The organism is Pseudoalteromonas sp. SG44-5, from assembly GCF_014164175.1.
Taxonomy (GTDB): domain Bacteria; phylum Pseudomonadota; class Gammaproteobacteria; order Enterobacterales; family Alteromonadaceae; genus Pseudoalteromonas; species Pseudoalteromonas nigrifaciens.
The window spans coordinates 1-57,671 of the sequence record NZ_JACJES010000003.1; the positions used below are offsets into that span (position 1 = coordinate 1).

General features: G+C 42.9%; 58 protein-coding genes and 1 pseudogene (1 of these 59 running past the window's edge). 45 read left to right on the plus strand and 14 right to left on the minus strand.

What is annotated here, in order from left to right:
• The first annotated feature begins 344 nt into the window (after nucleotides 1–344).
• From H5079_RS04610 to H5079_RS04765, 32 genes are all read left to right on the plus strand, one after another.
• Nucleotides 345–569, plus strand: a complete 225-nt coding sequence (locus H5079_RS04610) for a hypothetical protein (RefSeq protein ID WP_182683549.1) — start codon at nucleotides 345–347, stop codon at nucleotides 567–569.
• 882 nt (nucleotides 570–1,451) lie between these two features.
• Nucleotides 1,452–2,042 (plus strand): pentapeptide repeat-containing protein, encoded by a 591-nt coding sequence (locus H5079_RS04615; RefSeq protein WP_182683550.1) that lies wholly within the window; start codon nucleotides 1,452–1,454, stop codon nucleotides 2,040–2,042.
• Entirely contained in the window at nucleotides 2,039–2,455 is a 417-nt protein-coding gene (locus H5079_RS04620) for a hypothetical protein (protein WP_182683551.1), read from the plus strand. Before H5079_RS04615 ends, H5079_RS04620 begins: the two co-directional genes overlap by 4 nt.
• A gap of 570 nt (nucleotides 2,456–3,025) precedes the next feature.
• Nucleotides 3,026–3,487, plus strand: coding sequence for a hypothetical protein (locus H5079_RS04625; RefSeq protein WP_182683552.1), 462 nt, complete (start codon nucleotides 3,026–3,028; stop codon nucleotides 3,485–3,487).
• Nucleotides 3,487–3,840 (plus strand): hypothetical protein, encoded by a 354-nt coding sequence (locus H5079_RS04630; protein WP_182683553.1) that lies wholly within the window; start codon nucleotides 3,487–3,489, stop codon nucleotides 3,838–3,840. Before H5079_RS04625 ends, H5079_RS04630 begins: the two co-directional genes overlap by 1 nt.
• A 64-nt stretch (nucleotides 3,841–3,904) precedes the next feature.
• Nucleotides 3,905–4,195, plus strand: a complete 291-nt coding sequence (locus H5079_RS04635; protein ID WP_182683554.1) for a hypothetical protein — start codon at nucleotides 3,905–3,907, stop codon at nucleotides 4,193–4,195.
• Between the two features lie 2 nt (nucleotides 4,196–4,197).
• On the plus strand, nucleotides 4,198–4,599 hold the full coding sequence (locus H5079_RS04640; protein ID WP_182683555.1) for a hypothetical protein: 402 nt from the start codon (nucleotides 4,198–4,200) through the stop codon (nucleotides 4,597–4,599).
• Between the two features lie 2 nt (nucleotides 4,600–4,601).
• Nucleotides 4,602–4,862, plus strand: coding sequence for a hypothetical protein (locus H5079_RS04645; RefSeq protein WP_182683556.1), 261 nt, complete (start codon nucleotides 4,602–4,604; stop codon nucleotides 4,860–4,862).
• Nucleotides 4,862–5,329, plus strand: coding sequence for a hypothetical protein (locus tag H5079_RS04650; protein WP_182683557.1), 468 nt, complete (start codon nucleotides 4,862–4,864; stop codon nucleotides 5,327–5,329). Before H5079_RS04645 ends, H5079_RS04650 begins: the two co-directional genes overlap by 1 nt.
• Nucleotides 5,330–5,338: 9 nt before the next feature.
• Nucleotides 5,339–5,623, plus strand: a complete 285-nt coding sequence (locus tag H5079_RS04655) for a hypothetical protein (protein WP_182683558.1) — start codon at nucleotides 5,339–5,341, stop codon at nucleotides 5,621–5,623.
• Between the two features lie 80 nt (nucleotides 5,624–5,703).
• Nucleotides 5,704–6,345, plus strand: a complete 642-nt coding sequence (locus tag H5079_RS04660; RefSeq protein WP_182683559.1) for a hypothetical protein — start codon at nucleotides 5,704–5,706, stop codon at nucleotides 6,343–6,345.
• Nucleotides 6,345–8,396 carry a DNA polymerase gene (locus H5079_RS04665; protein WP_182683560.1) on the plus strand — a complete coding sequence of 684 codons (2,052 nt, stop codon included), beginning with the start codon at nucleotides 6,345–6,347 and terminating at the stop codon, nucleotides 8,394–8,396. The genes H5079_RS04660 and H5079_RS04665 overlap by 1 nt, the downstream gene beginning before the upstream one ends.
• 73 nt (nucleotides 8,397–8,469) lie before the next feature.
• The gene (locus tag H5079_RS04670; RefSeq protein WP_182683561.1) at nucleotides 8,470–9,249 is read left to right on the plus strand and encodes a hypothetical protein; all 780 of its coding nucleotides are present in this window, start codon (nucleotides 8,470–8,472) and stop codon (nucleotides 9,247–9,249) included.
• A gap of 1 nt (nucleotide 9,250) precedes the next feature.
• Entirely contained in the window at nucleotides 9,251–9,610 is a 360-nt protein-coding gene (locus tag H5079_RS04675; protein WP_182683562.1) for a hypothetical protein, read from the plus strand.
• 52 nt (nucleotides 9,611–9,662) lie between these two features.
• Nucleotides 9,663–9,800 (plus strand): hypothetical protein, encoded by a 138-nt coding sequence (locus H5079_RS04680; protein WP_182683563.1) that lies wholly within the window; start codon nucleotides 9,663–9,665, stop codon nucleotides 9,798–9,800.
• Nucleotides 9,790–10,170, plus strand: coding sequence for a hypothetical protein (locus H5079_RS04685; protein WP_182683564.1), 381 nt, complete (start codon nucleotides 9,790–9,792; stop codon nucleotides 10,168–10,170). The genes H5079_RS04680 and H5079_RS04685 overlap by 11 nt, the downstream gene beginning before the upstream one ends.
• A 79-nt stretch (nucleotides 10,171–10,249) precedes the next feature.
• Nucleotides 10,250–11,143, plus strand: a complete 894-nt coding sequence (locus tag H5079_RS04690) for a DUF932 domain-containing protein (protein ID WP_182683565.1) — start codon at nucleotides 10,250–10,252, stop codon at nucleotides 11,141–11,143.
• Between the two features lie 276 nt (nucleotides 11,144–11,419).
• Nucleotides 11,420–14,077, plus strand: a complete 2,658-nt coding sequence (locus H5079_RS04695; RefSeq protein WP_182683566.1) for a primase-helicase family protein — start codon at nucleotides 11,420–11,422, stop codon at nucleotides 14,075–14,077.
• A complete protein-coding gene (locus tag H5079_RS04700; protein WP_182683567.1) occupies nucleotides 14,074–14,298 on the plus strand; it encodes a hypothetical protein in 225 nt (74 codons plus the stop codon). Before H5079_RS04695 ends, H5079_RS04700 begins: the two co-directional genes overlap by 4 nt.
• Nucleotides 14,295–15,311, plus strand: coding sequence for a PD-(D/E)XK nuclease family protein (locus tag H5079_RS04705; protein WP_182683568.1), 1,017 nt, complete (start codon nucleotides 14,295–14,297; stop codon nucleotides 15,309–15,311). The genes H5079_RS04700 and H5079_RS04705 overlap by 4 nt, the downstream gene beginning before the upstream one ends.
• Complete coding sequence (locus H5079_RS04710) at nucleotides 15,301–16,686, plus strand: DEAD/DEAH box helicase (RefSeq protein ID WP_182683569.1); 1,386 nt, start codon at nucleotides 15,301–15,303, stop codon at nucleotides 16,684–16,686. The genes H5079_RS04705 and H5079_RS04710 overlap by 11 nt, the downstream gene beginning before the upstream one ends.
• A 26-nt stretch (nucleotides 16,687–16,712) precedes the next feature.
• Nucleotides 16,713–17,084 carry a hypothetical protein gene (locus H5079_RS04715; protein ID WP_182683570.1) on the plus strand — a complete coding sequence of 124 codons (372 nt, stop codon included), beginning with the start codon at nucleotides 16,713–16,715 and terminating at the stop codon, nucleotides 17,082–17,084.
• Between the two features lie 2 nt (nucleotides 17,085–17,086).
• Entirely contained in the window at nucleotides 17,087–17,512 is a 426-nt protein-coding gene (locus H5079_RS04720) for a hypothetical protein (RefSeq protein WP_179806842.1), read from the plus strand.
• Nucleotides 17,513–17,705: 193 nt separating this feature from the next.
• The gene (locus H5079_RS04725) at nucleotides 17,706–18,410 is read left to right on the plus strand and encodes a hypothetical protein (protein ID WP_179806843.1); all 705 of its coding nucleotides are present in this window, start codon (nucleotides 17,706–17,708) and stop codon (nucleotides 18,408–18,410) included.
• 218 nt (nucleotides 18,411–18,628) lie between these two features.
• Entirely contained in the window at nucleotides 18,629–19,177 is a 549-nt protein-coding gene (locus H5079_RS04730; protein ID WP_182683571.1) for a 3'-5' exonuclease, read from the plus strand.
• Entirely contained in the window at nucleotides 19,177–19,632 is a 456-nt protein-coding gene (locus H5079_RS04735) for a hypothetical protein (RefSeq protein ID WP_182683572.1), read from the plus strand. Before H5079_RS04730 ends, H5079_RS04735 begins: the two co-directional genes overlap by 1 nt.
• Before the next feature lie 129 nt (nucleotides 19,633–19,761).
• Nucleotides 19,762–20,364 carry a helix-turn-helix transcriptional regulator gene (locus H5079_RS04740; RefSeq protein WP_179806846.1) on the plus strand — a complete coding sequence of 201 codons (603 nt, stop codon included), beginning with the start codon at nucleotides 19,762–19,764 and terminating at the stop codon, nucleotides 20,362–20,364.
• A 26-nt stretch (nucleotides 20,365–20,390) separates the two neighbouring features.
• A complete protein-coding gene (locus tag H5079_RS04745) occupies nucleotides 20,391–20,804 on the plus strand; it encodes a DUF3310 domain-containing protein (RefSeq protein ID WP_179806847.1) in 414 nt (137 codons plus the stop codon).
• A gap of 3 nt (nucleotides 20,805–20,807) precedes the next feature.
• Nucleotides 20,808–20,993 carry an excisionase gene (locus tag H5079_RS04750; RefSeq protein WP_182683573.1) on the plus strand — a complete coding sequence of 62 codons (186 nt, stop codon included), beginning with the start codon at nucleotides 20,808–20,810 and terminating at the stop codon, nucleotides 20,991–20,993.
• An 11-nt stretch (nucleotides 20,994–21,004) separates the two neighbouring features.
• The gene (locus H5079_RS04755; protein WP_182683574.1) at nucleotides 21,005–21,871 is read left to right on the plus strand and encodes an FAD-dependent thymidylate synthase; all 867 of its coding nucleotides are present in this window, start codon (nucleotides 21,005–21,007) and stop codon (nucleotides 21,869–21,871) included.
• A gap of 254 nt (nucleotides 21,872–22,125) precedes the next feature.
• Entirely contained in the window at nucleotides 22,126–22,878 is a 753-nt protein-coding gene (locus H5079_RS04760; protein WP_182683575.1) for an Eco47II family restriction endonuclease, read from the plus strand.
• Between the two features lie 132 nt (nucleotides 22,879–23,010).
• Nucleotides 23,011–24,264: a DNA cytosine methyltransferase gene (locus tag H5079_RS04765; protein ID WP_220488942.1), complete on the plus strand. Its 1,254-nt coding sequence runs from the start codon at nucleotides 23,011–23,013 to the stop codon at nucleotides 24,262–24,264.
• Here H5079_RS04765 and H5079_RS04770 read toward each other — a convergent pair.
• The gene (locus H5079_RS04770; protein WP_182683576.1) at nucleotides 24,258–24,533 is read right to left on the minus strand and encodes a helix-turn-helix domain-containing protein; all 276 of its coding nucleotides are present in this window, start codon (nucleotides 24,531–24,533) and stop codon (nucleotides 24,258–24,260) included. The two genes, H5079_RS04765 and H5079_RS04770, sit on opposite strands and share 7 nt — an antisense overlap.
• Before the next feature lie 76 nt (nucleotides 24,534–24,609).
• Nucleotides 24,610–25,047, minus strand: a complete 438-nt coding sequence (locus H5079_RS04775) for a thermonuclease family protein (protein ID WP_182683577.1) — start codon at nucleotides 25,045–25,047, stop codon at nucleotides 24,610–24,612.
• Nucleotides 25,048–25,494: 447 nt separating this feature from the next.
• Here H5079_RS04775 and minC point away from each other — a divergent pair, with 447 nt between their 5' ends.
• Genes minC through minE form a run of 3 tightly spaced genes read left to right on the plus strand, consistent with a single transcriptional unit; the run spans nucleotide 25,495 to nucleotide 27,282 of the window.
• The gene (minC, locus tag H5079_RS04780; protein WP_011330131.1) at nucleotides 25,495–26,199 is read left to right on the plus strand and encodes a septum site-determining protein MinC; all 705 of its coding nucleotides are present in this window, start codon (nucleotides 25,495–25,497) and stop codon (nucleotides 26,197–26,199) included.
• Between the two features lie 5 nt (nucleotides 26,200–26,204).
• On the plus strand, nucleotides 26,205–27,014 hold the full coding sequence (gene minD / locus H5079_RS04785) for a septum site-determining protein MinD (RefSeq protein WP_011330130.1): 810 nt from the start codon (nucleotides 26,205–26,207) through the stop codon (nucleotides 27,012–27,014).
• Between the two features lies 1 nt (nucleotide 27,015).
• The gene (minE, locus tag H5079_RS04790; protein WP_024604840.1) at nucleotides 27,016–27,282 is read left to right on the plus strand and encodes a cell division topological specificity factor MinE; all 267 of its coding nucleotides are present in this window, start codon (nucleotides 27,016–27,018) and stop codon (nucleotides 27,280–27,282) included.
• Between the two features lie 160 nt (nucleotides 27,283–27,442).
• On the opposite strand, the pseudogene H5079_RS04795 reads toward minE, so the two are convergent.
• The 4 genes and pseudogenes from H5079_RS04795 to H5079_RS04810 all read right to left on the minus strand — a co-directional run bounded on the left by H5079_RS04795 (nucleotide 27,443) and on the right by H5079_RS04810 (nucleotide 37,834).
• Nucleotides 27,443–28,441 (minus strand): annotated as a pseudogene (locus tag H5079_RS04795) (isoaspartyl peptidase/L-asparaginase family protein).
• Between the two features lie 146 nt (nucleotides 28,442–28,587).
• On the minus strand, nucleotides 28,588–31,431 hold the full coding sequence (locus H5079_RS04800) for a discoidin domain-containing protein (protein WP_182683578.1): 2,844 nt from the start codon (nucleotides 31,429–31,431) through the stop codon (nucleotides 28,588–28,590).
• A gap of 168 nt (nucleotides 31,432–31,599) precedes the next feature.
• Entirely contained in the window at nucleotides 31,600–34,587 is a 2,988-nt protein-coding gene (locus H5079_RS04805) for a TonB-dependent receptor (protein WP_182683579.1), read from the minus strand.
• Between the two features lie 418 nt (nucleotides 34,588–35,005).
• On the minus strand, nucleotides 35,006–37,834 hold the full coding sequence (locus H5079_RS04810) for a TonB-dependent receptor (protein ID WP_182683580.1): 2,829 nt from the start codon (nucleotides 37,832–37,834) through the stop codon (nucleotides 35,006–35,008).
• Nucleotides 37,835–38,206: 372 nt separating this feature from the next.
• Here H5079_RS04810 and H5079_RS04815 point away from each other — a divergent pair, with 372 nt between their 5' ends.
• Together H5079_RS04815 and H5079_RS04820 are read left to right on the plus strand one after the other, a co-directional pair.
• Nucleotides 38,207–38,947: a copper homeostasis protein CutC gene (locus H5079_RS04815; protein WP_182683581.1), complete on the plus strand. Its 741-nt coding sequence runs from the start codon at nucleotides 38,207–38,209 to the stop codon at nucleotides 38,945–38,947.
• Nucleotides 38,937–39,821 (plus strand): BadF/BadG/BcrA/BcrD ATPase family protein, encoded by an 885-nt coding sequence (locus H5079_RS04820; protein ID WP_182683582.1) that lies wholly within the window; start codon nucleotides 38,937–38,939, stop codon nucleotides 39,819–39,821. Before H5079_RS04815 ends, H5079_RS04820 begins: the two co-directional genes overlap by 11 nt.
• On the opposite strand, the gene H5079_RS04825 is transcribed toward H5079_RS04820, so the two are convergent.
• On the minus strand, nucleotides 39,818–40,543 hold the full coding sequence (locus H5079_RS04825; RefSeq protein WP_058375097.1) for an AraC family transcriptional regulator: 726 nt from the start codon (nucleotides 40,541–40,543) through the stop codon (nucleotides 39,818–39,820). The genes H5079_RS04820 and H5079_RS04825 overlap by 4 nt on opposite strands.
• A 165-nt stretch (nucleotides 40,544–40,708) precedes the next feature.
• Here H5079_RS04825 and H5079_RS04830 point away from each other — a divergent pair, with 165 nt between their 5' ends.
• From H5079_RS04830 to H5079_RS04860, 7 genes are all read left to right on the plus strand, one after another.
• Nucleotides 40,709–41,869: a Gfo/Idh/MocA family protein gene (locus H5079_RS04830; RefSeq protein ID WP_182683583.1), complete on the plus strand. Its 1,161-nt coding sequence runs from the start codon at nucleotides 40,709–40,711 to the stop codon at nucleotides 41,867–41,869.
• Nucleotides 41,870–41,876: 7 nt separating this feature from the next.
• Entirely contained in the window at nucleotides 41,877–42,932 is a 1,056-nt protein-coding gene (locus H5079_RS04835; protein WP_182683584.1) for a sugar phosphate isomerase/epimerase, read from the plus strand.
• A 10-nt stretch (nucleotides 42,933–42,942) separates the two neighbouring features.
• Nucleotides 42,943–44,169 (plus strand): sugar MFS transporter, encoded by a 1,227-nt coding sequence (locus H5079_RS04840; protein WP_182683585.1) that lies wholly within the window; start codon nucleotides 42,943–42,945, stop codon nucleotides 44,167–44,169.
• A gap of 23 nt (nucleotides 44,170–44,192) precedes the next feature.
• Entirely contained in the window at nucleotides 44,193–44,885 is a 693-nt protein-coding gene (locus H5079_RS04845) for a DUF1080 domain-containing protein (protein WP_182683586.1), read from the plus strand.
• A gap of 2 nt (nucleotides 44,886–44,887) precedes the next feature.
• Nucleotides 44,888–46,567 (plus strand): GMC family oxidoreductase, encoded by a 1,680-nt coding sequence (locus H5079_RS04850; RefSeq protein WP_058375092.1) that lies wholly within the window; start codon nucleotides 44,888–44,890, stop codon nucleotides 46,565–46,567.
• Between the two features lies 1 nt (nucleotide 46,568).
• Nucleotides 46,569–47,318, plus strand: a complete 750-nt coding sequence (locus tag H5079_RS04855) for a gluconate 2-dehydrogenase subunit 3 family protein (protein ID WP_182683587.1) — start codon at nucleotides 46,569–46,571, stop codon at nucleotides 47,316–47,318.
• 94 nt (nucleotides 47,319–47,412) lie between these two features.
• Entirely contained in the window at nucleotides 47,413–48,288 is an 876-nt protein-coding gene (locus H5079_RS04860; RefSeq protein ID WP_182683588.1) for a sugar phosphate isomerase/epimerase, read from the plus strand.
• 116 nt (nucleotides 48,289–48,404) lie between these two features.
• Here H5079_RS04860 and kch read toward each other — a convergent pair whose 3' ends face one another.
• From kch to H5079_RS04880, 4 genes are all read right to left on the minus strand, one after another.
• Nucleotides 48,405–49,580, minus strand: a complete 1,176-nt coding sequence (kch, locus tag H5079_RS04865) for a voltage-gated potassium channel protein (protein ID WP_011330128.1) — start codon at nucleotides 49,578–49,580, stop codon at nucleotides 48,405–48,407.
• A 187-nt stretch (nucleotides 49,581–49,767) separates the two neighbouring features.
• Nucleotides 49,768–50,898, minus strand: coding sequence for a ribonuclease D (gene rnd / locus H5079_RS04870; RefSeq protein ID WP_011330127.1), 1,131 nt, complete (start codon nucleotides 50,896–50,898; stop codon nucleotides 49,768–49,770).
• Between the two features lie 51 nt (nucleotides 50,899–50,949).
• On the minus strand, nucleotides 50,950–52,602 hold the full coding sequence (gene fadD / locus H5079_RS04875) for a long-chain-fatty-acid--CoA ligase FadD (RefSeq protein WP_089369289.1): 1,653 nt from the start codon (nucleotides 52,600–52,602) through the stop codon (nucleotides 50,950–50,952).
• Nucleotides 52,603–52,716: 114 nt separating this feature from the next.
• Complete coding sequence (locus tag H5079_RS04880; RefSeq protein ID WP_011330125.1) at nucleotides 52,717–53,568, minus strand: alpha/beta hydrolase; 852 nt, start codon at nucleotides 53,566–53,568, stop codon at nucleotides 52,717–52,719.
• 324 nt (nucleotides 53,569–53,892) lie between these two features.
• Between H5079_RS04880 and H5079_RS04885 the strand changes: the two genes are divergently transcribed.
• A complete protein-coding gene (locus H5079_RS04885) occupies nucleotides 53,893–55,182 on the plus strand; it encodes an alkaline phosphatase (protein WP_182683589.1) in 1,290 nt (429 codons plus the stop codon).
• Between the two features lie 91 nt (nucleotides 55,183–55,273).
• Here the strand turns inward: H5079_RS04885 and H5079_RS04890 are convergent, their stop codons facing one another.
• From H5079_RS04890 to H5079_RS04900, 3 genes are all read right to left on the minus strand, one after another.
• A complete protein-coding gene (locus H5079_RS04890) occupies nucleotides 55,274–55,603 on the minus strand; it encodes a hypothetical protein (protein ID WP_089369288.1) in 330 nt (109 codons plus the stop codon).
• Nucleotides 55,604–55,679: 76 nt separating this feature from the next.
• Complete coding sequence (gene tsaB, locus H5079_RS04895) at nucleotides 55,680–56,384, minus strand: tRNA (adenosine(37)-N6)-threonylcarbamoyltransferase complex dimerization subunit type 1 TsaB (RefSeq protein WP_182683590.1); 705 nt, start codon at nucleotides 56,382–56,384, stop codon at nucleotides 55,680–55,682.
• 9 nt (nucleotides 56,385–56,393) lie between these two features.
• Nucleotides 56,394–57,671: the 3' portion of an ATP-dependent DNA helicase gene (locus H5079_RS04900; RefSeq protein WP_058375083.1), read on the minus strand. The gene runs 639 nt beyond the window's last position; the window shows 1,278 of its 1,917 coding nt (coding positions 640–1,917); its start codon lies off the right edge, out of view; the stop codon is at nucleotides 56,394–56,396.

The window sequence follows — 57,671 nt, forward strand, 5'->3', positions numbered from 1 at the left end:
TGTTGTTTGTTATTTGTTGTTTGTTATTCGTTGTTTGTTATTCAGATTCTACGGATAAGACGGTTTGGTTCGTTCGATAAAAGCAACGTAGACAGGGTTGATGAGTATCAAATGGCAGAGGCTATTTGGCGGGTGACGAGCGACCTTACCTTTTGCCACGGGCTGCTGACCCTTTGCCGCTTGACACGAGCTTGCCGCGCATCGACTGGCGACTGGCCTACGACACACATTGGTCGGCCTCTACTGGTTGGCCTTCACCACACATTGGTCGGCCTCTACTGGTTGGCCTTCATTACAGACTGGAGAATATTATGACACCGATTAACGCATTGCACCGCCGCCACTTGATAGCTGACCCGACAGCGACTGGCCGAGAGCTTGAGCATAGGTTGGCTGCTCTTGGCCGAGGACTGCACCACCTGAACCAGTATCAGCATTGGCTACTGCTGGGCGAGCGACGACTGGCGGCCACGCATTATCAGGCGGCTTTCAACATTATGGTGCAACAGCGGGCGATAGACAGTTACTTATCGCTGGGCGAGCAACCTTCATTACCGTTAGCGGCTTAGGGGATATAACGATGGGCATGAGCCAGATGGATATGATTGGGCGAGCACGTAGCGCCAAGACAGCGGCCTACCAGCAGGAGCAGGCGGCGAAGGATGCGATGACACGCGGCTTGCCAGCGCGGGCTAAACATCACGCGGAGCAGGCTAGGCAATTAGCGAACGAGGCTAAGCGTCTGCTCTCCCGCAGCAACGCCCTTTATTGGTAGTTGGGTGCTGAATAATAGATAATTGCAAAACAGCCAGCGGATAACCTTTGGCATTCAACGGGTTACGATGGCTGAGTTGTACTTATGGGCATTTGGCGCGGATTGGGGCGGAAAGATATTAGTTGACAAGTGGCGGAGGCTATGGGTCGGAATGCTGGAGGGCAAATGCTGGGGAGTGTCCACCTTTTGACAGGGGGTGTCCACCTTTATGTGCCATTTGTCCACCTTTACAAATCCTTCGAAATCCAGCCCTGACAGGGGCTGTGGGCTTGTCTGTCCACCTTGTCCAACTTGTCCATGTTTTTTCCAGCTTCAATTTACATATTAATTATTATATTACACCTTAACACCTCTCTGACAGAAAACTATTCCCCAATCCTAGGTATAAAAAAGGTGGACAAGGTGGACAAGGTGGACAGCGTTCAACAAACGTACAGGGATAATCCTTTCGCAACTGTCATATGGGGGTGCGGGGGGTTAGTAAGCACTAACAAACTTGACGCAAAAAGTGTCCTCTAACATTCGTGCAACATGGACACCCAAAACCCGAAAGGTGGACACTATGTTCATTAAATAGACGATTTGCGATATTCGTTTACTTAATGAGCACCGAGCTGCTTTATCACCGCTTTCACCGCCCAGCAGAGGGCAACCACCACAAAACAGGAGTTTACCAATGAAAGAACAAGCGACCCCAATCATGAAACGTGTCGAGCACGGCACAGACTTTACGACCTTAACATCGGCCAGCAGCCAGACGGGCAACTTCGCGGATGCAGTATTCATCGACTGTCACTTCGCCAGCATGAACCTTATGTTCGCTGACCTCTCGCTGTCAACCTTCATCAACTGTAACTTTGCCGAGGCTGACTTATCCTTTGTCAACGCCCACAAAGCGAAGTTCACAGGCTGTGCATTGGATGGCGTCAATCTGTCCCACACGAACCTGTCGCAATCTGACCTGTCGGCATCACCGTTCAGCCCCACAGATATTGGGCTTGTCGACCTACGTTCGGCACTACTGCCCGCTGGCTGGTACGCACTCGACCGCCGACTACCCGATGGCACGGTGTTATCTGCCCTATTAACGCCGACTACGCTGCAAGTTAACAGTCAAAGCGCACCAGTCCACGTATGGGAATCGACAATTCACGAGCACACGGACACCGCCTACCAGAGTGAGGTTACGAGTATGCTTGCCCTGTGTCATACATTAGGCCGCCTTACCGCACCTGTCCCATCAGTTGAGTTGGAGATAGCAGCATGAGTACCGCATTTACGAGAACCCGTGGCTACCAACAGCCCTACTTTGACGTCGGCCACTACGCGTTTCACATTGAAGGCGCATCAATAAACGGCGCAGGCGACCCAGCAATTAACATGCAGTGCATAGCCTCTTTTGATGGCCGCAGAGTGGGGGTTTACTACTTCCGCAACTTCCACCTGTTAGCCGCCACAACGCCCAAATCACGCGCCTTGTGGGAACGAAAGCTTGATATGTTACTGGACGCATTGGGTATCAAGAACCTGACCGACCTTGGCGAGTTAGTAGGGCGCACTGTCACTGTTGAGTTCACCAAAGCAGGACTAGAGCCGCTACCAAACTTCCTGAAACCACAGGCCGAGCACCCTACGCTGTTTACCCGTCCACTGGACGCTACCCAGCAAATCGCTGCTTAATCTTTTTAGTAGTAACACTGTTGACATGCGTTAGCAGTGCTTATACTATGCTGCAACTTTTTAGAGTGCCACCATCGGAGAGCACAAGATGCCCGCACCCAGAATCACTAACCTGTCACAGTTCAAGCGAGCACTTAGCCTTGGCTCAAGATGGGAAACCACTTTCGCACGACCTATGCCCGATGGCCGCAGAACTGTAACCCGCACTGTCATTCGTGTGCAGACCAACAGCGTTAAGCTAGAGAGTTCAGCAGTGGACAGCTCAAGCCACACAAGCAGCTCAAGCCATTCATTCGGCAAAGTGTCGGATTACCTGTTCAATGGCGACCATGTTGTTGCATATGATGGGAATGGCAACGAATACGCCACGTATCGACCTCTGAGGGACTTATGACACCTAGCGCAACCAGATACATGAAACGACGCCGTAAGGCCGAGGGACGCATAGTACGAACTATTTTACTGTGCGTATCGTTAGTAGTAACGCTGTTATTACTAGCAGTAGCATTTGCTACAAAATACTAATCTATCACCCACTAATTAACTATCCACTACAGAAGAGAGCATGCAATGAAAACAGTTCTAGAAAACGCTATTATGGCAGAAAAACTTAGCGCCACTATCCGCAAACACATGACAGATGGCGATCGCATAGCATCATTACCACTGTACGTTCCTATCTCGACCATGATGATGGACACGGTTACAGACCACAGTTCACGCGTTAAGATTTTAACAGCAACACTAATATCATTCGTTGTCGAATCAGCCCCTGCCCTTAAAGACTTTGACCTTGGCGACATTGGCGGAGCTATTGAGGAAGTGTTTGACGACCTAGAGTACCAAGTGTCGCAGTTACGAGCGAACCTAGCCACTGATAAGGCTTTCCACAAGTCTATTGTCAACAACTATGAAGTAGAGTACGCAGGCCGCAAGCCGAGCGAAGGGCAAAGCGAAGAAGACGTAGAAGTGGATGATTGCGAGTGTAGACGCTGCACTGCCCGCCGTGCGGCACAAACAGGGGCTGCATAATGCCATACAGTGACCCGAACCAAGAATTAGCAACGCTTATGCTCGACCTTGTTGCGACGACACCGCCGACTGAAAAGCTGTCTGACTCGATTGTTCCGATGCTTATGAGTTCAGCCAATACCGCAGACGACATAATAAATGCCTTTGCGACACATTACCTTATGGCCTTGACGCATCTAGCAGCGGCACACAACGAGTTTGGTGAGTCTCCTTTGATCCAAGTACTCGCCTCTACTGATGCTGTGTTATCGAGCGCACTGTCAGATGCCAGAGAGCATGCAATGAATAACCCTGACTACTATGACCTAGTGCGTAGCCAAGCACAAACCGCAGCACAAGACAGCGTTGCGTAACCTTTTTATGCGGGTCCTCCAAGTGGGGCGACCCGCCACCAAACGGATAACGGAGTACCCACCTATGTTTGCCAACAGAGAGCAACAGAAAAGAATTGACCATTTGAGTAACGAAGTCATCAAGCTTCAATCACAAGTACGTGCCATGTCACGCGACAACGCCAAAGCACATGATCGCATAGACCAGGTTAACCTTCGCACGGCCAACATCGAGCACTACACCGGTATGCGCTCGCACAGCTTTGAGAACGGTGGCCGCATGTGGAATTACATGCAAATCCATAAAGATATTAACGCGCGCCAACGCCCACAGTCACTGTTTGTGAGCAAGAGCCGCGTAGCACAGACAGCATAACCATGACCACACCACTAAGTACGTATCAAGAGGTTGCCCAGCGCATCATAGACCTTGAGCCATTCGCCATAGATATGATGTCATTCAGCAGTGTCAGTGTACACCGCGACCCTGAGTACATGACACGGGAGGCGCATGAGTGTGGCACTACGTTCTGCCTCGCAGGACGACTAGCCATGCTTGATGGTTTCCCCGATAAGTTTTGGTCAGAAGACACTTTCAACTTCACACAGTATTCGACCGAAATATCAGGACGCAGCTTTTTCAGCGCAGAATGGGACTTCCTATTCGCCGCATGGTGGCCTGACGACTTAGGTGCAGCTAAAGAGCGCGCAGCCTATGTCATAAAGCATGGGGCAGCCCCGCCTAAAGAGGATTGGGAAAAGCATTGGGGGTACAGATAACCATGACCACACACCCTTTTGTCGTAAGCATCCAAGTTCATACCGGAGGCTACGAAAAGCAAATTGAACTAGTAGGTGAGGCTTATAACGGGGCGGAGGCCATAACCAGCGCCCTTGCTGCCGAGTCACACAACGAGCTGGAAGAGCACCCGCACCGAGCAGACACCTACATTGACGACGTGTTCATCTACGTCATTAATGGCGCACAGCAGGTGTCATATGACGAGTACCTTATATTAAAGCAGCATTTAGGAGCATTTTAATGGCTAATTTTAGCAGGTTTACCCTTGAAGACTCACACATAGAGTCACGCGACGTAACAGTCGACCTACAAGAAGTGATGAGCGACGCGATTGAAGATGGCAACGACATTGAAACCGTATTAGGTGACGTTGACGAAGATTACGTAATGGAGTTCGTTGTTGACTTTGTTGAGTCACACCGCCACGGCCAAGCAATATACGACATGTTTTCTAAGCGTGTTGACGAACATATCATTGCTGACATTGCCAAGCAGCTGCTAACCACCGCAGGCCAGAGCAGCGCCAACGCTACATCGACCGACAGTATCAACGCCGCTGCCCTGTGTCTCGAAGAGCTGACCGAAGGCTTATCAAAGTTACGCAACTCGCAGGATGCCTCACATGCTGAGCGCCTTGTAGCACACGACCAAATCAAAGCACTTCAAGCCGCAGCACGTGTGCTTGAGACATTTACCCAAGCTCTATAGGAGAACACCATGTCACCATTTCAAAGCCAGTTAACAAACGCCAAGCAAGCACAAGCGCCTAAGATACCAGCACCGCACAGTTTCTTTGGGGAAGAGCCTGTGAAGTGTGTAACGTATGTTTATGGCAAAGACGTTCAGGCCATGAGCCAGCAAGAGGCAATCCAAGCTATCCGCCACCTTGAGCTGTACCGTAAAGAATTAGACGGCATCGAAACCAGTGCCAAAGCCCTTAAGTTCTGTATCGAAGAGTGCGACGCAGCCCTTAAGCAGCTAGCCGAGCACCTCGACGCTTAGCATTAACAGTAACGCTACTTAATTATTGAGTAGCGTTGCCGCAAGTCACTAACACCTACTCCAGTACAGGAATAACCACCATGAAAAAAATCAAATTAGGCTTACGTCTTAATGCTTACAACCGCCGCAAGATTGCACAGGCTGTTGTTAAAGCGCAAATGGGTCAACGCATTGACAACCTTAACCAAGAGCTAGCGACACTTGGCCGTGAAGTTTACGCTGCCCTGTTCGATATGTACGGCATTTGCAACTTATGCGCTGATGGTCAAGACGTATCAACCATCATGGAGGGCACATTGCCCACTGCCCCGCATATTACGGTAACAAGTGCAGACCGCACGTCAATCATGAACCTTGAGTTCGGTGACGTTATGCCTATCCCTTACGCTTACCAGATTGGCAACGTGAACAACACACTGTTCGCTGACCTGCCAATGTTTGAAGAGCGCATAATGGGCTTGTTTCCTAAGAGTGCCCTTGTCCAAAAGCAAGCGGACGAGATTGAGCAGCGCATAACCGCCTACTTAGAAACGCACAAGACATTACGCACAGTGATTGATGAAGCCCCAGACCTTGCGGCCATTATCCCTGACGAATATTGCGAAGAGCAGAAAGAAGGCTTATCGCTAGACAGCATCTTACGTGGCGACGAAGACGACACCGACACGTTCGATGAAGTCGAAGAGCATGACCTAGAAGTTGAAGATGAGGAGGCGCGCTAATGAGCGCCTTTACCCAAGACGACCGCGTGGCACTTGAAGTAATTAAGAAGTCATTTGGCCTCGACATTATCGTCTTCCTTGATTGGGAGACATTCTACAAGTCGCGGGCTAACGAAGGCACTAAGTCGTACAGCCTTAAAACGCTGACCTACCCTGAGTACATTTTAGGTGACAGATTCCATGAGACAGGTTTAGGTGCTGTTATCGACCTAGACGATGAAATCAGTTACGGCCATGGGCAAGACTACTATAAATCACAGATGCAAAAGCTGAAAGACGCCAGAGCTGATGGCCTGCGAGTCGGTCTTGTTGCTCATAATACGGTGTTCGATGGCGCTATTTGTAATTGGATTCATGGTGTTGAGTTCGACTTTTACTTTGACACCATGTTGATGCGTAAGTACCTAGCCGCCCACAAGCCAGCATCACTTAATGCGTGTGCTAAAGACGAGTGGCCTGACGACCCAGCACTGCGAAAAGGCAACGACTTAGCTGACGTTGATGGGATTATGTATGACTACATTACGCCGCGCCAACACGAATCACTCGCCAAGTATTGCAGACAAGACGTTAACTTGTTACGCCGATTGTTCCTTGCCTACATCGCCCGTATTGGTCTTGCAGCGAGCACCGAGATTCGCGCCATGCACATTACGTTACGTGGTGCCATTGAGCCGCAGTTTGACATACGAAACGACTTGCTTGAAGAAGTGATCGTAGATGAAACCCGCAAAGATGGTGAAGCTGTTGTTGCGGCCATTCAGTTTTGTAACGACAACAATATTTTGGGCATTTCACCTAAGACATTCGGTTCTAACCCGCAGTATGAAGCACTGTTACGCGAGTTTGACCTACGTGTGCCTAAGAAAATATCGAAGACTACGGGGCTGTTGTCACCTGCTTTAGGCAAGGGCGACCCTGAGTACATTCGCCTGCAAATAGATAACCCGCAATATGCAGTGCTCTACAAAGCCCGTGAACGTGTGAAGTCTACCATTGCCAAGAGCCGTGCAGAGCGCATGATTAGTGTATCTAACACCTTCCGTGGCCGTGGGTTCAACGACGCATGTATGCCGTTTTTCCTCAACTACTATGGGGCTGGGCAGACAGGCCGCTGGTCAGGTGGTCAACGCCTTAACCAGCAGAACAACACGCGAGGCGGTAAGCACCGCTTGTCAATGCTCGCACCAGAGCACTATCAAATCGGCGTGTGTGACTTATCGAACATCGAGTTACGAGTGAACTTGTGGTTTTGTGGGCAAACAGACCTGTTAGAGAACTTTCGTGACGATCCAAATTATGACCTATACAGCGCAATCGCTACGGACATATTCGGTTATGAAGTGAATAAGAAAACCCACCCCGACGAGCGACAAATGGGTAAGGCTGCGGCACTAGGCCTAGGTTTCTCGATGGGTTGGTTTGGATTCCAGCAGTACCTAGCGAGTGGTCCTATGGGCATGGAACCCATGTTCAAAGACGACAACTTTTGTAAGAACGTAAAGAACACCTACGACCTCAAGCACTACGCAATCAAGGCTATGTGGCACTACTTAGCGAATAACGTGATGCCTGTAATCGTTAACGGTGGCGAGCTGGCCTTTGGTCCTAACAACTCATTCATTGCCCGCAAGGACACGGTTGAGCTGCCATCAGGCCGAGTATTGCAGTACAGCAACGCACGTTACAAAGGTGAAGAAACCCGCAACGGTGTATCAATGAAAGTGGTTTTTGACTCAGACAAGTACGACCGCTGGGGCAATCCACTATTGAAATACCTATGGCACGGCCTGCTTATTGAGAACATCGCTCAAGCAACGGCGCGTGACATTCTAGCCGAGCAGCTTGTATCTGTTGACCGCGACCTTAGCGACACAGGCACAGGTTGGGTAATGGGCAGCGTACACGATGAGATATTGGCTGCATTACGTGAAGGCCGCGAAGATGAAGCGTTTGCCATTATGGAACGCAATATGTCAATTGCACCAGATTGGGCATCCGACCTACCGCTAGCTAACGAAGGTGGCTACGCGAAAGAATACTCCAAGTAACAAATGAGAACCCGAGGGTCAGGGGACTGGACACCCCCTACCCTTTTTTCACCCAACACAGAGAGAAATGAACATGTCAGTACAAAATATTGCAGACAGCGCAACGAGCATTTTAGAACAGATAATCGCCGTAGCTGCGGCACACAACGAAACCGTTGACGAGTTTAACGCGGCCATTGACCGCATCGAAGAGCTTGAGGCTGAGTGCACTATGTTGCGAATCGAGAACCTAACCATCGTGGAACTCAAAGCACAGGTGGCTGACATGCAAGCGGTGATTAATAAGAAAAACGCGACGCTGAACAAACAAAGCGACGTGATTGATAAGGCCATCGAGCACAAAGGTATTGACCGTGCCGAGGTGCAGAAGTTACGTGCTGAGCTTAAGTTGTTACAGCAGCTAGACCCTAAGCGTCTTGAGAAAGTGAACAAGAACCAAAAGGCCAAGATTGCTGAGCTTAAAGCCGACGTTGATGCCGCTCGCAAGCAGAAAGTTGAGGCGATGAAGAACGCCACTGAGCTTGCCCGTAAGATGAAGGCTGAGGGCTACGCGCCATTTTACATTGACCCTGTAACGGGCAACAGCGTTCGTATGATACCGCACATGTTCGTGAACAAAGACAACGCGTATGGCGGCATAGCCCACACGCCAGTTATTGAGTTTCACCACCGCGACCGTGGGATTACCCGCCAAGGTGTGTTGACGACTACGGGCGATATTAACTGGGCAATGGCGACTAACTCATCACCTAGCGAGCTAGATACGCAGATAGCCAAAGACCATATTATCGAGTATTGCCGCATGCACAAAGTGGCGACCAAATTCATCAAAGAAATAAAGAAGGCGGCATAACATGTCAAAACCAAACAATTTCGCAACGACAAAGCCAACTGTCGTACTCCTAGTAATGCCTGACGCTGAGCCTAAGGTGCTTAAAGACAGTGACGATAGCATTATGGTGTTCGCTAACTTAAAGAAGGCACAGAAACACGTAGCGAACCGAATTGAGGGCGAGTTTCACCCTTTAATCGAGTACGCAAACCACGAGCCGGTGCATGGCGCTGGCGACCGCGAAGAAACGCACAACCGCCGCTGCTTGAAGTGCAATGAGTTCTTACGCCCAAGCTACCGACAAACCAAATCAGTTATGCCCGATGGCTCAGAAATGGCCGTTGTTGAGCTTGACTGCCCACGGTGTGACCTAAATGAATAAGCTTAAAATGTACGTTAGCGCCCTTTCTGAGTGGCTTTTCGACCCTTTGTTCATGTGCATTGCGTTCCTAGCCATTAGCGTACTTGGTGACTTCTTTGGCCGTGACCCAGCAGCCGTAACAGCGGGTGACATTTACCTAGCAGCCGCCCTTGTAATACTTGCAGTAAGAGAGAAACGAAATGAAGAATAACCAAATAGGTGCAGTCCACGTTGGGGAAAAGATTTACGTAATCGAGACTAACCCAGCAAAGTCTACGGTGTTTAATACCGAGATGTCACCACAGGACATGATTGAATACTGCGGCCTCGTACCGAAGTTCGCCACCGAGGGAGGCAAGACCTTCCGCGAGAACTTAGACGACAACTACGTCTATGGCACCAATTGGAGCAGCGAGGCAACCGTGGACGAGAACTACGTGTACCACTACCCGCAAGATGAGCCGCTTGTCCCAATCATTACGATCCGAGACCTAGACAGCGACGACCAAGTAATCATGTACCCATATGGCATAACCGCAGTACGCGACAATGGCAAATGGGTCACATCACGGCTCGACTAACCCCGGGCATTAACAATAAGACCAGGGCACATTTTAGTGCCCTTTTTTAGCATAAAAGACCACACCACAAGGATTTTACATGAGCGCAGTATTGAAGTTCCCTACCCAACCAGCAGTTTTGAACCTAGTTCGTGCCAAAGAATCAGCAGCGCAAATACACGCGTCGGCTGGGCTGTTCTTCCCTGTTGAATGCCGACCACTAACCGAGTTAACAGGCTTACCAGACCGTGACTTGCAGGCTATTGTACGCAAAGACACTAACACAGTGCTGGCAGTACACGGCCAACGCTACACACTGATTAAGAATGCCGATGTGTACGACCGCGTTGACTCAGCTATCCGTGGCTCTGAGGCATTGGACACTAGCGGCATGCACATTGTCGACTCTGTTGCCTATGAAGGTGGCCGCTCGATACGTTCGTACATTTTCCCTGAGCACAAAATCAGCATAGGCCGTGGGCGACGTGACGTTACCAACCTGCGACTAAATGTAATTAACAGCTACGATGGGTCAACGAACCTGCGTATCAACATGGGTGGTTATCGCCTTGTGTGTGCTAACGGTATGGTCGTTGGTGATGATGTATCAAACTATGTTGCTCGCCACACCTCAGGATTCCAAGTGGACGAAGTAAAAACGCGTGTAGCGGCCTCTGTCGATAACTTCATGCGAATGGGCGAGCAATGGCGAAGATGGTCTAAAGAGCTTTGTACAGACGATAAGGCCATAGCGTTAATTAAGGCTTTTTCTCGTGGTTCTGCGGCCATGAACACCCGCCTGTTCGACATATGGTTAGCAGAGAGTGGCACACTTGGCAAAACGATGTGGGCGTTCTTCAACACGCTGACATACTGGTCAACACACGCTGCGATTAAATCGGCCAGCCAGCCTAATGCGCCTGCAATTGTACTAGAGCGTGAAGCCCGCGTTTCCCGTTTCTTAGGACACCCACTATTCAAAGCGGCGGCTTAAAACTAGTGAATGTTATTAGTAACACTGCTAAACTACTTAACAGCCTACTAATAAACACAAAAATAATATGCCCGATTTCATAGACAGATCTGTTGAGCAGCAAGAGTTTATGCTTGCCGCTCAGCTCAAGAACGCACGGATAGTTACTGTGCGACTAGAACCCAAAGAAGCCTGTTACAACTGCGCTGAGCCATTGGTACATATCCCAAACCAATTGTTCTGTGACGCAGATTGTGCAGACGATTTCGACAAATACCCAAGGGAGGCATAAATACAATGAAACTACACTTTGTTTCCGCGCACAGCAAAATAGGGCCATTGCGCAAGACTATCGGCCTAGCGGACGGCAGTTCTCGCTCATACCCTCTTGCTGCAAAGCTGACGTCGCATGAAGCAGAGTTGAATGTAGAAGAAGAAGGTTTGGAGGGCTATCGCAGCCTAATCCTTGAGAACGCTAAGTACGGGCGAGCACTGTACAAGGGCTTATTCACCCGCCCTTTAGTGTATGAGTCACGCCGTAACATGGTTGATCAAGATGCTCGCACTAGCTTTTTAGTGTTAGATGTTGATGGCCTTAAGCTGAAAGGTGATGTTAAAGAGCGTTACCGTACCGCTGATGTGCGTGATGTGGCCGAGTCGGTAATTGAAATGCTACCGACTTCACTGCATGGCGTTTCGTATATGGCGATGGCCTCTAGCTCGTTTGGCCTGAACCAAGATGAGGTGTCGGTACACATACACTTTTTGTTGAAGAACCCTGTTTCGCACCGTGCGTTAAAGGACTGGTTGACCTCGCTTAACTATTCACAAATGGATATTTACCAGCGTTTAAAGTTAACCAAAACTAAGACACGATTAAAGAGTGTAATTGACCCTTGCCTAGCTGAGCCATCACGACTTATCTATGTTGCCCCGCCAAGTTTTGGACCCAAGCAGCCTAACCCCTTCGCCAATGACGACGAGCGTTTCGTGGTAGTTGACAAGGACGAACTGCTACTTAACTTAGACCCACTACTTGAGAGCATTCATGACCGAATGGATGCGATCAACCAAATACGTGACACCAAGATTAAGGAACTACAGCAAGAGGCGGGCATCACTCGTCACAAGCCGAAGTTCACGCGCATTAACGTAGATGGCAGACCAATGAACGTAATGGCTAACCCGCCACCGGTTCGCATGGAGTTTGCCTACGAAGATTCCGAGTTTGTGCGCTACAACGTTGGTGGTAGCAAGAACAATGCGTATTGGGTAGCTCGCTCAAACCCAGAAGTTGTGCGTTGTTTTGTGCCTGACGAACCTGCGTTCATGTTCAAGTCGGCTGACCCTGAGGCATACGCTAAGCACATTGAGCGTTATGGTGAAGCTTACGAGGAAGTACGCGATGAAGAAGGCGTTTACCGCAAGGTGCAACGCTCTATGTTCATCGACCAAACATCTGACTCATATATCACGATGGAGTACGACCGCGAGAACGACGAGATTGTTGAGCTTAACGAGCGACGCAACTCACAGGTAGCCGAAGAGTGGTTAAAGCACTACGGCCAGCTAGTACCCGACCCTGTACCTGCGATGCACATAACACTTGATCCAAATCGTGAAGAAACCAAATTCTCAGTTGGGGATAAGGACTACATCAACCGCTTCAAGCCTTCGATATACATGCGCGACAAAACTGAGCACCCATATAAAGAAACATTAACGTATGGCAATGCTTGGATGCTGCACTACGACTGCCCTGTTATATCAGAGATTATTCTGAACATGTTGGGCGACGATATGGACTGTTTCGAGCACTTTATTAACTGGCTCGCGTACATCATGCAGAAACGTGATAAGACGCAGACAGCATGGCTCGTTCACGGGACAGAGGGCACAGGTAAAGGCTTGTTATTCAAAGCTGTTTTACGCCCACTTATCGGCCAGCAATATGTAGCGCAGAACACGTTACAAGGTATTGCGGACGACCAGTTCAACGGCTGGATGGAAGATTTAATGCTACTCATGGTCGATGAGTTCAACATGCGCGGGGCGGCCAGCTTAACCAAAGCAGCGTCACTACTGAAAACGCGTATCACTGAGCCAACCATGATGTTACGTAAGATGCAGCAACAGCAGCGCGAGGTTACACAGCGACTGAACTTCATCTTTGCAACGAATGACCTTGATGCCATGCCTGTGTCGGATAAACGACGCTACAACATTGCACCAAGACAGCAGCGCGACCTTGAAACACGCTTAGGCTACATAAAAGCGCACCGAGAGAACACTGATACCTTGATTAAAGGTGAGCTGGCGGCATTTGCCACCTACCTGCGTTCGTTTCGCATCGACATGAACCAAGCAAGCTCTATCCTGATGAACCAAGCTCGAATCGACACACAAAAAGCAGGCATGAGCGCAACCGATAGCTTTTTCTCTGCATTACGTGATGGCGACTTTGGCGTATTCATAGGCATTTTAGATAAGTCAGCCGCGAACCTTGAACCCAAAGAGTTTGCCCAGCTAACACGCGTTAAGACGTTCTTAACCGCGAACCTAGAGCATGTGAATACAGGCAAACCTTGTTACATATTGCCCGAAGACCTACGGATGCTCTACAGCTACCTAGCGGGTAAAGAAATATCAGATAACGCGCTATCCCGCATGTTATCAACCCATGACGTTGAAAAGAAACGCAAGTCTCATCCTGTCGGGGCGCATAAGGCATTACCTTCTCGCCCTCGCTGTGTTGAAGTTGTGTGGGCATACAGCGACTTGGACATTTTAGAAGAAATTAGAGAGGCCAACGGTGCTTTACCAAAGAACGTGGCATCTATCAACGCAAATCAAAGAACAAGCAACGACTTTGACAAGGCAATGGCTGAGGCCAGAGAAATGTTAGAGAAGTCCGCTGAACCCGCAATATACTCGAACGAGGGAATTAACCTATGACCAACCCAATTCTTTACACGTCAAAAACATGTAAGTTCTGTGACGATGTTATCACCTACGCGACATTCACCAATACAACTTTAACCGAAGTAGACATTGCTGACTCGAACCCGCATGGCCTGCGCTCAGCACCAGCCATTGCCTACGAAGACAATGTATATATTGGCCTTGATAACTGTGCAGCATTCCTGCGCCGCCACGCTAAGGAGCAGCGCCAATGAACTTTGCTGAAAAGCTAAAGGCTAAGGCGCTTGAAACAGGCCAAAAGTCGATTGAGAAAGAAGTTGTAGTCGTCGACAAAGCAGCAAATAAAGAGGGTCTAGCAGCAATGCTAGGCGCTCGTGCCAAAGCAACAAATCAAAAGTCTGTGGTTACGCAGGCTCCAACGACCAATATTAAAAAAGCAGGCGACCTAAATGCTCTATCGAATGCACTTAAACAAGCAAAAGAAACGCGCGAAGAAGTCCGAGGCGCAATGGTTATCGACTTCCCTACTGCCGCAGTCCGAGCATGGTCATTCTCAACGCTCAAGAAGTTTGAAAACTGTCAGTGGGCAGTAAAACTTGGCAAAGTAGACAAGATTTATGTTGAGTCAGGCGAGGCCGCACAGCGCGGTACAATGATTCACGATGGCTGCGAAGAATGGGTGCGAGGTAATATCGCCGAACTACCAGCAGACCCACGCACTAAGTTTGACCAGTTATCCGACGACTTTACAACACTACGCGAAGAGTTCCGCGCGGGCAAAGTTACAATGGAAGAAAACTGGGGCATCCGCAAAGACTGGTCGCCTTGTGAGTGGGATGATGATGAGCTTTGGGGGCGCGCCAAGCTAGACGCATTTGTGTTAGAGAACGAGCACTCATGCCGCATCATTGACCATAAAACAGGTCGTAAGTTTGGCAACGAAATGAAACACGCTGACCAAGGCTTAAGCTATGCGCTGCATGCTATGTATCGCTACCCTGAGCTAGATATTTTCCGTGTTGAGTTCTGGTACATCGACGAAGGCGTGAAGATGATCCGAACATTCAACCGCCGCCAGCTTGGGATGCTTATCCTACGCATGCACAACCGCGCCAAGAAGTTAACTACAACCAAGGACTTCATCCCTTCTGCCAACGCCCACACATGTAGATTCTGTGAGTACGGCTGCAATAGGAACAAAGAAGGCAAGGCTTACGGTAACGGCGCGTGTGGTTTCGACCACTATAGGGGGCTAGATGTTGCCTAAAAAGCCTAAACCAGTATTTACTCCATTCGGGCATCAAGTATCGTTTGCCCGTTTATGGGGTGAAAACGAGCGGGTGCTAAATTTCGATGGCTGCGGTACAGGTAAAACACTGGCCTGCATTCATGCTGTAAAGACTTACTGGCCTGAGGCGCGTGTACTTGTACTCGCTCCCCTGTCTATCTTGACACCAGCATGGGCTAAAGACCTACGTTTTGGCTGGCCTGAAACCACCTATGCCATTGCCTCAGGGACAGCGGCCAAGAAACGCAAAGCCCTAAAAGGTAACGCACAGTGGGTTATAACTAACCACGACACTGTGAAGATGATCGACAATGAAGAGCTAGCCCAAAACTTTGATGTATTGATTGTCGACGAAGGCGATGCGTTCCGAAACCGTGCGTCTATGCGTTCAAAATCAATCAATCGAATAGCCGGTGACATTGGCAAAATGGCGCTAATGACCGGTACACCTTCGCCAAATACCATACTAGACATATGGCACTTGGCGTTTTTGATTGACCGAGGCGAACGCTTAGGGAAGAACTTCTTTGGTTTCCGCCAACAAGTATGCGACCCGAAACCTGTACTTGGCGCACCCGCTGGGGCGATGAAGTGGGAAGACAAAGAAGGTGCAGCTGACCATGTAACCCTTATGCTTTCTGACATTACTTCACGCGTTGCCCTAAATGACGTGCAGGAGTTGCCAGAAACCATTTACCGCGAGGTATCTGTTGAGCTGCCACCTAAACTGCGCCGCGACTATGAGTTCTTGAAACGCGAGTCGGTACTGGCGCTGGAAAGTGGCGAAATGCTGAATGCCGTTCATGCTGGATCACGTATGCAGAAACTTCTACAGACGTTATCAGGTGGCGTATACAACGAAGATGGCTCAGTAGTTAACGTACACAAAGAGCGTTACGAGTTGGTGCTTGATTTAGTTGAAGAGACTGACCACGCATTAGTGGCCTTCAACTGGACACATCAACGCGATGGCCTTGTAGCAGAGGCCACAAGACGCCGACTAAAATACGCTGTAATTGATGGGAGCACCCCAACACTTGAGCGTAACCGAATCGTTTACCAATTTCAGCAAGGTAACATTCAAGTAATTTTCGCACACCCGCAGTCAGCGGGACACGGATTAACCCTAACGGTCGCAAACCGTGTGATATGGGCCAGTCCAACCTATCGTGCCGACCTGTATGAGCAGTTTAATCACCGCATAATACGAACAGGCCAAGAACGTAAGACCGAGATTATCCACATTGCTGCCGAAGATACCGTAGAGGAAATTGTCTACGCAAAGATGCTCGACAAGCAAATGAATATGATTGACTTACTAAACACTATCGCAGGACTGTCGCAAGCAGCCTAACAAATATCACTAAAGAGAGAACTATTATGAACAAAGCACCATTAAACAAATTCGCTATCACTGCATCAGACTTCGACCTTGAAGCTTTTAACGAGGCGGTAAAGGACGTTCGTAACACCCGCAAGCAAGTTGTTGACTTCGGCGGCGATTTTGAAGACACCCGCGAGAAGTTAAATGAAGCGCACGAAGGGCTAAAGAAAGCCATGACAGACTTCAACCTTGATGAAATCACTAAGCTTACGGCTGAGTGCAAGCGATTAACGGCCAAGCTTGAAACAACACCTGTCACGAAAGTACAGGCATTCGACTTAGCAATGAACAAATTACACGAGTTTTTTGAGGCCGAGTGTCGCGCCCCAAAGGACGAAATCCAACTTGAAGATAAGAAGGCAGCATAAACATGTCAGCAGCAGAAGAATTACCAGTAGAACTTAGAGAACCCATCCCAGCTAGCGAGTTACCAGACCGCAAGGCTGTTGTTACCGAGCTGTTTAACACACGCCGCGCTATCGCTTTGATCGAGGCCGAGCAGCTAAAGGCACTCAAAGAACGCAAGGCCGAGCTTGAGAACTTCCTAAAGGCCACGCTAGAAGTGGGCGAAAAGGTGTCATACGCGGGCATTGGCTCTGTGTCTATGGCCGAAGAAACACAGCCCTCTGTAACCGATTGGGAGGCATTGTACGAGTACATTAAAGATAACGATGCATTCTACTTCCTACAGCGCAAAATCAACGCAGCGCCTTTTAGAGAGCTGTTAAGTACAGGCGAATCGCTTGTTGGTGTATCACCTATTCAAGTACGAAAAATATCAGTACGTAAAAATTAATTAGTATTACTATTGACTTAAATTAGTAGTAACACTACTATGCGACCTCAACTAGTTCTCTCTCATGTGAATTGTTGTGGTTGCTTGCTTGCCCCCGCTTACCTAGTCAGTTTGTGGGGGTTTATTGATCTTAGCGGGTCGAATTGACTCAATATCGAATTAACAAATTAACCAATAATCAGGAATAAATATTATGTCGAAGAAAACAGAAGTAGCAGTACAAGATGAGCGTTTTGGCGGTGTAGCAACTATCGAAGAGCGTAGCGCGTATGTGGGTCGTGGTTCAGAAGGCGTAACAGCAGCTGACCTTGCAATCCCTCGCTTGAAACTTCTTCAAATGATCAACCCAGAAGTAGAACCAGGCAATGCTCGTCGCGTTGATGGTGCTCAAGCTGGTATGATCATGAACAGTGTTACAGAAGAACTTCACACGTCAATGTTCGTAATAAACTTAAACTTCACTCGCAAGATTGTAGTATGGCGCAAACGTAAGTTAGGCGGCGGTATGGTTGGCTCGTTCGACACCGAAGTTGAAGCTTATGACGCGTTAGAAGAGCAAGGTCTAGCGGCTAAAGACCATGACATTTCAGAGAACCCAACTCATCTAGTGTTAGTGCTAGACGACGAAGGCAATCCGAAGTCAGTTGCTCTTCTTGATATGCCGGGGGTTAAAGCCAAAAAGTCACGAACGTGGAACACACTTATCGCTGGCGAAGAAAAACAAGGCAACCCTCGCTTTGGTTGTGTTTGGCAACTTGGCGTTGTGTCTGAGTCTAATAGCTCAGGTAATTTCTTCAACCTTGACGTATCACTTGTCGCCCATGCTCCCGATGAGTTATACGCGCAAGCTGTTGAAATGTACGACGCTATGTTTGCAAACAAAGCCGAAGCTGCATAATTAAAGCCCTCCACTTAGGGCTTTGGCCGACCTCACAAGGGTCGGCTTTTTTTGTGACCTAAAAGTATTAGTTGTATACGAACCGATCAACTTTCACACTAAACTTGAACCCAGTGTTAACAGTTACACCAGACTACACTTTTTTACTTTTCAAATGTTAAATGTTCCATTATGGTGCAGCCGCACGGCCTAGAGTGGTCAGACAAGAAGGAAATTTCATGTTTAAAGATTTCATGGTTGACCTAGAGTCAATGGGTACAGAATCAGGTGACGCTATCATTGCGATTGGCGTAGTACCAATGGACATTGCCGCCCGACAGCTTGGCGACGATTTCTACATTAAGGTTAGCCTAGAGAGTTGCCAAACAGTTGGACTGAATATCAATACAGACACCGTTATGTGGTGGATGCAGCAAGACCAAGCAGCCCGTGCCCAATTCAAAAATAACAACGCTTTCCCACGAATAGCTGATGCCCTGCGCCAACTAAGTCAGTTCATCGAGTACCAAGCAGGCCAATACTCAAAAGACGAGATCAATATATGGGGTAATGGCTCTATAATGGATAACGCGCTACTGAAAGCGGCCTACAAAGCGTGTAATGCCCCGCTACCTTGGACATATAAAGGCGACCTTTGCTACAGAACGCTACGCTCGCTTACACCCAATGTTACGGCCATTGAGCCAGAGATTGCACACCACGCTTTACATGACGCTAAAGCACAGGCACTGACTCTGTTCAAACGCTTTGACGCGCTAGGCCTATAATGATTGAATCGCAATACACGGCAAACATTGGAAAGCGTTTGCCCCCTGAAATAATGCGATCATGGAAGATTAACGATAACTTCGCAGGTGGTGTGCCCGATGCTTTTTACCGACATAGAAAGGGTGTGCGCCCTCTTTGGGTTGAGTACAAATTCCTCAAGGCACTGCCCAAGCGAGCTACTACTATAATTAAGCCTAACCTATCCCTACAGCAACTTTTGTGGCTACAGGAAAGCGTTGAGGCCAAAGAACTTGCAGCGGTGGTAATAGGCTGCGAATCACTTAAACACAAACGACAAGTGTGCGGCGTTGTACTAACCGACCCCGAAGAGTGGGTAAACGGTATAACGGCTGAACAATTTGCTGAACGCTCTAAAACACTGAACTATGACGCAATAGCCATGTTCATTACGAACACTACTAAAATAGGGGTGCTGGCCAACAATCTACTGTGACCTGAGTAGACAGGCTGGATGCCGATCCCGCTGGTAGACATGGCTTAGCAAGGCTTAGCAGTACATTGACAAATAACAGTGTCACTGTTACTATTGCTATAAGCAAAGCAACCACAACGGGTAATATGAATGGAATATAGTGACGACGTACTAAAAAAAGTACAACTAGCGTGGTCTACCCATAGAAATGCTGAGGCGCTTAACCAAGAAAAAGCGGCAAAGGCAATGGGTATGAACCAATCGGCTTTCAGCCAGTATCTTAGGGGTGCTATACCACTAAACACTGACTTTCTCACGAAGTTCACTGCTTTTACAGGTACAGAATTTGAAAACCTTGGCGTGAAAAACGGCGCAGTCAAGGGACGCCCTGTTAAGGTTAAGACAACTTTATCAGGCCGCAAGCCTAGTGTCTCATCTCTATTCGTTGAGACTATACTTGAGAGCGAGGAATCGTATCTTGTCGAGGTTGACTACCAAGACTACGCGCTGCCAAAAGGATCAATGTTACTGATTAACCCAAAAGGGTCAGTGCGCGAGAACGAAAGTGTTTTTTATGTGCGTGGGGGTCAGAACCCTAACGTCGTAGGTACTTTAGCAGAAACCGAAGAAGGCTGGGAGATTTTAGAGCAACTTTGGCAAGGCGGTAAACGCTATTTAGTCGACCCAGAAGACGACGTTAGTCGGGTCGTGTGTGTGTATTATCCGAACCAAAGGGGCAGACTATTTAAGTAAGCGGTTAGAACCCGCAGGACTATCGAATGCCGGACACTGAAAAAATAAGTATTAACACTGACATTATAGAAAAAGCGCCTCATTACAATACTCGTGGTATTGAGGCAATCAACTTCATACGGCATATGGATTTTGCACTAGGTAATGCGTTCAAATACGTTTGGCGCTATGGCCTGAAAGATGTTACTGACCTTGAAAAAGGTAAGCGGAATTATTATATACGCGACGCACTGGTACACCGCCCTACTCTAGTTAGCTGTGCTACCGCTGCACACCTTACTCGCCTGCTATCTACAGTAGCTGACGAGTTCGCCAAAGCGCAGTTTGAAATGTTGGTTTCCCTCATTTGGGCATCATCTGGCGACTACGACATGCTTATTAGCCGCGCTAAGCAGCTGGAGTTGTTCCCTATCTCTGTTGAAGCTTTGGTGCTGGGATAAAATATGATGGCTAAAGGTATTGAGTGGGTGACACTTAACGCTATGGCTAGCGCGACAGGTTATACTGTCGCCGCACTACGTAGTAAGATTAAACGTGGACAGTTGTTTGAGGAAAAGCATTGGCGCAGAGCGCAGGATGGTCGATTACTCATACATGTTGTAAATTTTAATGAATGGCTTAAACAGTAACACTAATAATTATGATAACAGCAAATGTAATAACAGATTCAATAGCAAATGGTGTACGAATCACTACAGTTGAACTACAATATCCTAGGTTTATACACGCAGAGCTTATGACGCACCGTGTCTTTTCACGTAACGCCGCAAGCTCCCGCGCAATACCTGCAAAAAAAGTAAGGGAACAAGTATGGAAGGAACCAGCATTGCCCGTGCATTGGGGCAAGAACCAGCGTGGCATGCAAGCGAAGAACAGCCTGCACGGTATGAAATTACGCTTAGCGCGGACTTTGTGGCGCTCTGCATCAAACGTGGCCTGCGGGTTACATTGGGCGATGGAAAAAGTATCGCTACACAAGCAAGTCTCGAATCGTATATTAGAAACGTTCCAAACAATGAAGGTTTTGGTTACATCAACGGAGTGGGCGAATTTCTTATGGTTACGCGACCATGAAGACGCACAGCCTGAGATACGTGTACTCGCTGAGCGGCTTAGTTTAGCCCTAGATAGTAGTAACCCTACTAATTTGGGCTATCAGGAGTGGCACATGCCTTACATTACCCCTGAGCTACGTGAAAAGTATGACTTGCAAACACTGTTGATGATTTCGGTTTCATGTTGTGCACAGATTAGCTACCGTATGCTAGATGCGTCTGTAGAAAAGGCGCGTATGATATTTGACTCATTAACATCAGGTAGCCGTGTGCATGCGTCACCTTTTGAGCACCAAGCATCACCTATTCCAACATACCACAAGTTGAGTAATACAAAGGCCAAGCGCATAGGCGTAACGCATGTAGATACCGATGGTGTTCGTTGGTCTGGGAACTTCCGAGGCTGGGTTCAACACAGACAGCTTGTTAAAGGACATGTTGTGTCTGGATGAAGCCCAAGACGCGTACTTAGTTACTATTAGATAGGGATGCCCCCTGTGTACCCTTAGGTATACTAAGAGGGGCATTCTTGCGAATAAGGTTTCAGCTATTCAATATAAAAACTATTAAATACAATATCATGCCGTAAAACACTGAATTCACCCCTTGCTCTAGCATTTTAACAAACTGTAATATAGTATTAAAAGCTATTGTTAAAGCCACACTAATTGATGATCGCTTTAACCAATTTAAAGGGACTGAACTTATGCAAAAATATGGCTTATCTTTTATTTCTGATGTCGATCTTTTTGAGCATGTAAAAGACACTATTGGGAAGTACAGATTCACAATAAATTTGAAAGAATTTAATAAAAACCTAGTAGACCCCATCAAATTAACATTCGATGCGAAGGTTTATAATAAAACAGTCGAACAAATCATCGAATCTGAGTCGCTTAGGCAGATTGACAAGTCGAATACTAATCATATCGGCTACTTCCATCAAAATATATTTAAATACTTCAAAGGCTGGCATGTGCCCCCTAAGGGTTTTGACGCTGTTCACGAAGGATTAAAGATATTTGTGGAAATGAAGAATAAGCACAATACAATGAATTCTGCTTCAAGCCAAAAAACTTATATGAAAATGCAAAATAAAATTTTACGCGATGATCGAGCTACATGCTACTTAGTTGAAATAATAGCTAAAAATAGTCAAGACATAAAATGGAACATAAGTCTGGATGGAGAGCCGGTTTCAAATAAAAATATCAGGCGCACATCTATAGATAAGTTTTACGAGATTATAACAGGCGAACCTGACTCATTTAAGAAGCTATGTGAAGTGATACCTAAAGTTATCGACGACGTTATGCTCGAAGGCAAAATCAAAGGGCATAAAAACACTGTTTTCGATGAGCTAAAAGAATTGTCTCCTAATATTCTAAAAAGTATTTACCTCCTATCATTTGAAAAATATCAAGGTTTTAGTGATTTAAATATTGCGGAGAATCCCTAATTTTAGCCTCAAAATAATCGCTTAATCTTTTGACAGACCTTAGGGACTAACGTCTAGTCCCTTTATTTGATACATTGCTCCTTTTTGGTGAACAGACTAGAGTATTTTGTTATACTCCGCCAGCAGTTTACAATGGCAGACAATATGCTTAATTTAGAAAATATAAAAGACGGCTTTAGTGCAGAGTTATTAGCAGACGTTTTATCACTACCTAAACGCTCTGTAGAATCGAAGATAAAGAAAGGCGAACTTACACCTAACCCCGAAAATAAATTAATCCCACTAGACCAACTAACACATTTTAAAGAAATTAAAAGCCTCTTGAGTTCCACATGGGATGAAGAAATTAACATTCGACCATTAAGAGATTATAACCTAGTTGAGCTTTTCGCAGGTGGTGGGGGTCTAGCGTTGGGGATGGAGGTTGCTGGCTTCAAAAGTGTTTTACTGAATGAGCTAGACAAGCACGCCTGTAACACGCTGAAACACAATAGACCGGAATGGAATGTTATCCAAGGTGACATATCAACCATTGATTTTAAGGGAATTAAAAAAGATGTTGATATTGTTACAGGAGGGTTTCCTTGCCAAGCTTTCTCTTACGCAGGTAAAAGCCTTGGGTTTGAAGACACCAGAGGTACATTATTTTTCGAAATGGCCAGAGCAATTAAAGATTTGAAACCGAAGGTCTTTATGGCTGAAAACGTTAAGGCACTCTTAAAACATGATCACGGTCGCACACTGGAAGTAATTAGAGATATTATTGATGAGCTGGGTTATGTACTTGTTGAGCCGAAGGTTTTAAAAGCCATTTTCTATAAAGTACCTCAGAAACGAGAAAGGCTTATACTTGTAGGTATAAGAAAAGACTTAGTGGGCAGTGACTTCACTTTCCAGTGGCCATCGACCTATAAGAGGATTTTACCCCTTAAAGATGCATTTTACGCAGGTGAGCTTTATGCAACTGATGTTCCTCCATCTCAGGGACAAAAATACCCCGAGCGTAAAAAAGAAATAATGGAGCATGTTTCGCCCGGCGGTTACTGGAGAGATCTCCCTGACGACCTTCAACGTGAGTACATGAAAGCTAGTTACTTCCTATCTGGCGGGAAAACAGGTATGGCGCGTAGATTATCTTTGCAAGAACCAAGCTTGACTCTAACTACAGCTCCTGCCCAAAAACAGACTGAAAGGTGTCACCCACTAGAGACAAGACCACTTCAGGTAAGAGAGTATGCACGAATACAGACATTTCCTGATAGCTGGGAGTTTCAAGGCCCCCTTTCCGCAGTCTACAAGCAAATAGGCAATGCTGTGCCTGTTAATATGGCGGCCGCTATAGGCAGGTCATTAGTTCGGTTGCTTAATAATTTAGAAGGTCAGTAACCTAAAGTCTCTTTAATTTTTATAGTGTTACTCATAACCCACCCCTTATCAATAGCTCCCCAAGAGCGGATTTCATAGAATCCGTTCTTAGTAGCTCCTAGATAGCAACAGGTAATGTCTAATTCCTCAAGAGCTGCTATCGTATCTTGTGCAGTTCTTCTTGGTATGTTTATTTCATCCATTATTTTTTTTATTGTATTAACTTCACTATCAATGAGGCTCGCTATTAAAAGCCTTCTGTAAAACGAGCTTTTTGTTTTGCTGATCATACTACTACCTTTTTTTCTTTAGACATATATTATCACTTCAGAACTTACCATACACTTTTGGAGTTGAGTAGCATGATTACTCACACCAATTTTTCGCTTTAGTGCCGCCATCATAAGCTACACCTAGGCCTGAGCTGATTAGAATGTCAGTCAGGCTTTTGTTATCAACATATACGTCAGCAACTATCCTAAAATACTTACCACGTTTCGTGTTCCTAAGCTCAATGACTTTGGCTGAACGTAGGGCTTCGACTGTTACTTGTTTGGCCTTGCGCGCTAAATCTTTCTCTTTCTGACACTTGCCTCTCATTTCTGGTGTATCGACACCCGCTACGCGAATACCTATGCGCTCGCCAATTAACGAGTGTACACCACTGATATTTGCGCGAAATGTGTCGCCATCATAAATAGAAGTGACCTCTGAGACTGTTAGGCTGCCGTGGTTCCTATCTTTAATACTAACGGCATAAGAGCTGCCACTGACTATAAGTAGCAACAATAATAGTAAACGCATGAACTGTTAGCCTTTTTAACATAATGGATTAGCTCGATTCTAGCGTAATGAATCCCAACGCGCTAGACAGAACTCGAAGTGATGCCCTACCCCATTTTAATCAAAGAGTAAAGTTGTCGGGTGCTTTGCGCCAAAACGCGGAAATTCTGGGTCCACTGTGGGGCCATTCGGGGTCTACTTTTTGGGTCTGGGGCCATAATGGGGCTGTACCGATTATCAAGGATGATAACCCATGTCAATCGTGCAGCCCACATAAAACATAGGGGGGTAATCCATGCTCATCTATGTGTATAAAAACACGTATAATTCTTGCTTAACAATGATTCACACTATAACATGAGAGCAATAATAAGTTAGAATAATTAGATTGAAAATTTCAATAAAGGCCTTATTCAGCCTGCGTTTATCTAAATTTAATCTCTGATCAGATAATTCAATTGAGCGTGTATGTCAGAACAAATTTTTGAGCTAAAAGGGAATCTTTTTACGTTATCAGTTTTACATCTTTACAGTACTGATATAAACCTTTTAGCAGAGCAACTGTATATAAAAATAGCCCAAGCGCCCAAGTTTTTTGAAGGTGCGCCTATTGTTGTTAACTTAATTGAGATAAAAAATAACTCTCTCGATTTTGTTCATTTAAAATCATTACTTGAGCGTATGAGCTTTAATGCGGTTGGTGTGTGTAATGGCTCAGACGAGCAACATACGCAAGCCAAAGCAGCTGGCCTCTCTGTATTAAATTATTCACAAGACGTTAAGAGTGAATCTGTTAAAAAAGAACCCAATACGTCTATTGTTGAAAAAACAGTGCACTTGCCTGCACAAATAATTAATGGCACGGTACGCTCTGGTCAGCAAGTTTATGCAAAAGATCGCGATTTAGTGGTACTAGGTGCTGTAAGCCATGGCGCAGAAGTTATTGCAGATGGCAACGTACATATATACGGAACCCTGCGTGGTAGAGCAATCGCTGGCGCAAAAGGGTTTAAAAACGCACATATATTTTGTAATCGCTTAGAAGCAGAACTTGTTTCTATTAATGGCAATTACTGGATCAGTGATTCACTGCAAGGTGAACACTGGGGTAGCGCTGTGCAGATACAACAAAAAAATGAATCATTAGAAATTTCAGCTTTGGTTAAAGGATAAATCTCATGGCAAAAGTTATTGTCGTTACCTCGGGTAAAGGTGGTGTTGGTAAAACAACGTCAAGTGCCGCAATTGGTACAGGCTTAGCATTAAAAGGCTACAAAACAGTTATTATCGATTTCGATATTGGCTTACGTAATTTAGATTTAATTATGGGTTGTGAACGTCGTGTAGTGTACGACTTTGTAAACGTAATTAATGGTGAAGCAAATTTAAATCAAGCACTTATTAAAGATAAGCGCGTTGATAAACTATTTTTACTCCCTGCATCACAAACTCGTGATAAAGACGCCCTAACACGCGAAGGTGTTGAGCGCGTGCTTAACGAATTAAAAGAAGACTTTGATTACATTGTTTGTGATTCACCAGCGGGTATTGAAGCTGGCGCTATGATGGCTATGTACTTTGCCGATGAAGCAATTGTAACAACAAACCCTGAAGTATCGTCAGTGCGAGATTCAGACCGTATTTTAGGTATTTTACACAGTAAGTCTAAGCGCGCTGAAGAAGGTTTAGAAAACATAAAAGAACATCTATTAATTACTCGCTACAATCCAGATCGTGTTTCTAAAGGTGAAATGTTATCGGTTGAAGATATTCAGGATATTTTAGCGATTGATTTATTAGGCGTTATTCCTGAGTCTCAAGCAGTATTAAGCGCATCTAACTCTGGCCAACCTGTTATTTTAGACAGTGAGTCTGATGCAGGACAAGCTTATGCAGATGCGATTAGCCGCTTACTAGGTGAGACTGTCGACTTTCGCTTCTTAGATGTAGAGAAAAAAGGTTTATTCAAACGGATATTTGGAGGTTAACGTGTCTTTACTTGACTACTTCCGCTCAGAAAAGAAAAACAGTGCGTCATTAGCAAAAGAGCGATTGCAGATCATAGTCGCGCACGAACGTTCTCAACGAGGAACGCCGGATTACTTACCACAATTAAAACAAGATATTTTAGATGTGATCCGTAAATACGTTAACGTGAGCAGTGATGCAGTCCAAGTTCAATTTGATCAGAACGAAGATGACTTAGCCGTGCTTGAGCTAAACGTAACCTTGCCTGACGAAGAGCCAAAAGTATAAGGCAGTAATTAAGCATTAAATTACTGCTCGCAAAAAAGCCGTTCATTAAAATGAACGGCTTTTTTATTACCTCTTAGCACTCATTATAATCTTGGAGCCAGAAGTCAATAAAGGCACTGGGTCTATAATAATATAAACTCGTTTTTGTTTTGCATTCATCTTATATTTTTATAAGGCTTTCAGCATCTAATAATTTACTGCCTTTGTGGTCCGTTACCGCATAGTTAAAACCTGATTGAATACAAAATGAACCGTACTCCCCCGATTTACTCAAGGCTAAAAATCCTACTTGAAACTGTTTGTAATCCCCAAGTTTATTGGCTATACGCTCAACAGCGGCTTTGCAAGCTTGTGTGGGTGTCATGCCTTGGCGCATCATTTCAACCACTAAATGACAACCAACCGTTTTTATCATTAACTCCCCCATACCCGTAGCTGTTGCAGCGCCAATATCGTTATCAACATACAATCCAGCACCTATTATTGGCGAGTCGCCTACTCGGCCTGACATTTTAAATGCAGCACCACTGGTAGTGCATGCTCCTGATAAATTACCATTATTATCAAGTGCTAACATACCAATTGTGTCGTGATTTTCGATATTGATCACCGGTGCATATTTTGATTCTATTAGCCAATCTTGCCACGCCTTTTTAGCTTTAGCGGTTAACAGGTGTTCTTCAAGAAACCCCTGCGACTTTGCGAACTGCTGTGCACCTTCACCCACTAGCATCACATGTGGGGTTTTATCCATCACTAGACGAGCTACCGAAATTGGGTGTTTAATATTTTGTAAAAAAGCGACTGCACCACAATTTTGGTTTTCATCCATGATACAAGCATCTAAAGTAACTTTACCTTCCCTATCAGGGTAACCGCCATACCCAACTGTCATCACATCTGGATCGGCCTCAGGGATGCGAACTCCAGCTTCGACCGCGTCAATGGCTTTACCATTATCAATCAGTACTTGTCAAGCTGCTTTATTGGCTGCGATCCCGTGCTGCCAAGTTGATACAACAATAGGTTTACGCGGTGTCATACTGGCTACTTTGTTGATGTTTTGCTTATGAGCCATAGTCTTTACTGTAAATGCAGCTGTACCTAGAGCAAATAAAGTGGTTAACGACTGTTTTAAAAAGTGTCTTTTACTATTCATGGCTAAACCCTGCTCTTTAATTAATATTTTATTAGCCGTTGCTCTACTAAAAAGTGCTATAGATGCTATTGATGTATCAGCCAAATAACTTAGTAGCGCTAATGAAAAGGCCAGAGTATGTGCGTCTGGCCTTTACAGTGCTAAAACTATTTTTCTAATCCGAGTAATTCAATATCAGCAATTTGCAATAAGCCATCATTATTCGCATTTTTACTAATGCTCAGACGATAACTTCCAAAAGAGAAACCATTATTAAATTTAAATGAGCGTCTTTGTAAGCGATCCTCCCAGCTTTCACCTATCCATGTGGCCACAACTGTCCAAGTTTGCCCCCCATCATTTGAACCTAATAAGCTAAAGTTTTCAGGATCTCGCTCTGGTGCATCATTAGCACTAGTTATCGCAAGTCCGCCCACTGTTTGTGCATCAATAAAATCCACTTGTATCCATGCTGGATTTTCCTCTGTTGGTGCGCCTTTCCAATCATTGTGATCAAGCCATTTAGTACTATTATCATCATCGAAAGCTTTATCTGCACTCTCAGCATCACCAATACTAAAGCGTGCTGTAAACACAGTAGCGACCAATGCTGTCAAATCTTTAAAGGAATACTCAGGGCCAATCATGCCAACTTCAGCTATTTGCATTAAGCCATCATTATTAGCATTTTTGGATACTGAAAGTCGATAGTGGCTATACGCTAAAGTATTCGCAACTGAAAACATTCTTTTTTCAAGTCGTTCAGCAAAGCTTTCCCCGACCCAAGAGCCTAAGTTTCGCCAAGTTTCACCATCATTTGAGGCTAATAATGCAAACGAATCCGGATCACGCTCAGGAGCATCACTTGCACTGGTAAGAGTTAATGTATTAACGGCTTTAGGCGCCGGCAAAGTAACTTGCACCCAAGCTGGATCATCAGCTGTAGGAGGCCCTTGCCAATCATTATGATCTAGCCATTTGGTATTTACGTCATTATCAAAAGCTTGCGCAGCCCCTTCACTATCGCTGATACTAAACCGTGCGGTGTAGCTCGCTCCCGTCATTTTACTGTGTTCAGAGCCCGGTAATTCAGGACCAATCAAATCAATGTCGGCGATTTGTAATAAACCATCATTATTTTTACTTACTTCTAAACGATAACTGTTAAAAGCGAGTTGATTCTGAAAAGAAAAAGCTCTGCGTTGCGCTCTCGAGTCAAAAGACTCACCAACCCAACTTGCCATTTTCTGCCATGTCGCTCCATCATCATTTGAGGCTAACACTGCAAAGTTTTCAGGATCACGTTCTGGCGCATCATTTGCACTAACTATTACTAATTGATCCACTGCAACTGGATCAGTAAAATCCATTTGGATCCAAGATGGCGTTTCTTCACTTGGCCCTCCTTGCCAATCATTATGATCTAGCCATTTAGTTGTTGGGTCATTATCAAATGCTTTATCGTGATTTTCTGCTTCTCCAATACTATTACTGGCACTGGCTGTCCCTCTATTCACATCTGTGTGATCAATACTCTTAAAAACTGGCCCAACAAACTGAATTTCCGATAGTTGTACTAAACCATCATTATTTTTATTCTTTTTAATATTGAGTCGATAACTCAAGTATTTTTGTCCATTAACAAAGCTAAACTGTTGACGAGAAAGGCGTTCGTCAAATGTCGCGCCAATAATATTTGCAAGCTCTGACCAACTTGCTCCCCCATCATTTGATCCTAGTACAGTAAAGTTTTCAGGATCTCGCTCTGGAGCATCATTCGCACTAGTAATAAAAATACTACTAACGGCCTGAGGCTGAGCAAAATCAACTTGTATCCATGACGGTGATTCTTCGCTCGGTGCACCTAACCAGTCATTATGATCTAACCATTTTGTATCGAGATTATTATCAAATGCTTTTGAAGCACTTTCTGCATCACTTATCGCGTTGCGAGCAGTCAATACTGCGCCAGTTAGGTTTTCAACTGTTGTTATTTCTTGTAGTGGACCTGTTGATAATGCGACCTCAAATAATGGTAGCGATAAATCAACGACACTATCGGCAGTTAATCCAAACTCAGCCGTTAAAGGATGTACACTAATGGCATCATAAATACGTTGGCGAAACACAGTTAGGGCATCATTGTCATCAGCAAGAGCAGCGGTGATATTCTGCTGCGCATTCTCCATAATAGATCTTAAATTCTCAGTCTCACTAAACTGTGCGAAAGACGCATTTAAAAGCGATAATTTAACGGTAGTTTCGTCTGCATATTGTACAGAACAGATTTGCTCTGCATCAGCATTTTCTTCGCAATTTTCTCCAATAATAAAGTTTTCAAGTTTATCTGGGCTTATCACAGCCATGGTAAACACATTCGTATTACCGGTTTGCCATCCGATAGTGCGTAACAACAATGCCGACATTTGTGCTTGTGCCAATGCCATAAGCTCTGGTGTTGATACATTGCGACCTTCAGCAATTTGCTGCTCTACTAACTGTGTAGCTAACGTTGTTAGAGCATTAACTTGTAACTTCGTGTCTTCAATACCGTCAGCAGCATTACCATAAGGCACCTTTAATTGCCCTAAAGTTGAAAATATACTGCCAGCAATGACTGAACTACTAGTTTGCTGAGCAAAGTCTGCATCTCCACAGCGCAAGGCATCACATAACATTGTTGAGCTATCCGTTGTGGTAACACTCAATTTCACTGTGGTATTAATACCAAAACCAGCATCACTGGTTAACTCTAAAAAAAAATGCCCATCTTGATCTGTCGCGTGTGCCGCGCGCATCGTTAAGTTACTGCCATTTAATGCAGAAATCGAAATATCAGCATTTGCTAAAATACCTTTGACCACGGTTCCTGCAATTTCAGCATGTGTAACGTCAGGCGTTACTGAGACATTGTTTGCCTGAGGGTCATTGTTTGAACCACCGCATGCACTAAGTAGGCTTGCTGCGAATAGCGATGTCCCTGCAAGCTTAAATCTATTTAGTCTATTCATAATTTTGCCTTTTAAAATCAGGTGTTGATAACACGCGACTTACCGTATTGATTAATTGTAATTGATTAAACGGTCGCTGCTTTTTACTAGGATCGTTAAACGACTCTATAAAAAATATGCAGATTGATTGTCAACGCATTGATATAATTTATTGATTATTACTAACAGCTAAAACCGATAAGTCAGCCCAGCATAATAACGGCGCCCACTATAACTACTGCTACGAAGCCTCGCTTTACTATCATCACCATAAAATGTTCGTGACTCTTCTTTTGTTAAATTGATCACGGAAGCCGAAATTACTAAATTTTCCATTAAGCTATATGACGCATTTAAATCTACTTGTTGGTAAGGCTCTTGGGATACCGTTAACCCATCAGCTAAGCCTAAGGCCATTTCGCCACGGCGGTTATACGACGCTCGAACACTGTAATTATCCTCTTCAAAATAGGCTGAAAAGTTAAACTGATCATTAGCGCTACCTACTAAGGCAGATTCGCCTACTTTTTCACCATTAACACTAACATCGGCTTGATTCGTATCATTAAGCGTGTAATTTGCATTAATACCGAAACCATTATCAAAAGCATGTTGAGCAAACAACTCTACTCCTCGAGATGTAGCATTTGTACCATTCGCTGTAGTGGTAAAGGGTGTGACTTTGATGTTTCCTGCGGTGACAATTTCAACCCCTGTATAAGGATTTGTAAAGCCATCGAATGGACGTTCAGAGGTAATGATCAACGGTACGATAAAATTATCAACATCCTTATTAAATAATGCAATCCCCACAGCAGAGCCTGTCCCATAGTAATATTCAGCCGATAAGTCGAGTTGTACCGATTCAAATGGCTGTAATGCTTTATTACCTCCAGACCCACTCCAACCTTGATCAACTGGATTTCCTCTAAATTCAAGCCTATCGTCGGCCCATTCTTGAGATATAAAAGTCAGTTGTTCAGGTGCACCTAAATCATTAAAAGGAGCGCGAGACATTGTTTTAGCCGCTGCAGCTCGAATAACCAATGAGTCACTCGCTTCCCATACTAAATTTAAGCTAGGTAAAAAGCGGTCATCTTTAACGGTTCGCAGCGTTGTCGTTTCTACATCAACCAATCGTTCATTGCCAAGAATATCTTCACCTGTTGCATCTTCAATATCATCTAAAAAGTAATTTATTTTATCTGATGACATGATTTGCGTTTCGGTTTCGACATAACGTACTCCTACGTTACCGCGGAAATCGCCAAACGAAAAATCAGCTTGAAGATAAGCAGCGGTAATTTTTTCTTCAATATCAAAAACAAAATCAGGCTCGCGACGAGTGTATTTTACGTATTCATCAGTAACTGCATCACGATATTGCTGCCAATTTATGGTCGGCATAGTATTGATTTCAAAACCACCTGCAATATTCTGTTCTGACTCACGATTAAGCACATCCTCTAGATTAGGCATACCACCAATCCATTGATAAGCAACTTCGTCAATCGCACCTTGACTAAATGGGTCAAGCTCACCATTAGCAATACGATTAGCACCGTCTTGAGTTATAAAAAAAGTGTTATTCGTTTCTCGGTGTAAGGTGGCTTTACGGTGCTTAACCCCCATTCGCAAAGTGTCTAAAATGCCATAAGCAACATGATAATCTAAATCAAGTTGACCATATTCTTCTTTTAAATCACTGACGATAAAACTAGAACCTGTTGAGCCTGGATCTGGATCACCCGCAATACCTGCCTGTAAATTAGTTAGCAAAGCAGGATCGGCGTATAGAGAAACTCGATCGCCTAAACGCCAACCTGCAAACGCTGCCGCATTCTCGTTATTCCCTGAGTCACTGCGACTGCCTGGCTGACCACTTTTATAGGCTGCATTAAATGATTCTGATGGGCCACCACTGGCTTTAGTACGACCAAATTTACCTTTCAAATCAAAAATGCTACCTGCATATTCAAATGCAAAATCATAGGTATCAGAAGTATCTTTTTCTTCTGTGTAACTGCCAATTATCCACGGGAACTCTAAATTTCCCTCACTCCCACCAGCACCACTAGTGAAGTCCATTCCCGTCACAATAGTGCCCGTGTCATCAAGTTGCACACCCGTTAAATAGTCGGGATTGTATTTCCATTCAGGGATCTGTAGCTGTGATGTGGTACGATCTTGACCTAACTCAAAATGAAAATGATTGAATGTAAGTTCTAAATTATCTGTTGGCCTCCATTGTAGTGTTGCCTGTATACCAACTCGTTCCCTTTTTTCTTCCGTAATACTTACACCTGCAACTTGCGGTGCCCACACTCCATCGTAGGTATTACCGTAAGCATCTTCTAATGCACCAAAGCGCCGTGTACTATCAGTAATTTCATTACCATTAGTATCGGTTGCTGGTAAATCGCTTCCAGTAGCCCAGCGCCAACCACCGCCAGCAGACATATCACCAGTTAAGCTTCGGTTAGTCCGATCTTGTTTTGTATAACCGAGTAAAAAACCAAAATCTTCATCATCATTTTTCCATGAGTACACACCACTAAAATTAGGTTCATACTCTTTAGTAACATCAGCGTAAGTGTATTCAATATTAAAGGCACCTGAGTTTGCATCCATATCTAAAGGGGTGCGGCTGTTTAGAATTACCGTACCGCCTACGCCCCCTTCATCTAAACGAGCTTCAGATGATTTAAATACTTCAACTGATTTCACCATTGTCGAAGGTAGTAAAGAATAGCTAAAAGAGCGAGATGGCGAGCCAGGTGAAGATGCTATAAAGTTACCATTGAGTTGAGTGAGTGTTAAATCTGACGACAAACCACGAATGCTTACATTTTCGCCTTCACCACCACTTCGCGATATCACCACACCAGGAACACGTTGTAGTGAATCAGCTACATTCTTATCGGGAAACTTACCTATATCCTCTGCGGTTATAGCATCCACGATAGAATTAGAAAGACGTTTTATAGCTAAATTCTCAGCCATAGAAGCCCGTATACCACGTACCTCAATCACCTCTAGGTCATTTTCGTTTACTTTTTCAATTTTCTCTTGTTGTGCGTATGCCCAGTTACATGTCGTCATTAGGGCTAATACTAATGCCGTTTTTTTAAACTGTCGTGAAACTCTTATAGATTCTGGACTGTTATTAATGGCCATGCCTATCTCCAGTATTGTGTTGTCATAGTTATCAAAATGAGAATTAGGGATTTTATTAACATAGCGTTAACCCATAACAATGGTTAACATTGTGTTAATGATGATTTAGCATAGAGTTACAGCGGGAAAGGTGATATTAATAATTCGGTTAAGACTAGTAATAAATCGGCGTTCTTATATAAGTTATAATTTTAACAGTAAGGCTATTTAATAAATAAAAGGGATACAATTGTATAAAGGAGGGAGAGATCTTAGATATTATCGTATTGGTAGTTGCTGCTGCATTGTCCTGCAGTCAACTATAACTTATTTTTAACGCCGTTAAGCTACTTAATAAGTTTGAATGAGCACATAATTAAAAAGGGAAAGAGCCATTACGGCCCTCTCTTGTTAAAAGTATATTATTAAGCTAATTTAATTAAAACTTATAGTTTGCACCTAAGTAAAAGCGTCGGCCTGAATATTTATTATAAGTAAAGCGGTTACTTTGTTTCCAATAGCCTTCTTCAAGCTCTTCAGTTAAATTAACAATAGAGGCCGTGATTGAAAGGCTTTCATTAATATTATAACCAGCGTTAACATCTAATTGACCGTATGCTTTGGTATACATATTATAACCTTTATGTATGCCATTAGCCCTGTCGTCCTTCCAGTTATAAGATGCTCGTACACTAAAGTCATCATTTTCAAAGTAAACTGAAAGATTATATTGATGCTTAGCCGTACCCGGTATTTCAGCTTCAGTTATTTGGCCGTCAGTTGATACTTTACTACTGCTGGTTTCTGTATATGTATAGTTTCCAAGTACACCAAAGCCACTTTCAAATGAGTGCTGGAAGAAAAGTTCTACCCCGTCAGAACTTGCATCACCGCCGCCAACTTTGGTGCTCATTTCAACATCAAATGGTCCATTACAACAATCATGTTCGCGCTGTACAATTTCCACACTAGAAATCGGTAAATTAGCAATATCTTTGGTAAATAAAGTGGCTCCTAGCGCCGAACCCTCACCGTAATACCACTCGAGTCCTAGATCAAACTGATCCGATATCATAGGCTCTAAACCAGTATTAGCTGCTGTTCCAAAACCGCTACCTGTCCATGAGTCTGGTGAGTTAATATTAACAGGCGGGCCATAAGATTCTGCTTGGCTCAAATCAGCATAACTTACTCGCGACATGGTACGTGCAGCAGCAAATCGAACCACAATATCAGTACTCGCATCCCATGCTAAGTTAAAGCTAGGTAAAAATTCACTGTTATTACTGCTACGGTTATTAGGTGTAATACTATCGTCATCTTGACCAATTACATCATCGTAAGTAAGAGTTGATAAATCTGTTTTAACGTACCTTACACCTATATTCCCTCTAAAATCTTGCCATTCAAAATTAGACTGCACATAAGCAGACCATATTTTTTCTTCTAACGTATAAGTACCCGCTAAAGTAGGAACTACTGTTTGGGTGAAGTTATCCTGTATATATGCATCTAATGCAGCAAAATCGAAGGCCAAATAATTAAACGCTCCTGTATTACCCGCACTGTTATCAACTACATTATCGCTAACGAGTGACTCAGGATCTGGGTGAAAGTCAGGGTTATGAAACCATTCTGTGCCTGGTAAATAGCCACGATAACCGCCGTTATCAGCTATACCATCATCCCATCGGAAGTCATTTCTTGAGCCTTCAATTTGATGATCTCGATATTTAACACCTGTAAAAATAGTGGTGAATATACTGCTGTCTACATCAAACTTAATATCTGTTTGTGCGTAATCTTCAGTGTCTTTATTTTCTGATGAGTAAGAATCAAACCAATCATAGTATTGGTATGCTTTTTTATCCGAGGCAAGATCTGTTGAAATGTCGTAACTGGGTTTGCCACCAACCGTTGACCAATGCCAGCTATTTACTGAGCCTTGTCTGGCATCTATATTGGCGTATGTTTCTTTTGAAGTACCACCCTCGGCTTGGGTGCGACCTACTTTAAAAGATGCTGTAAAAGTGTCGCCATGGTAGATCCCTTCAAAATCAAAGGTATCTGACTTTGATTCACCAATTTTTTCACGACCTGTTAATTGCGGCGACAATAAACCACGGCGTATAGCAACGCCATTATTAACATCGGCATCTCCCCAGTTTTGATCATTGAGCAGGCCATTATCTGCATTGCCGTAACCAATAACAGTATCGCCGTCTAATTCCACACCAAAATATGGATTATGGTTATCATTCCACTCAGCAAAAGTAATTGCCTGTCCTATATCATCGTAGCCCACTTTAGCACCAAAATAATTTAGGTTTAACTCTAAATTTGCACTCGGGGTCCACTGCACTGCTAGCTGATAACCATCACGAGTACGATCTTGAGTTGAGTTGTTAATATACATGCCGCTAGGCGCCCAAACATCATTGTAAACCTCCCCGGTAGCCTGATCCACTATTGCAGGACGATCTGCTTTTTCATCTGTATCGGAATGTAGGCGCCATCCCATTGCATCATTCGAAATCGTTTTTACTGTTCTATCTTGTCGTGTAAATCCAGCAAGAACACCAAATGTTGATTCTTGATTTTTCCATGAATACAGTAAGTTAAGTTGTGGTTCTGTTTTCTCAGTAACATCCGCATAAGTAAATTCGGCACTAACAACGCCTTCATTAGCTTCCATTTCTAACGGTTTTCGCGTGTGTAAAATGACTGTACCACCAATTCCGCCTTCATCTATTCGTGCTTCGGGGCTTTTATAAACCTCAACACTGCTAATCATATTTGCTGGTAATAAAGCATAGTTAAAACTGCGCGATGGCACGCCTGAATCTGACGAGGCAATATAGTTGCCATTTAATTGAGTTAACGTCCAGTCTGATGAGGTACCACGAATACTAACGCGGTTTCCCTCACCGCCACTTCGGTCAATCATTACCCCTGATACACGTTGAAGAGAATCTGCAATGTTTTTATCTGGAAACTTACCCACATCTTCAGCGGTAATAGCATCAACAACAGAATTTGAAGTACGCTTAAGCAATAAGTTTTTAGCTGTACTCGAGTAAATTCCTCTTACTTGGATTACTTCAATTTCTTCATCAGTCGTTTCTGCATACACATTAGAGGTAAGCACGCCTAAAACAGCGCAACTAATTAATGATGCTTTGAATAAAGATGCAGGAGAGCGGTGTGTTCTCTGTTTTTTAAATCCTGAGGCGTTTTTTATTATTTTTCCACTGTTATTATTAACCATTATTATCTCCAGTAGTATTATAAGTGTTGTCAAATAGTGTTCGCCAGCAATTAACGCTTAGGTTATATACTTCCACAGCTTTGCTTTGTACGAGTTAACACTTTGTTAAGCTGCGTTTCAGGATAGGGATACAGTACAAAAAGTGATAATAGTATTTCGGTGAACACTAGTAAAAAATCGGCGTTTACTAATAAATAGATTTTATTAATCTCAACCTGGTTTATAGTATCCATGCTCTGTTTGTTATTTTGAGCGACACCTATTTAAATCATAATACTTTGATTTAAATGTCTTATATTACAATTTTTGATAAGCATTCACTTTTCGATTTATTTGCTAATCGGATTTTTTAAAGAAATGATAGGCTCAACAATGCGTAATAATTTGGAAATCTGCTTAAGCGCAGATGAACTTGATAAGTTAGCTAGTAATATTCACATTGCATTTACCTGTGGTGCAAGCAGAGTAGAACTGTGTAGTGCCATGCATCTTGATGGCCTAACTCCTAGCATTGCAGCGATTAAGGTTGCCCGTGAAAATATGCCACATGACGGTGACTTGTTAGTAATGATAAGACCCATTAGCAATTTATTTGAAATCGATAGAGCACTGCTATCTACTATGTTAGAACAAATTGAAAGTGCGGCTAAGTTAGGTGCAACAGGAGTTGTATTTGGTGCTATTAGTCACGGTAAACTCGATATTAAAACCACTAGAACACTGGTAAAACATGCACAAAAATATCACCTCAGTGTTACTTTTCATCGCGCATTCGATTGTATTGAAAACTGGCAAGACGCTCTCAATTTATTCATAGAACTTGGTATTAGTCGTGTATTAACTAACGGAACAAAGTGGCTTAGTAACACTAGCGTAATACAAAATATACAACACTTAAAAACGCTAATAAACTTTGCTGACAATCGAATAGAGGTCGTTATTGGTGGTGGAGTTACTTGCAGTAATGCAGCTAAACTGTGGCAAATAGCAACACATAACAATAATCAAGTTTCGCTGCATGTGCACTCTGCTGTATATAAACAAGATGGGTATTTAGATCCTTTAGCAGTGCGCACTCTTGCTGAAATAATAGGAAAAAAGAATGAACGATAATACATCTACTGCGCTATTTTTAGGCATTGACGGTGGCGGTACAAAGTGTAAAATTAGGCTCGAAAATGCCCAAGGTAAACTATTAGCTGAAGCTATAAGTGGGCCTGCAAATATTGCCACTTCTATTGAGGTGGCGCAAAAGTCAATTATTGCAGCAACACATACAGTATTAAGCAAAGCAAACTTACCTACCACCGCAATATCATCCATTGTGGCTTGCGCTGGACTTGCTGGAGCAAATATAAAAAGCGCTATGCTAGTAATGCGCGATTGGCAACATCCATTTGCCGAACTGAGCTTAACCACAGACATAGATATTGCCTGCCAAGGAGCTCATTTTAATGAACCTGGAGCCGTAATTATTTTAGGTACTGGATTTTGTGCAGGAGCTAAAAAATCTAATAAATGCATAGACTTTGGTGGCTATGGCTTACTGTTAAGCGATGGTGCAAGTGGCGGATGGTTAGGATTAAACTTATTTCGCTATGCGTTAGAAGTAACCGATGGTTTGTTACCAACAAGCCCATTAATTAATGCGCTTTTAGCACAAATCAACTGTACCTCTAGTAGCGACATCACTCAAATAGCACTTAAAGCAAAGCCTGCTTACTTTGCCAGTTTTGCTCCTTTAGTGTTTTCTATGCCTGATGATCCCTATGCTAAATCACTTTTACAATATGCCGCTAAATTTATAACCCGCTATGTAGATCACCTAGTGAGTATGGGTTACCCCAGGGTTTCTTTAATCGGTGGTACAGCAGTAAAAATTACGCCTTGGTTAACTGCACAAACACAACAGTACCTTAGCAAAGCTAAATCGACTCCTGAGCAAGGTGCAATTCAATTAGCAAAACACAACCATAAAATACTTTAATCTTCTATTTTATTACGTAATTGAGACGGTATTTCACCGAACAACCGCCTAAATTGCTTACTAAAATAACTCGGCTCCGAAAAACCACATTGATAGGCAATTTGTGAAATAGGTAAGCGTGTTTCAACTAACAGCTTACGTGCATTTTCAAGGCGGATTTCGTTAATAAATTGATTCGGCGTTTTAGCTAAATGTTTTTTAAAACGCCGCTCTAATGCACTTACTGAAAGGTGCGCTAATGTAGCGAGTTCATCAATAGTTATTGTACGATGATAGTATTTTCTGATGTATTCAACGGGCTCTTCAATTACCCTAACATGAGATAATGCTTTAGATGTTTTTTCTAAGTGACGAGTTACGCCATAGGTGCCTAAAATAGTATCATTATCCCCTCTAAGTACCTGTTTAGAAGTAGAAAACCACGCTAATTCACCACTTAGTGTTTGATTAAGTTCAAGTCTGTCGGTAACAACATGGCCCTGCATAACCCGTTTATCATCATTTACATATTGAAAAGCCAAATGCTTTGGGGAAAAGTCAAAATCAGTTTTTAGTAAAATTTGATCAAGTGACTTAAATCCTTGGTGCTCTATAAAATGTTGATTGCAATGTAAAATTCTACTTTGCGTATCTTTAACCCAAAACAAAATATCAGGTAGTAAGTCAAATGCGGCTATTAATTGGTGTATACCCGCTTTAGTTATAATTTTATCTTCATCCATTGTGCTATTTAGCGCCCCTATGCGTATTTATTTATATCTTGCAAACGCCGATTTTGTCTCATTGTTAACCGAATTACTATTATCACTTAACATTTCATTTCCCTATTATAAATAACATGTTTTTAACTTACTTTAGTAATCTTATTTACTAAAAGGAGCTTTTCCATGAATAGTAACAAAATACGTATGGGCATGGTGGGCGGCGGCGAAGGTGCTTTTATAGGGGCTGTACATCGTATTGCAGCACGTTTAGATGGATTAATAGAGTTAGTGGCCGGTGCCTTTAGTTCAGACTCAGCACGGAGCATGGCTGCAGGACAAATGCTTGGCTTAGATCCCGCTCGCTGCTACGCAAGTTATCAAGCCATGTTTGAGGCAGAGTCATTATTACCAGCAGATCAACGTATCGATTTTGTCGCTATTGTAACGCCAAACCATTTACATTTTCCTATTGCACAACTCGCTATTCAATATGGTTTTCATATACTTTCCGATAAGCCCGCTACTCTTAATTTAGAACAAGCGTTAGCACTAAAAAAACAGCTAGATAGTAGTCATGTTGTATACGGGCTTACCCACACCTACACAGGTTACCCTATGGTTAAAGAAGCTCGCCATCGTATTGCCAATGGCGAGCTTGGCAATATTCGTAAAATAATTGTTGAATATAACCAAGGTTGGTTAGCCAATAGCAATGACGAAACATCTAAGCAAGCACAATGGCGTTTAGATGCTAGCAAATCAGGTATTAGTTGTTGCATGGGAGATATTGGGGTCCATGCAGCCAACTTAACCGAATATGTAAGTGGCCTAGAAATTACTGAACTATGCGCTGATTTAAATCACGTTGTCCCCGGTAGAACTCTCGATGATGACGGCACTGTATTGCTACGCTTTAACAATCACAGTAAAGGTGTGTTAATTGCCAGCCAAATTGCCTTGGGCGAAGAAAACAACCTTACCCTGCGTATATATGGCGATAAGGCCAGTATTGAATGGTCACAAATGGAGCCTAATAGCTTGTGGTTAAGAAGCCATAACGCTCCAGCTACTTTGTTACGCGCTGGTGTTGGCCCACTTTGTAACGCTGCCACAAATGCATTACGCACTCCAGCAGGCCACCCTGAGGGATACCTTGAAGCGTTCGCTAATATTTATGTAAATTTTGCGAAGCAAGTTCAAGCCAGTAAATCAGGGCTGACAACAGTAAACAGCGAGTTTGATGTACCCGGTATTCATGAAGCAATTCGTGGCATGGCATTTATTGAAAATGCGGTGTCTGCATCAGCACAAGATACCAAATGGCATACTTTTAAAATTGGATAAAATAATAATGAAAGAAATAAAAGGACCGGCGATATTTTTAGCACAATTTATCTCAGATAAACCGCCATTTAATAATTTTAAAGACATTTGCCACTGGGCGAGTAACTTAGGTTATAAGGCAATTCAACTGCCCACTTCAAATTCTGACCTATTTGATTTAGAAAAAGCAGCTCAAAGCCAGCAATACTGCGATGAAGTAACTGGTATTGCAGCAGACGCAGGGCTTACAATTTCAGAGCTGTCGACTCACTTGCAAGGGCAGTTAGTCGCAGTACATCCGGCATACGATGAAATGTTCGATAATTTTGCGCCGCAAGCAGTTAAAGGTAACCCCGCAGCAAGAACCGTATGGGCAAAAGAGCAATTAATGCTAGCAGCCAAAGCAAGCCAAAAGTTGGGATTAAAAACCCATGCAACTTTTTCTGGGGCATTACTTTGGCATACTTTTTATCCTTGGCCGCAACGTCCACAAGGACTGGTTGAACAAGGGTTTGCAGAATTAGCTAAACGTTGGCTGCCTATACTAGATTGCTTTGACGAAATGGGTGTGGACGTGTGCTTTGAACTTCACCCTGGTGAAGATTTACATGACGGTATTTCGTTTGAACGCTTTTTAGCGGCAACCAATAATCATCCGCGCGTAAATATTCTTTATGATCCTAGTCATTTTGTACTTCAACAACTTGATTATCTTGCATTTATAGACATTTACCATGAACGGATAAAAGCATTTCATGTTAAAGATGCCGAATTTACTCCTAACGGTCGCTCTGGTGTATATGGCGGCTATCAAAACTGGCAAGACCGCCCAGGAAGGTTTCGCTCTTTAGGTGATGGGCAAATTGACTTTAAAAGTATTTTTAGCAAATTAACTCAGTACGGCTTTGATGGCTGGGCTGTTTTAGAGTGGGAATGTTGTATTAAACATCCCGAGAATGGCGCAAAAGAAGGGGCTGAATTTATTAAACACCATCTGATCCGCCCAACTGATAAGGCATTCGACGATTTTAGTCGAGCTGAAACAGATAGCCAACGTAACAATCGCATTTTAGGTATTAAATAGGATATCGCTAATGAATGATAATAATAACAACCGCCTAGTATTTAGGCTCTGCTGTATTGCATTAATTGTTACCTCAATGACATTTGCGATCCGCGCCGGAATATTAGGCCAACTAGGTGAACAGTTTGGTCTTACTAGCACTCAGCTAGGGTGGGTTAACGCCATGGCCTTTTTAGGTTTCCCGGTTGCCACCATGGTCGGCGGCTTTATATATAATGCTATTGGAGCTAAACGACTTGTAGCACTGGCTTTTGTTTGTCACTTTGCTGGGCTCATTTTAACCATTACCGCAGACGGATTTTGGGGATTGTTAGTCTCTACCTTTTTAATTGGTTTTGCTAATGGCTCTGTTGAAGCTGGCTGTAACCCACTAATTGCTCAAATGTTTCCAAAAAATACCACCACTATGCTCAATCGTTTCCACGTTTGGTTTCCAGGTGGCATCGTAATTGGAGCTTTGGCTTCAAGCGCTATGACTGCTGTAGGATTAAATTGGCAATGGCAAGTGGCATTAATTCTTATTCCAACCATTATATATGGTGTGATGATACTCAAATCACAGTTTCCACAGTTTGATATGCAAGTAAACTCAACCAGCAAAAACCTAAAAAATCTACTATCACCTGTGTATTTATTCCTGATTGTTTGTATGACAGTGACTGCCATTACCGAGTTTGGCACACAACAATGGATAGAAAAGATTTTAGGCTCTTCGGGTGCTTCACCTATGGTGATTTTAGCGCTTATAACTGGCCTTATGGCTACAGGCAGATTTTTTGCAGGCCCAATTGTTCATCGTTTTAGCCCAACTGGGGTACTGCTTGGATCAGCAATCTTTGCCACCGCAGGAATATTTTTAATGAGCCAAGTGCAAGGTAACGCTATTTACTTTGCAGCAGCAATGTTTGCCGTTGGCGTCACTTACTTTTGGCCCACCATGCTTGGCTGCGTTGCAGAATTCGCCCCTAAAACAGGCGCTTTGGGTATGTCATTAATGGGCGGTGCCGGCATGTTTGCAGTTAGCATGTGGAACCCGGTAATCGGTCATTGGATTGATGCCGCAAGTAAAGAAGCCGAAGCGGCAAACTTAACGGTGCAGCAAACTCAAGTATTAGCAGGGCAAACAGTGTTAGGAAACCTGCTTATTTTCCCTATTATATTAATTGTGGTTTTTGCTGGGTTTCATCTGGTTATGAATAAAAATAAAACGCTAAAAAACGCGTCTAGCAACCATTAAAAATAAATAAACGAGGTTACATTATGCTTAAATCATTCAAAATGTTGTCACTTGCACTGGCTTTTAGTAGCTGTGCTTTTGCCCATACACCAGATAACCAACTAACCATAGAAGAGCAAAAAGCCGGCTGGCAATCACTTTTTAATGGTAAAGATATGTCTATGTGGCGTAACTTTAAAAGTGACACGGTTAACTCAGCATGGAAAATTGAAGATAACGCCATGACCCTAACGCAAGGTGGCGGCGATATTCTCACTAAAAAAATGTACCGCGACTACGAATTACAAATGGATTGGAAGATCTCTACAAAAGGCAACAGCGGTATTTTTGTATTAGCCGACGAAACTGGCAGTATGATCTATTCCCATGCGCCAGAAATTCAAATTTTAGATAATGTAGAACACTCAGATAATAAAATAGATTCTCATTTATCTGGCTCTATTTACGATCTTTTTGCAGCACCAAAAGCAGCTCATAAACTTGCAAATAACTGGAACCATGTACGTATTCGCATGCAGGATATGCACTTACAGGTATGGCAAAACGGTATCAGTACTACCAGTATTGTAATTGGCAGTACTACCTGGAACACCTTAGTGGCCAATAGTAAATTTGCTACGTGGGAAAACTTTGCAACGGCTGAGCAAGGGCATATTGGTCTGCAAGATCATGGTGATAAAGTTTGGTTTAAAAATATAAAAATTAAGGAGCTATAACTATGTCTAAATTCGATCATAAAGTACTGGTTGTTGGTTCGGGTGCTGGCGGTGCAATGGCCGCTTATACATTAACTAAACTAGGCCATAAAGTTTTATTATTAGAAGCTGGTAGAGACTACGATCCGAAAACGGAAAGCCCAATGTTTCGCCGCAATAGCGAAGCCCCTCTAATGGGAGCAGGCACTAAAGATAAAAGCTTTGGTTTTTACGATGCTACCGTAGATGGTGGTTGGCAAGTACCAGACGAGCCCTACACAAATGCCAAGGGTACCGATTTTTATTGGTGGCGAGCACGTATGCTCGGTGGGCGAACCAATCACTGGGGACGCTATTCGTTGCGCTTTAGTGAACACGACTTTAAAGGTAAGAGTCAAGACGGCCAAGGCGCCGATTGGCCGTTTGTGTATGAAGATATTGCACCTTGGTATGACAAAACTGAAGAACTCGTTGGTATTTGTGGAACTAATACAGGTTTAGACGATATGCCTCCTTCTGCACCCGGTGTTTTACAGCCGCCACCAACACCCAGAGTGCCGGAGTTACTAATTGCAGCCAGTGCTAAAAAATTAGGTATTGCTGCAGTCCCTATGCACAGAGCCGTACTTACACGTAATAAAGATGATCGCATGGCGTGTTTTTATGCGACACCTTGTGGTAGCGGCTGCTCTATTGGTGCTGCTTTTCAAACCACAACTTCCCTACTACCTATGGCAATGGCGACCGGTAATTTAAAAATTGTTACCGACGCTATGGTTAAATCTGTCGCGGTAAATGACGCTGGTAAAGTAACGGGTGTGACCTATGTTGAGAAAAAATCTGTAACTGAGCATACTCTCTCAGCTGATGTGGTAATTCTTGCTGCCAGTGCATGTGAATCAGCGCGTATTTTGCTGAACTCTAAAACAGCCAAGCACCCTAAAGGTTTAGCTAACTCGAGCGATCAGGTAGGCCGTAACTTGATGGACTCTACTGGTGCTTGGTTAGGCGCGCAAATTCCTGCTTTAAAAGGACGCCCGCGTTATAACGAAGATGGCCATACTGGCAACCACTTGTTTATTCCTTGGTGGGGACACAAAGCACATGCCAAAGGTGAGCTTGACTTTCCACGTGGCTACCACTTTGAAATAAGTAGCGGCTTTAATCAGCCAGGTTCAGGTGTGTCGGGTGATAAACAAGGCTATGGGCCTGCCCTTAAGCAACAAGTTCGTGATGCATATGGCTCTTATGTTGGCTTTGCGCTGCGTGGCGAGATGCTCCCAAACAAAGACACTTACATGGAAATTGACGAAACCGTTAAAGATAAATGGGGGATCCCCGTTTCTAAATTCCATTTTAGATGGTCAGACCGAGAGCTTAAGCAAATTGAACACGGCTTAAAAACAGCAAAACAAATTTTAGAAAATATGGGAGCTAAGGTCGGTAAATTACCGTCTGCAGAAAAAGCAATTTCTAAAGGTGGTGAAATTATTCATGAAGTAGGTACTACCAGAATGGGTAGCTCGCCAAAAGAGTCTGTTACTAATCAATGGGGTCAGACCTGGGAATGCGAAAACCTATTTATTATGGATGCCGGTGTATTTGCATCAAATCCACATAAAAATTGTACTTTAACAATAATGACACTCGCAATGCGTAACTCAACGTGGCTTGCAAAACAAATTGAAAAAGGGGTGCTATAACATGGATACACAAGATCGCATCAACTCTAACAAATACGCTTCAGGAATGTCACGTCGTGAATCATTAAAATGGCTTGGGCTACTCGCCGCAGGATCGGCCGTGTCACTAAGTGCTGGTTGCACTAAAGCACTCGATGGTTCTATGAGCAAAGCTGGCCATTGGCCTGATATAGACATAGCCCCAGTAGCAGGTAAAGGTTATGGTACAGATCCAAATATGGTGCTCCCACCAGAATCGCCTTGGCCGCTCACCTTAACGAATGCCCAGCTGACACTCGTCGCTGTACTTGCAGATTACATAGTACCGCAAGAGGGTAATAATCCAAGTGCTTCACAAGTACAGGTACCAAGTGTAATTAATGAATGGGTAAGCGCACCTTATAACGGCCAGCAAAAAGATAGAGTCGCTATCCTGCATGGATTAGCGTGGATTGACGATGAGGCAGCACTTCGTTTTAAAACTAATTTTGTGCAATTAAATAGTGAGCAACAAACCGCTATATTAAATGATATTGCCTATGTTAGTGAAGATATACCCGCTCAGTTTCAACGTATAAGTGATGCTTTTTTACGCTTTAAAAACTTGGTGCTAGGTGCTTACTTTTGCACGCCACAAGGCTGTAAAGATATCGGTTACTTAGGTAATGTACCTATTGCTGGTGATTACCCTGGCCCTAGCGATGAAGCCAAAGCACATTTAGAACATGTGTTAGCAGAACTAGGCTTAAGCGAATACGCTTATAAAGACTGATTTAAATTAATGCTATTAATCTAACGATGGCTACATAAAAGAAACGAAAGCAAAGAGCAAACAACCTCTTTGCTTATTTAATAGGTATTTTGTGATGTTTAATACAAAATTTTGGCAACTAAAAACGTTGCTGTTTATTGGTGTTGTAACGCTAAGCTGCAGTGCGTTGCAAGTGAGTGCTAAAACAGCAAAAGCACTCCCGCCTGTAAGTGTACAGCTTTGGTCGGTTAAAGATGCATTAAAAGCAGACTTTGAAGGTACATTACAATCTCTCTCAGATATGGGTTTTCAAGGTGTAGAGTTTGCCGGTGATTTTGGTAGTTACCGCAATGATCCGAGCAAGCTAAAACGCAAACTCAGTGATTTAAATTTAGTTGCTAGCAGTGCGCATATTGGCTTTGAAGTACTAACGAATGAGAGCATTTCAGACACCCTTCTATTTTATAAAACCTTAGGCGTATCGTTATTATTTGTACCATGGGATGAACGCGCATGGCACCCTACTGGTGTAATTGCTTTAACCAAGCAACTAATTGCAGTAAATAATATAGCCCAACGTTACGATATGCAGATTGGCTTTCATAATCATGATCAAGAGTTTAACCATTATAAAGGCGCTACTTATTGGGATTACATTGCGACCCAAACACCGGCTAATATGCCACTGCAACTCGATATTGGTTGGGTTAATTATGCAGGGAAGAACCCACTCACTTACGTGAAAAATTATCCGCAACGTACAATATCAACCCATTTAAAAATTCGTACCCATAAAAATGATGGTCTAAGTCCTATTATTGGTGAAAATAGTTATTCTTGGCAGTCACTGATAAAGTCATTAATTCAGCACGGCGGTACTCAATGGCTGGTATTAGAGCAAGAAGAATACCCGCATGGTTTAACGCCAATGCAAAGTGTTGCTAAATCTAAAGCTAACCTTGATATGATTTTACAGGAAATGGCATTATAACCGCGCTAGAAAAGGAAAATATTGTGACCCACAAGCCAATGTAAAAAGGTACTTTATTGGGTCACAATACTTTTTTAGTTATGCTATTTAATCATTTTACTGAGTATTTAAAGCGCTTATTCTGCATCACCAAAGAACAATTTAGTGATCAGTTTATTATCAATGGTTTCACCCTTTAGCGTTCTCACTAACAGCTCACTACCGAGTAGTTGCAATGAAAATACTACGTCAGGTTTTACGCGCTTAATTTGCGGAATATGTTTACTTGAATTAACCAAAGCAATTGTTTTGGTGTCCTCGCCAGCAACTTCTTTAGCCGCTAAAATACTAAACGCATTTTCAGCATCATCATTACGTAACGCTAAAATATAATTTGCCTTTTTAGCGCCCGCTTCGATTAAGATATCGGCTGAGCTTGAGTCGCCATAAACAATGTCTGCATCTACCGGATATTCGTGTTCAGACCCTGTTGGGCACACTAAAGTAACTGCATCGCCACGCTCTACCAAACCGGCATAAACACTGTGTGCGGTGGGTGAAATACCTAAAATAATAAAATGATTTTTTCTCATTACGTTCGAAATCCTACCTTTAACAATTTTTTTAAGATTACCACCAATCACAGGGCCTATAATAGCACTGATCGAAGTAGCAAAAACGGTAATACCCATAACAATAATTGATGCGGTAAATAGTCGCGCTGTAGACGTTACAGGGTAAAGATCGCCATAGCCTACCGTCGACATGCTCACAATAGAAAAGTAAAATGCAGTGGGTAAATCGGTAATAGGGGTACTAAACTCGCTGCCTAAATACAAAGTGCCAAACACAGCATAAAGCATTAATGCGCCTGTACTGGTTAGAGCAAACAAACTACCTGCGGTAATACTAGAGCCATCAAAGCTTTTCCAGTATACGAGTAGTAACATGCTCACAACCATAGTGTAAGACAATAATATTAGCCCAGAGCTTGACGATGAAATACTAATAACCGCGACCACTATTAATAGTATCAGTGAAAAAGCCCACGCTAAACGTGCTTTTAAAGCTAAGCCAACCGACATTATTATTAAGCCTGCACCTAGAATAAAGCGCGGTAGTTCTGTTATTCCTATTTTATCAATTAAATTTAACCAATCGAGCGACCAGTTTAATACACCCGGTAGCATTTCTAGCATACGTGCAACAACAGGTTTAATTAGCCAGTAACCATTAAAAGCAACCAAAATAGCTAATATCCAAGCTGGTTTACATAGTTCTAATAGTTTACGTTTTATTGTTTCAACTTTCATAAAAAGCACTTTAATAACAGTGGTATATAAAAATACCACTAAATGAATAGCAAATAAATTAATAAAGCTATTATAACTGCCTCCCAATAATAGGTGCACTTATAATAGCTTAGTATTTATACCTGTTAGCTCAATACACTATTAAGTAAGTTATCTATGTAAGCTAACCTTAGATACTTAAATACGATCAAACATCCCATTCTTTTAGCGTATCTTTTACAAAAGAATAGCGCCAAGAACTAAGCAAATCTGGTTTAATATGCTGCTCTTTTTGTGCTGCAGATAATTTCCAATTCCAACTAATTAGTTGATTAACCTGCTTTTTAGAAGCCATTACATCCTCTGGAATATTATGTTCTTTGGCAACTTTATTAATTTTTTGTTTTATCTCTTTCGCTACTTTTTTGTAACTAGGAAAGTCTATTAAACGCTTTAAAATTGCTGGGTGTTGCTCCTCAGGCAATGCTTTTGCTTGCTCAATACACTTTAGTATTTCGACTCCCGAGCGGTTCACTTCTATCGCCTCAACGCCCGGAATTTGCCTTAATGCATTTAAACTTGCTGGCCCTCGTTTAGCAATTTCTGTCATATTATGTTCTTTTAATACAAAGTTAAGTGCTAAATTTTTACGAATTGCTTTATTTCGACGCCAAACAGCCAGCTCTCTTAATATTGCAAGTTCATGTGGCCTTAGTTGCCACGCATTTTTAATGTCTTTATAGAGCAGCTCATCTGGAGTTTGAAATTCTCGCTTATTAGCCACTAACTCACTTTCGCTAATAACAATATTAAATAAATCGGCGGCTTTTACACTGTCAATAATAAGATTAAAACAGGGTAATAAATGATAGGCATCGGCAGCAGCGTACTCTAATTGTTTATTTGTTAATGGCCGTTGCAACCAATTTGTACGTGATTCACTTTTATCTATTTCAATATCCAATAAAGTTTTTACCATTAGAGCAAAGCCCATACAGTTTCCTTCGCCTAAAATTTGCAGTGCAAATTGAGTATCGAATAACGGCGTAGGAACAAACCCAGCGTACTTTTGAAAAACTTCTATGTCTTCTGAAGGAGAGTGAAATACTTTTAAAACAGCAGGATCTTTTAAAATTTGCCAAAAATCGAATAATGACAGTTCTGCCAGTGGATCTATAAGTGCTAAATGCTCGCCATCATAAACTTGAATAAGTGCAACTTCTGGGTACAAAGTACGGCGACGCATAAACTCTGTGTCTATGGCTAAAACGGGCTTGTTTTTAATTTGCTCAACAAAAGTATTAAGCTGATTTTGGGTTTCAATTAATTGGTAGTGCACTTAGTCTCCTACAATAAAAAAGCCGACATATGTCGGCTTTTTTAATGGTTGCTAATCTTTCAAGGCTCTTCTGAGTATTTTACCTACGTTAGTTTTAGGTAACTCATCCCTAAACTCAACAAGCTTAGGCACCTTATAATTAGTTAAATTATCACGACAGTGTTTTATTATATCTTTTTCAGTTAAAGAAGGGTCTTTTTTTACAACAAAAACTTTAACTTGTTCACCACTCGTATCGTGAGGGATACCAATAGCTGCTACTTCAAGCACTCCATCGTGCATGGCAACAACTTCTTCAATTTCGTTAGGGAATACATTAAAGCCCGAGACAATAATCATATCTTTTTTACGATCGACTATATAAAAGAAACCTTCGTCGTCATAAGTTGCTATGTCACCGGTAGCAAACCAGCCATCTTGTAAGCTCTCAGCGGTTGCATCTGGGCGTTTGTAGTAACCAAGCATAACTTGCGGGCCTTTAACCCAAAGCTCTCCTGGTTCACCTTTTGCTGCTTCTTGGCCATTATCAAGAATTAATTTGATTTCGGTACTTGGAGCCGGTAAACCAATTGAGCCATTATATGCCGTTAAGTCATAAGGACTAACGGTAACTAAAGGAGAACACTCGGTTAAACCATACCCTTCCATTAATTTAGATTTTGTAACTGTTTGCCATTTTTCAGCAACTGGGCGTTGTACAGCCATACCGCCGCCTAATGACATTTTTAAGTGACTAAAATCAAGTTCGGCAAATCCTGGCGTGTTTAACAAACCATTAAATAAAGTATTTACACCCGTAATAGCAGTAAATTTAGCTTTACTTAATTCTTTAATAAAACCAGGCATGTCGCGTGGATTAGTTATAAGTACATTTAGGCCACCGTACTTCATAAATGTTAAGCAGTTAGCCGTTAATGCAAAAATATGGTAAAGCGGTAACGCAGTTATTACCACTTCTTTACCACGCTCAAGCACTGGGTCTAAACATCCTGAAACTTGCTCAAGATTACCTACCATATTACCGTGGCTTAACATTGCGCCTTTAGATACACCCGTTGTTCCGCCGGTATATTGTAAAAAAGCTAAATCACTTAAGTTAACCTCTGGGCGTACATAGGCATTTTCGTCGGCTTTAAGTAAGTCGCAAAAATCTATGGTATTTGGCAAAGTGTAGCTTGGCACCATCTTTTTAATGTACTTAACAACAAAGTTTACAACATGCTTTTTAATGCCACCCATCATGTCACCTACTTGGGTAACAACAATATGTTTAACATCGGTATGGGGTAATGCCTTTTCGAGTGTATCGGCAAAATTAGCCAATATAAAAATTGCTGAAGTATCAGAATCTTTAAGTTGGTGCTCAAGTTCACGCACTGTGTAGAGTGGGTTTACATTAACAACAACACAGCCTGCACGTAAAATACCTAAAATAGCAATGGGCGTTTGTAACAAATTAGGCATCATAACTGCCACTTTGTCACATTTTTTAAGGCCTAAATCATTTTGAATATAAGACGCAACTTTTTTAGTTGCAGTATCAATTTCATCATAAGACAAGGTTTTACCCATATTTGTAAATGCGGGTAAATCTTTGTAGTCGGTAAAACTTTTTTCAAACACTTCGAGTAATGAGGCATAGTGCTCAGGATCGATAGTTTCAGGCATACCTTCTGGGTAGCGCTTAAGCCAAATTTTTTCCACTCTTAGCCCCTGTTTATAGTTATATTTTTATTAACCTTAATCTAAGTAAGGCACTTTGACAATTGAGCAAATACTCTAATGAAGAATAATCCCACATTTAACGCTAATATACAATTAACACACGCTACTTTGCACCATAAATGCTTGAATCTGTTCAAAACAGTGCGCACTACTTTGCATATGACAGTGATGCCCGCCCTCTACAGTTATTACATTTAAGCTATTGTAATATTTAGCATAGTTTTCTAAATTTTGTTTTACAAAAGTGTAGCCTGTATCCCCTAGTATTAACTGACATGGCGCAATTAAATTTTTTATTGCACCAATACATTGCGCCTCATCAAACCTAAAACCTGAATGATTTTTAAGCTTTGGGTCGGTTGTTAATGCAAATCCATTTTTAATTGTTTTAATATTGCGCGCCATTAATACCTCAATAAGCTGGCTACTTAAGTCTGTTGTTTGCGCACGTGCTTGGTGTATTTGCTCTTTCGATTGATACACTCTTGGCTTTTTATTTTTTAGCCTGTCTCGGTTTAAAATAGCACTTTTAAGTTGTTGCGTTACTTCTTCACTTGGGGTTGTTACGCACCCTATTCCTTCTATAAATGTTACAGACGTTACATAGTCACTAAAGCAGCTTGCAAACACACCCGCCACCATAGCTCCCATAGAGTGCCCTACTAAATGTATTTTTTTTACCCCTAGAGTATTTATAAACTGATATATATCATCAATATAATCTACAAAATAATAGTGTGCGTCGTCGCTACGCCATGACGACAATCCGTGTCCGGCAAAATCAAGGCAATACCACGTTTGCTGCACTTTGGCATTTGCTAACATAGGGATATAACTTGCACTATTATCAAGCCAACCATGTAGCGCAATTACAACTTCATCTCCACTTCCCGTTTTTAAACCATGAATATTTAAATTATTGATTTGAATATTAAATGGTTCCACAGCACACCCCTATTAATTTTATTAATGATTATTTATAACTGTTAGCTCTAACGTGTTTTAAAAGGTGTTTTTAAATCTATCCTTCAGTAGTTATAGACAATGTAACCTTTAATGATAGGTATTTGCTACCAACTAATTTAAAACAAAGGAGTAATTATAACTAAGCAAGTAAATTAGTTTATGTGATCCTGATTTAATAAAGCTTAAGCGCAATATAACTTTAACACTTTGCTTTAGTCGTTCATCGATATTAATTTATTTATCATATTAACTGTATACAATAACTCCAAGCTATTAAATTAAGTACATTTAAAAGGTACAAACATGAAAAAACAGCTCAGTTTATTGGCGCTTTTATGCAGCGCAACAGGTGCTTATGCAGATTCGGCACCAAAAAATATTATTTATATGATTGGCGATGGTATGGGCCCAGCTTATACAACTGCTTATCGCTACTTTAAAGACGATTCGAACACAAAAGCAATTGAAAGCACTGTATTCGATACTATTTTAACTGGCATGGCACACACCTACCCAGACGATCATACTTATGTTACCGACAGCGCAGCAAGCGCTACAGCGTTAAGCACCGGCCATAAAAGCTATAACGGTGCTATTGGCGTAGATACCAATAAAAAGCCCGTTAAAACGATGTTAGAAATTGCAAAAGAGCGCGGTATGACCACGGCACTTGTCGCTACTTTGCAAATTAACCACGCCACACCGGCAAGCTTTGCAGCTCATAATGAATCTCGCGGTAACTACGATGAAATTGCTAATGATTACATTGACAATAAAATTGCGGGCAAGCTACCCGTTGATTTAATGCTAGGTGGAGGGACTAAATATTTTATTCGTGAGGACCGTAACTTAATTGAAGAATTTAAAGCCGCTGGTTATCAATACTCCGACGACATTAATAACCTAGGCCAAATTACGCAGCTCCCTGCCATTGGTTTATACGCCGAAAAAGGCCTTCCATACGCAATTGATGAGCACCCCAATCGCCTTGCACGATTAACCACTAAAACACTTGATTTATTAGATGGCCAAAACAAAGAAGGTTTTTTTGTGATGATTGAAGGCAGCCAAATTGATTGGTGTGGCCATGCTAACGATATAGCCTGTGCTATGGCAGAAATGGACGATTTTGCTAAATCGATCGAAAAAGCAAAAGCATACGTTGATAAAAACCAAGACACGATTTTAATTGTTACCGCAGATCACTCAACAGGTGGTTTAACACTTGGTGCCCACGGACAATACAAGTGGGATACCGAAATAGTTAAAGGCGTTAAAGCCTCGGCTGGTAAATTAACCTCGCTATTAATGGATGCCAGTGATTTAAAAACAGTTTGGTCGGCTAATACTAATATTGAGTTTAGTGCTGAGCACCAAATTAAACTTGAGCAAGCTAAAAAAATGGGTAAAAAGCCTTTAAATTTAGCCATTAAAAGTATTATTAACGATGCCAGCTTTACTGGCTGGACAACTGGTGGCCACACAGCAGTTGATGTACAAGTATTTGCCTATGGTAAAGGTAGCGAGCAATTTACGGGCTCACAAAACAATACTGACATTGCCGATAAGCTAATTGCATTTATAGAAAAATAACGTATTAGAAACAATGCACATATAACAAACAAAAAGCCCGAGCATCTAATATGTTCGGGCTTTTTATTTTTAAATTTTATATTTGAGTAATTTAAGCGTAAATGTCTACACCAATTAAATCTTGCACTTCAGCACGTCGTTCTAAATTTGCAAATTCGGTATAAGTGGAAATAGCCTTGCTTACTTGTGCTGAGGGTTGGTCGTAAATAGTTTGATTATATTGTGTATTTGCGGCGTTCGCTTTAAAAAATTGATTGGCTAACTCTACGCCTTCACGACTGTTTTTAACATAATCGGTATTCGTTTTTGGCGCAGCAGTGTGCTCTAACAAACCTTGTGGTTTATTAGTAACTACTTTAGCAGAGCTAACTCTACCCGGAATATCTCCGGTAAAAAAACCTGAACCAATAGGCAGCGTCATTACGCGTCTCCAATCTTAATCTATTTGAAATTATGATTTAAAAACAACCAATTTGCAAATGCTCGTTATTTAATTTTCACTCTCGACCTGGAAGCTTTTTCCAAGTAACAGTATCGCGTACATATTTAGGCTGTGCATCGCTTGCTTTTACAACGTTACCCGCTAAAAAGCCTGCCTCTACAAATGCTAGCATATAGCGTGCATCAGGCAGTGTGATCTCGCTATTAATAGTTACGTTATTAAAATCATTCAACGCATCAGGGTATGTTTTAAACCCTGTACCTACAGCAACCGATTGTGGTGCACTATTGGCTATATAATCTTGATTTAACAACTCAGGTTTAATTACGCATTCTTGATTAACTAATTGCATTAAGCCGTTTTGTACTTGGTAATGCGCAAAGTAAATCTCTCCCATGCGGGCGTCAATACTGGGATAAACACTTTCATGGCCGTGTTGCTCAAACGCTTGTTGCGCCATAATAGCTAACGTAGATACCCCTACAAGTGGCAATTTAGTTGAATATGCAAGGCCTTGTGCAATAGCTACACTAATACGTACTCCCGTAAAACTACCTGGACCTTGACCAAAGCCAATTACGTCTAAGTCTTTTAATTTACAGTTTGCGCTGGTTAATAGCTGATCTATTAATGGCAGTATTTTTTGACTATGCTGCTGCGGGCATTCTTCAAAATGATGAAATGTTTGCCCCTTAAAATGTAAAACAATTGATAGCGCTTCGGTAGACGCATCAAGGGCAAGAATATTACTTTTGATCATTTTATTACTCTAATTAATTTGTTGTAAAAATTTATTGGCATCTTCTAAGCTTCGCGTGCGGCGCATTGGCGGTAAGCTCTTTAAAAATACTTGCCCGTACTGGCGTGTAACTAAGCGATTATCGCATATTACAAGTACGCCTTTGTCTTTACTGTCGCGTATTAACCGCCCTACTCCTTGCTTAAGCGCAATAACTGCTTGTGGTAATTGTATATGTGCAAAGGGGTCTTTTCCTTGCATTTGGCAGTCTTGCATTTTAGCTTGTAGTAAAGGGTCATCTGGTGCGGCAAATGGAAGCTTATCAATAATAACACAGCTTAGCGTACTGCCGCGTACATCAACCCCTTCCCAAAATGAAGCCGTCCCTAATAGCACTGCATTACCATGACGGGTAAACTTTTCTAAAATAATACGTTTCGACATTTGTCCTTGCATATAAACTGGGTAGTCTATTTGTGTAGTAAGCCCTTCGGCTACTAAATGCATCATACGGTAACTTGTAAAAAGCACAAAACAGCGTCCTTTAGCCGACTTAATCAGTTCCAGCGTTAATTTTACAATTGCGTGGGGCATATTGTCTGCGTGCGACTCAGGTAAATAACGCGGCAAACACAGCAGTGCTTGGTTTGGATAATCAAACGGGCTATCTACCATCATGCTTTGTTTGGGTGTTAGTCCAAGGCTGGCGTTAAAGTGGCTAAGCTGATTATCGACCGACAATGTAGCCGAGGTAAATACAAACCCTGCGCCTGTATCGGCCATCATTTTAGCAAATTTAACTGATACATTTAATGGCGTTATATTAATAGTTAAATAACGGCGGGTGGTTTCATACCAATAACTAAAACCTGTTTGTGTGGTATCGAATACCCGCTCCAACTGGCCTTTAAATGCCAGTGCACGTTCAAACGGGTGCTCTATTTTATCGCTTCTGTCTAAGCAAAGTTTTAATACCTGATAAACAAAGTCTAGGTCGCTAATAACCCGATGCAACGCGGCGCAAATTTGCTTATCGCTGAGCTTGGCGCGCCAATCACCACGGCTGCCATCAACGCCAAACTGCAGGCGTAAATCGGCAACACTGGTTTCGAGTTTATTTAAGCTTTTACCTAGCTGCAGCATGTCAGGGATTTCGGCTCGATAAATGGCGCGTAAATCGTTTATTAAATCCACCAGCTTTTTAGTGCTAACGCTTTCGCCAAAGTAATCACTAGCAATTTCGCTTAATTGGTGTGCTTCGTCAAATATATAAGCATCTGCTGTGGGCATCAGCTCTGCAAAACCACT

Coding starts and splice junctions, on each gene's coding strand:
- H5079_RS04615 (WP_182683550.1), top strand. CDS start 1,452: ATGAAAGAACAAGCGACCCCAATCATGAAACGTGTCGAGCACGGCACA.
- H5079_RS04620 (WP_182683551.1), top strand. CDS start 2,039: ATGAGTACCGCATTTACGAGAACCCGTGGCTACCAACAGCCCTACTTT.
- H5079_RS04625 (WP_182683552.1), top strand. CDS start 3,026: ATGAAAACAGTTCTAGAAAACGCTATTATGGCAGAAAAACTTAGCGCC.
- H5079_RS04630 (WP_182683553.1), top strand. CDS start 3,487: ATGCCATACAGTGACCCGAACCAAGAATTAGCAACGCTTATGCTCGAC.
- H5079_RS04635 (WP_182683554.1), top strand. CDS start 3,905: ATGTTTGCCAACAGAGAGCAACAGAAAAGAATTGACCATTTGAGTAAC.
- H5079_RS04640 (WP_182683555.1), top strand. CDS start 4,198: ATGACCACACCACTAAGTACGTATCAAGAGGTTGCCCAGCGCATCATA.
- H5079_RS04645 (WP_182683556.1), top strand. CDS start 4,602: ATGACCACACACCCTTTTGTCGTAAGCATCCAAGTTCATACCGGAGGC.
- H5079_RS04650 (WP_182683557.1), top strand. CDS start 4,862: ATGGCTAATTTTAGCAGGTTTACCCTTGAAGACTCACACATAGAGTCA.
- H5079_RS04655 (WP_182683558.1), top strand. CDS start 5,339: ATGTCACCATTTCAAAGCCAGTTAACAAACGCCAAGCAAGCACAAGCG.
- H5079_RS04660 (WP_182683559.1), top strand. CDS start 5,704: ATGAAAAAAATCAAATTAGGCTTACGTCTTAATGCTTACAACCGCCGC.
- H5079_RS04665 (WP_182683560.1), top strand. CDS start 6,345: ATGAGCGCCTTTACCCAAGACGACCGCGTGGCACTTGAAGTAATTAAG.
- H5079_RS04670 (WP_182683561.1), top strand. CDS start 8,470: ATGTCAGTACAAAATATTGCAGACAGCGCAACGAGCATTTTAGAACAG.
- H5079_RS04675 (WP_182683562.1), top strand. CDS start 9,251: ATGTCAAAACCAAACAATTTCGCAACGACAAAGCCAACTGTCGTACTC.
- H5079_RS04680 (WP_182683563.1), top strand. CDS start 9,663: ATGTGCATTGCGTTCCTAGCCATTAGCGTACTTGGTGACTTCTTTGGC.
- H5079_RS04685 (WP_182683564.1), top strand. CDS start 9,790: ATGAAGAATAACCAAATAGGTGCAGTCCACGTTGGGGAAAAGATTTAC.
- H5079_RS04690 (WP_182683565.1), top strand. CDS start 10,250: ATGAGCGCAGTATTGAAGTTCCCTACCCAACCAGCAGTTTTGAACCTA.
- H5079_RS04695 (WP_182683566.1), top strand. CDS start 11,420: ATGAAACTACACTTTGTTTCCGCGCACAGCAAAATAGGGCCATTGCGC.
- H5079_RS04700 (WP_182683567.1), top strand. CDS start 14,074: ATGACCAACCCAATTCTTTACACGTCAAAAACATGTAAGTTCTGTGAC.
- H5079_RS04705 (WP_182683568.1), top strand. CDS start 14,295: ATGAACTTTGCTGAAAAGCTAAAGGCTAAGGCGCTTGAAACAGGCCAA.
- H5079_RS04710 (WP_182683569.1), top strand. CDS start 15,301: ATGTTGCCTAAAAAGCCTAAACCAGTATTTACTCCATTCGGGCATCAA.
- H5079_RS04715 (WP_182683570.1), top strand. CDS start 16,713: ATGAACAAAGCACCATTAAACAAATTCGCTATCACTGCATCAGACTTC.
- H5079_RS04720 (WP_179806842.1), top strand. CDS start 17,087: ATGTCAGCAGCAGAAGAATTACCAGTAGAACTTAGAGAACCCATCCCA.
- H5079_RS04725 (WP_179806843.1), top strand. CDS start 17,706: ATGTCGAAGAAAACAGAAGTAGCAGTACAAGATGAGCGTTTTGGCGGT.
- H5079_RS04730 (WP_182683571.1), top strand. CDS start 18,629: ATGTTTAAAGATTTCATGGTTGACCTAGAGTCAATGGGTACAGAATCA.
- H5079_RS04735 (WP_182683572.1), top strand. CDS start 19,177: ATGATTGAATCGCAATACACGGCAAACATTGGAAAGCGTTTGCCCCCT.
- H5079_RS04740 (WP_179806846.1), top strand. CDS start 19,762: ATGGAATATAGTGACGACGTACTAAAAAAAGTACAACTAGCGTGGTCT.
- H5079_RS04745 (WP_179806847.1), top strand. CDS start 20,391: ATGCCGGACACTGAAAAAATAAGTATTAACACTGACATTATAGAAAAA.
- H5079_RS04750 (WP_182683573.1), top strand. CDS start 20,808: ATGATGGCTAAAGGTATTGAGTGGGTGACACTTAACGCTATGGCTAGC.
- H5079_RS04755 (WP_182683574.1), top strand. CDS start 21,005: ATGATAACAGCAAATGTAATAACAGATTCAATAGCAAATGGTGTACGA.
- H5079_RS04760 (WP_182683575.1), top strand. CDS start 22,126: ATGCAAAAATATGGCTTATCTTTTATTTCTGATGTCGATCTTTTTGAG.
- H5079_RS04765 (WP_220488942.1), top strand. CDS start 23,011: ATGGCAGACAATATGCTTAATTTAGAAAATATAAAAGACGGCTTTAGT.
- H5079_RS04770 (WP_182683576.1), bottom strand. CDS start 24,533: ATGATCAGCAAAACAAAAAGCTCGTTTTACAGAAGGCTTTTAATAGCG.
- H5079_RS04775 (WP_182683577.1), bottom strand. CDS start 25,047: ATGCGTTTACTATTATTGTTGCTACTTATAGTCAGTGGCAGCTCTTAT.
- minC (WP_011330131.1), top strand. CDS start 25,495: ATGTCAGAACAAATTTTTGAGCTAAAAGGGAATCTTTTTACGTTATCA.
- minD (WP_011330130.1), top strand. CDS start 26,205: ATGGCAAAAGTTATTGTCGTTACCTCGGGTAAAGGTGGTGTTGGTAAA.
- H5079_RS04800 (WP_182683578.1), bottom strand. CDS start 31,431: ATGAATAGACTAAATAGATTTAAGCTTGCAGGGACATCGCTATTCGCA.
- H5079_RS04805 (WP_182683579.1), bottom strand. CDS start 34,587: ATGGCCATTAATAACAGTCCAGAATCTATAAGAGTTTCACGACAGTTT.
- H5079_RS04810 (WP_182683580.1), bottom strand. CDS start 37,834: ATGGTTAATAATAACAGTGGAAAAATAATAAAAAACGCCTCAGGATTT.
- H5079_RS04815 (WP_182683581.1), top strand. CDS start 38,207: ATGCGTAATAATTTGGAAATCTGCTTAAGCGCAGATGAACTTGATAAG.
- H5079_RS04820 (WP_182683582.1), top strand. CDS start 38,937: ATGAACGATAATACATCTACTGCGCTATTTTTAGGCATTGACGGTGGC.
- H5079_RS04825 (WP_058375097.1), bottom strand. CDS start 40,543: ATGGATGAAGATAAAATTATAACTAAAGCGGGTATACACCAATTAATA.
- H5079_RS04830 (WP_182683583.1), top strand. CDS start 40,709: ATGAATAGTAACAAAATACGTATGGGCATGGTGGGCGGCGGCGAAGGT.
- H5079_RS04835 (WP_182683584.1), top strand. CDS start 41,877: ATGAAAGAAATAAAAGGACCGGCGATATTTTTAGCACAATTTATCTCA.
- H5079_RS04840 (WP_182683585.1), top strand. CDS start 42,943: ATGAATGATAATAATAACAACCGCCTAGTATTTAGGCTCTGCTGTATT.
- H5079_RS04845 (WP_182683586.1), top strand. CDS start 44,193: ATGCTTAAATCATTCAAAATGTTGTCACTTGCACTGGCTTTTAGTAGC.
- H5079_RS04850 (WP_058375092.1), top strand. CDS start 44,888: ATGTCTAAATTCGATCATAAAGTACTGGTTGTTGGTTCGGGTGCTGGC.
- H5079_RS04855 (WP_182683587.1), top strand. CDS start 46,569: ATGGATACACAAGATCGCATCAACTCTAACAAATACGCTTCAGGAATG.
- H5079_RS04860 (WP_182683588.1), top strand. CDS start 47,413: ATGTTTAATACAAAATTTTGGCAACTAAAAACGTTGCTGTTTATTGGT.
- kch (WP_011330128.1), bottom strand. CDS start 49,580: ATGAAAGTTGAAACAATAAAACGTAAACTATTAGAACTATGTAAACCA.
- H5079_RS04885 (WP_182683589.1), top strand. CDS start 53,893: ATGAAAAAACAGCTCAGTTTATTGGCGCTTTTATGCAGCGCAACAGGT.
- H5079_RS04890 (WP_089369288.1), bottom strand. CDS start 55,603: ATGACGCTGCCTATTGGTTCAGGTTTTTTTACCGGAGATATTCCGGGT.
- tsaB (WP_182683590.1), bottom strand. CDS start 56,384: ATGATCAAAAGTAATATTCTTGCCCTTGATGCGTCTACCGAAGCGCTA.